General features: G+C 73.9%; 51 protein-coding genes (2 of these 51 running past the window's edge). 28 read left to right on the plus strand and 23 right to left on the minus strand.

What is annotated here, in order from left to right; translation table 11 throughout:
- Both ACQUFX_RS30230 and ACQUFX_RS30235 read left to right on the plus strand, forming a co-directional pair.
- Nucleotides 1–973: the 3' portion of an ABC transporter substrate-binding protein gene (locus ACQUFX_RS30230; RefSeq protein WP_428963544.1), read on the plus strand. It extends 59 nt beyond the left edge of the window; 973 of the gene's 1032 nt are visible here — the last part of the coding sequence; its start codon lies beyond the left edge, outside the window; it ends in the stop codon at nucleotides 971–973.
- Between the two features lie 101 nt (nucleotides 974–1074).
- Nucleotides 1075–1932 carry an ABC transporter permease gene (locus tag ACQUFX_RS30235; protein WP_428963545.1) on the plus strand — a complete coding sequence of 286 codons (858 nt, stop codon included), beginning with the start codon at nucleotides 1075–1077 and terminating at the stop codon, nucleotides 1930–1932.
- A gap of 87 nt (nucleotides 1933–2019) precedes the next feature.
- Here the strand turns inward: ACQUFX_RS30235 and ACQUFX_RS30240 are convergent, their stop codons facing one another.
- The gene (locus ACQUFX_RS30240) at nucleotides 2020–3204 is read right to left on the minus strand and encodes an ABC transporter substrate-binding protein (RefSeq protein WP_428963546.1); all 1185 of its coding nucleotides are present in this window, start codon (nucleotides 3202–3204) and stop codon (nucleotides 2020–2022) included.
- 451 nt (nucleotides 3205–3655) lie between these two features.
- Between ACQUFX_RS30240 and ACQUFX_RS30245 the strand changes: the two genes are divergently transcribed.
- The 4 genes from ACQUFX_RS30245 (at nucleotide 3656) to ACQUFX_RS30260 (ending at nucleotide 8261) form a co-directional block, all read left to right on the plus strand.
- A complete protein-coding gene (locus ACQUFX_RS30245; RefSeq protein WP_428963547.1) occupies nucleotides 3656–6760 on the plus strand; it encodes a sensor histidine kinase in 3105 nt (1034 codons plus the stop codon).
- Nucleotides 6757–7164: a roadblock/LC7 domain-containing protein gene (locus tag ACQUFX_RS30250; RefSeq protein ID WP_067359650.1), complete on the plus strand. Its 408-nt coding sequence runs from the start codon at nucleotides 6757–6759 to the stop codon at nucleotides 7162–7164. The genes ACQUFX_RS30245 and ACQUFX_RS30250 overlap by 4 nt, the downstream gene beginning before the upstream one ends.
- 127 nt (nucleotides 7165–7291) lie before the next feature.
- Nucleotides 7292–7657 carry a DUF742 domain-containing protein gene (locus ACQUFX_RS30255; RefSeq protein WP_067359651.1) on the plus strand — a complete coding sequence of 122 codons (366 nt, stop codon included), beginning with the start codon at nucleotides 7292–7294 and terminating at the stop codon, nucleotides 7655–7657.
- Nucleotides 7638–8261 (plus strand): GTP-binding protein, encoded by a 624-nt coding sequence (locus tag ACQUFX_RS30260; protein WP_067359652.1) that lies wholly within the window; start codon nucleotides 7638–7640, stop codon nucleotides 8259–8261. Before ACQUFX_RS30255 ends, ACQUFX_RS30260 begins: the two co-directional genes overlap by 20 nt.
- A 314-nt stretch (nucleotides 8262–8575) precedes the next feature.
- Here ACQUFX_RS30260 and ACQUFX_RS30265 read toward each other — a convergent pair whose 3' ends face one another.
- The 5 genes from ACQUFX_RS30265 to ACQUFX_RS30285 form a co-directional block, all read right to left on the minus strand.
- Entirely contained in the window at nucleotides 8576–9664 is a 1089-nt protein-coding gene (locus ACQUFX_RS30265; protein WP_428963548.1) for a uroporphyrinogen-III synthase, read from the minus strand.
- Entirely contained in the window at nucleotides 9665–10012 is a 348-nt protein-coding gene (gene nirD / locus ACQUFX_RS30270; protein WP_428963549.1) for a nitrite reductase small subunit NirD, read from the minus strand.
- Nucleotides 10009–12600 (minus strand): nitrite reductase large subunit NirB, encoded by a 2592-nt coding sequence (gene nirB / locus ACQUFX_RS30275; protein WP_428963550.1) that lies wholly within the window; start codon nucleotides 12598–12600, stop codon nucleotides 10009–10011. The genes nirD and nirB overlap by 4 nt, the downstream gene beginning before the upstream one ends.
- Entirely contained in the window at nucleotides 12597–14033 is a 1437-nt protein-coding gene (locus tag ACQUFX_RS30280; protein WP_428963551.1) for an FAD-dependent oxidoreductase, read from the minus strand. The genes nirB and ACQUFX_RS30280 overlap by 4 nt, the downstream gene beginning before the upstream one ends.
- 85 nt (nucleotides 14034–14118) lie before the next feature.
- Entirely contained in the window at nucleotides 14119–16335 is a 2217-nt protein-coding gene (locus ACQUFX_RS30285; protein WP_428963552.1) for a molybdopterin oxidoreductase family protein, read from the minus strand.
- Nucleotides 16336–16479: 144 nt separating this feature from the next.
- Between ACQUFX_RS30285 and ACQUFX_RS30290 the strand changes: the two genes are divergently transcribed.
- The 7 genes from ACQUFX_RS30290 to glmM all read left to right on the plus strand — a co-directional run bounded on the left by ACQUFX_RS30290 (nucleotide 16480) and on the right by glmM (nucleotide 22134).
- The gene (locus ACQUFX_RS30290) at nucleotides 16480–17289 is read left to right on the plus strand and encodes a class I SAM-dependent methyltransferase (RefSeq protein ID WP_428963553.1); all 810 of its coding nucleotides are present in this window, start codon (nucleotides 16480–16482) and stop codon (nucleotides 17287–17289) included.
- 102 nt (nucleotides 17290–17391) lie between these two features.
- The gene (locus tag ACQUFX_RS30295) at nucleotides 17392–17649 is read left to right on the plus strand and encodes a DUF6364 family protein (RefSeq protein WP_067368781.1); all 258 of its coding nucleotides are present in this window, start codon (nucleotides 17392–17394) and stop codon (nucleotides 17647–17649) included.
- Between the two features lie 10 nt (nucleotides 17650–17659).
- The gene (locus ACQUFX_RS30300; RefSeq protein ID WP_428963554.1) at nucleotides 17660–17953 is read left to right on the plus strand and encodes a type II toxin-antitoxin system PemK/MazF family toxin; all 294 of its coding nucleotides are present in this window, start codon (nucleotides 17660–17662) and stop codon (nucleotides 17951–17953) included.
- 151 nt (nucleotides 17954–18104) lie between these two features.
- Nucleotides 18105–19490, plus strand: a complete 1386-nt coding sequence (locus ACQUFX_RS30305; protein WP_428963555.1) for an MFS transporter — start codon at nucleotides 18105–18107, stop codon at nucleotides 19488–19490.
- A gap of 226 nt (nucleotides 19491–19716) precedes the next feature.
- On the plus strand, nucleotides 19717–20160 hold the full coding sequence (rplM, locus tag ACQUFX_RS30310; protein ID WP_018720634.1) for a 50S ribosomal protein L13: 444 nt from the start codon (nucleotides 19717–19719) through the stop codon (nucleotides 20158–20160).
- A 20-nt stretch (nucleotides 20161–20180) separates the two neighbouring features.
- Nucleotides 20181–20645, plus strand: coding sequence for a 30S ribosomal protein S9 (rpsI, locus tag ACQUFX_RS30315; protein WP_428963556.1), 465 nt, complete (start codon nucleotides 20181–20183; stop codon nucleotides 20643–20645).
- A gap of 133 nt (nucleotides 20646–20778) precedes the next feature.
- Nucleotides 20779–22134 (plus strand): phosphoglucosamine mutase, encoded by a 1356-nt coding sequence (gene glmM, locus ACQUFX_RS30320; RefSeq protein ID WP_428963557.1) that lies wholly within the window; start codon nucleotides 20779–20781, stop codon nucleotides 22132–22134.
- Nucleotides 22135–22196: 62 nt separating this feature from the next.
- On the opposite strand, the gene ACQUFX_RS30325 is transcribed toward glmM, so the two are convergent.
- Nucleotides 22197–23390, minus strand: coding sequence for a pyridoxal phosphate-dependent aminotransferase (locus ACQUFX_RS30325; RefSeq protein ID WP_428963558.1), 1194 nt, complete (start codon nucleotides 23388–23390; stop codon nucleotides 22197–22199).
- A 173-nt stretch (nucleotides 23391–23563) separates the two neighbouring features.
- Between ACQUFX_RS30325 and glmS the strand changes: the two genes are divergently transcribed.
- On the plus strand, nucleotides 23564–25477 hold the full coding sequence (glmS, locus tag ACQUFX_RS30330; protein ID WP_428963559.1) for a glutamine--fructose-6-phosphate transaminase (isomerizing): 1914 nt from the start codon (nucleotides 23564–23566) through the stop codon (nucleotides 25475–25477).
- A gap of 58 nt (nucleotides 25478–25535) precedes the next feature.
- Here glmS and ACQUFX_RS30335 read toward each other — a convergent pair whose 3' ends face one another.
- Nucleotides 25536–27125, minus strand: a complete 1590-nt coding sequence (locus tag ACQUFX_RS30335; protein ID WP_428963560.1) for an alpha/beta hydrolase — start codon at nucleotides 27123–27125, stop codon at nucleotides 25536–25538.
- Nucleotides 27122–27418 carry a WXG100 family type VII secretion target gene (locus tag ACQUFX_RS30340; protein ID WP_428963561.1) on the minus strand — a complete coding sequence of 99 codons (297 nt, stop codon included), beginning with the start codon at nucleotides 27416–27418 and terminating at the stop codon, nucleotides 27122–27124. Before ACQUFX_RS30340 ends, ACQUFX_RS30335 begins: the two co-directional genes overlap by 4 nt.
- A 285-nt stretch (nucleotides 27419–27703) precedes the next feature.
- Here ACQUFX_RS30340 and ACQUFX_RS30345 point away from each other — a divergent pair, with 285 nt between their 5' ends.
- The 4 genes from ACQUFX_RS30345 to tsaE all read left to right on the plus strand — a co-directional run bounded on the left by ACQUFX_RS30345 (nucleotide 27704) and on the right by tsaE (nucleotide 32044).
- Entirely contained in the window at nucleotides 27704–29173 is a 1470-nt protein-coding gene (locus tag ACQUFX_RS30345) for an NAD(P)H-hydrate dehydratase (RefSeq protein ID WP_428963562.1), read from the plus strand.
- A 179-nt stretch (nucleotides 29174–29352) separates the two neighbouring features.
- A complete protein-coding gene (alr, locus tag ACQUFX_RS30350; RefSeq protein ID WP_428963563.1) occupies nucleotides 29353–30471 on the plus strand; it encodes an alanine racemase in 1119 nt (372 codons plus the stop codon).
- Entirely contained in the window at nucleotides 30468–31565 is a 1098-nt protein-coding gene (locus ACQUFX_RS30355; RefSeq protein ID WP_428963564.1) for an alpha/beta fold hydrolase, read from the plus strand. Before alr ends, ACQUFX_RS30355 begins: the two co-directional genes overlap by 4 nt.
- Entirely contained in the window at nucleotides 31562–32044 is a 483-nt protein-coding gene (tsaE, locus tag ACQUFX_RS30360; RefSeq protein ID WP_428963565.1) for a tRNA (adenosine(37)-N6)-threonylcarbamoyltransferase complex ATPase subunit type 1 TsaE, read from the plus strand. Before ACQUFX_RS30355 ends, tsaE begins: the two co-directional genes overlap by 4 nt.
- Nucleotides 32045–32079: 35 nt before the next feature.
- On the opposite strand, the gene ACQUFX_RS30365 is transcribed toward tsaE, so the two are convergent.
- Together ACQUFX_RS30365 and ACQUFX_RS30370 are read right to left on the minus strand one after the other, a co-directional pair.
- Nucleotides 32080–33045 (minus strand): DUF6999 family protein, encoded by a 966-nt coding sequence (locus ACQUFX_RS30365; protein ID WP_428963566.1) that lies wholly within the window; start codon nucleotides 33043–33045, stop codon nucleotides 32080–32082.
- On the minus strand, nucleotides 33038–34978 hold the full coding sequence (locus ACQUFX_RS30370; RefSeq protein ID WP_428963567.1) for a 3-oxoacyl-[acyl-carrier-protein] synthase III C-terminal domain-containing protein: 1941 nt from the start codon (nucleotides 34976–34978) through the stop codon (nucleotides 33038–33040). Before ACQUFX_RS30370 ends, ACQUFX_RS30365 begins: the two co-directional genes overlap by 8 nt.
- Nucleotides 34979–35150: 172 nt before the next feature.
- On the opposite strand from ACQUFX_RS30370, the gene ung reads away from it, so the two are divergent.
- A complete protein-coding gene (gene ung / locus ACQUFX_RS30375; RefSeq protein ID WP_428963568.1) occupies nucleotides 35151–35852 on the plus strand; it encodes a uracil-DNA glycosylase in 702 nt (233 codons plus the stop codon).
- A gap of 19 nt (nucleotides 35853–35871) precedes the next feature.
- On the opposite strand, the gene ACQUFX_RS30380 is transcribed toward ung, so the two are convergent.
- The gene (locus ACQUFX_RS30380) at nucleotides 35872–36600 is read right to left on the minus strand and encodes a helix-turn-helix domain-containing protein (protein WP_428963569.1); all 729 of its coding nucleotides are present in this window, start codon (nucleotides 36598–36600) and stop codon (nucleotides 35872–35874) included.
- Nucleotides 36601–36771: 171 nt separating this feature from the next.
- Between ACQUFX_RS30380 and tsaB the strand changes: the two genes are divergently transcribed.
- From tsaB to ACQUFX_RS30400, 4 genes are all read left to right on the plus strand, one after another.
- Nucleotides 36772–37449: a tRNA (adenosine(37)-N6)-threonylcarbamoyltransferase complex dimerization subunit type 1 TsaB gene (tsaB, locus tag ACQUFX_RS30385; RefSeq protein WP_428963570.1), complete on the plus strand. Its 678-nt coding sequence runs from the start codon at nucleotides 36772–36774 to the stop codon at nucleotides 37447–37449.
- Between the two features lie 98 nt (nucleotides 37450–37547).
- A complete protein-coding gene (gene rimI / locus ACQUFX_RS30390) occupies nucleotides 37548–38042 on the plus strand; it encodes a ribosomal protein S18-alanine N-acetyltransferase (protein WP_428963571.1) in 495 nt (164 codons plus the stop codon).
- Nucleotides 38035–39081 (plus strand): tRNA (adenosine(37)-N6)-threonylcarbamoyltransferase complex transferase subunit TsaD, encoded by a 1047-nt coding sequence (gene tsaD / locus ACQUFX_RS30395; protein ID WP_428963572.1) that lies wholly within the window; start codon nucleotides 38035–38037, stop codon nucleotides 39079–39081. The genes rimI and tsaD overlap by 8 nt, the downstream gene beginning before the upstream one ends.
- A gap of 16 nt (nucleotides 39082–39097) precedes the next feature.
- Nucleotides 39098–39352 carry a hypothetical protein gene (locus ACQUFX_RS30400; RefSeq protein WP_067368730.1) on the plus strand — a complete coding sequence of 85 codons (255 nt, stop codon included), beginning with the start codon at nucleotides 39098–39100 and terminating at the stop codon, nucleotides 39350–39352.
- A 26-nt stretch (nucleotides 39353–39378) separates the two neighbouring features.
- On the opposite strand, the gene ACQUFX_RS30405 is transcribed toward ACQUFX_RS30400, so the two are convergent.
- The 7 genes from ACQUFX_RS30405 to ACQUFX_RS30435 form a co-directional block, all read right to left on the minus strand.
- The gene (locus tag ACQUFX_RS30405) at nucleotides 39379–40119 is read right to left on the minus strand and encodes a DUF4142 domain-containing protein (protein ID WP_428963573.1); all 741 of its coding nucleotides are present in this window, start codon (nucleotides 40117–40119) and stop codon (nucleotides 39379–39381) included.
- Nucleotides 40120–40283: 164 nt separating this feature from the next.
- Nucleotides 40284–41465 carry an ROK family transcriptional regulator gene (locus tag ACQUFX_RS30410; RefSeq protein WP_428963574.1) on the minus strand — a complete coding sequence of 394 codons (1182 nt, stop codon included), beginning with the start codon at nucleotides 41463–41465 and terminating at the stop codon, nucleotides 40284–40286.
- 28 nt (nucleotides 41466–41493) lie between these two features.
- Nucleotides 41494–42753 (minus strand): sugar ABC transporter permease, encoded by a 1260-nt coding sequence (locus tag ACQUFX_RS30415; RefSeq protein ID WP_428963575.1) that lies wholly within the window; start codon nucleotides 42751–42753, stop codon nucleotides 41494–41496.
- Nucleotides 42750–43574 carry an ATP-binding cassette domain-containing protein gene (locus ACQUFX_RS30420; protein WP_428963576.1) on the minus strand — a complete coding sequence of 275 codons (825 nt, stop codon included), beginning with the start codon at nucleotides 43572–43574 and terminating at the stop codon, nucleotides 42750–42752. Before ACQUFX_RS30420 ends, ACQUFX_RS30415 begins: the two co-directional genes overlap by 4 nt.
- 108 nt (nucleotides 43575–43682) lie before the next feature.
- Nucleotides 43683–44783, minus strand: coding sequence for a sugar ABC transporter substrate-binding protein (locus tag ACQUFX_RS30425; RefSeq protein ID WP_428963577.1), 1101 nt, complete (start codon nucleotides 44781–44783; stop codon nucleotides 43683–43685).
- Between the two features lie 409 nt (nucleotides 44784–45192).
- Complete coding sequence (gene ybaK / locus ACQUFX_RS30430) at nucleotides 45193–45675, minus strand: Cys-tRNA(Pro) deacylase (protein WP_428963578.1); 483 nt, start codon at nucleotides 45673–45675, stop codon at nucleotides 45193–45195.
- 189 nt (nucleotides 45676–45864) lie between these two features.
- Nucleotides 45865–47112, minus strand: a complete 1248-nt coding sequence (locus ACQUFX_RS30435) for a THUMP-like domain-containing protein (protein ID WP_428963579.1) — start codon at nucleotides 47110–47112, stop codon at nucleotides 45865–45867.
- Between the two features lie 345 nt (nucleotides 47113–47457).
- Here ACQUFX_RS30435 and groES point away from each other — a divergent pair, with 345 nt between their 5' ends.
- Nucleotides 47458–47772 (plus strand): co-chaperone GroES, encoded by a 315-nt coding sequence (gene groES / locus ACQUFX_RS30440; protein WP_083979252.1) that lies wholly within the window; start codon nucleotides 47458–47460, stop codon nucleotides 47770–47772.
- 70 nt (nucleotides 47773–47842) lie between these two features.
- Nucleotides 47843–49489, plus strand: coding sequence for a chaperonin GroEL (gene groL, locus ACQUFX_RS30445; protein ID WP_428963580.1), 1647 nt, complete (start codon nucleotides 47843–47845; stop codon nucleotides 49487–49489).
- A gap of 69 nt (nucleotides 49490–49558) precedes the next feature.
- On the opposite strand, the gene ACQUFX_RS30450 is transcribed toward groL, so the two are convergent.
- On the minus strand, nucleotides 49559–50800 hold the full coding sequence (locus ACQUFX_RS30450; RefSeq protein WP_428963581.1) for a hypothetical protein: 1242 nt from the start codon (nucleotides 50798–50800) through the stop codon (nucleotides 49559–49561).
- A 107-nt stretch (nucleotides 50801–50907) separates the two neighbouring features.
- On the minus strand, nucleotides 50908–51309 hold the full coding sequence (locus ACQUFX_RS30455; protein ID WP_067374194.1) for a WhiB family transcriptional regulator: 402 nt from the start codon (nucleotides 51307–51309) through the stop codon (nucleotides 50908–50910).
- A gap of 253 nt (nucleotides 51310–51562) precedes the next feature.
- Between ACQUFX_RS30455 and ACQUFX_RS30460 the strand changes: the two genes are divergently transcribed.
- Entirely contained in the window at nucleotides 51563–52402 is an 840-nt protein-coding gene (locus ACQUFX_RS30460; RefSeq protein ID WP_428963582.1) for a response regulator transcription factor, read from the plus strand.
- 54 nt (nucleotides 52403–52456) lie between these two features.
- Here the strand turns inward: ACQUFX_RS30460 and ACQUFX_RS30465 are convergent, their stop codons facing one another.
- Complete coding sequence (locus ACQUFX_RS30465; RefSeq protein ID WP_428963583.1) at nucleotides 52457–52876, minus strand: DUF5319 domain-containing protein; 420 nt, start codon at nucleotides 52874–52876, stop codon at nucleotides 52457–52459.
- 196 nt (nucleotides 52877–53072) lie between these two features.
- Between ACQUFX_RS30465 and guaB the strand changes: the two genes are divergently transcribed.
- Both guaB and ACQUFX_RS30475 read left to right on the plus strand, forming a co-directional pair.
- Nucleotides 53073–54635 (plus strand): IMP dehydrogenase, encoded by a 1563-nt coding sequence (guaB, locus tag ACQUFX_RS30470; RefSeq protein ID WP_428963584.1) that lies wholly within the window; start codon nucleotides 53073–53075, stop codon nucleotides 54633–54635.
- Nucleotides 54636–54671: 36 nt separating this feature from the next.
- On the plus strand, nucleotides 54672–55790 hold the full coding sequence (locus ACQUFX_RS30475; protein ID WP_428963585.1) for a GuaB3 family IMP dehydrogenase-related protein: 1119 nt from the start codon (nucleotides 54672–54674) through the stop codon (nucleotides 55788–55790).
- Between the two features lie 73 nt (nucleotides 55791–55863).
- Here the strand turns inward: ACQUFX_RS30475 and ACQUFX_RS30480 are convergent, their stop codons facing one another.
- Nucleotides 55864–56530, minus strand: partial view of a ThuA domain-containing protein gene (locus ACQUFX_RS30480; RefSeq protein ID WP_428963586.1) — the 3' portion only. 2615 nt of this gene lie beyond the right edge of the window; the window shows 667 of its 3282 coding nt (coding positions 2616–3282); its start codon lies off the right edge, out of view — the gene reads right to left on this strand; its stop codon occupies nucleotides 55864–55866.

Genomic DNA, 56530 nt, shown 5'->3' on the forward strand with positions numbered 1-56530 from the left:
GACCGCGTGCAGCAGCGGTTCGGACGACGCCGAGCAGTCAGCAGGAGGTAACGGTGGGTCACTGGAGAAGGTGACCTACCTCACCTCTTTCGGCAACTTCGGTCGTGACGCGTACGCGTGGGTGGCAAAGGACAAGGGCTTCTTCAAGGAGGCCGGCTTCGACGTCGAGATCCAGCCCGGTCTGGGCACCAACGGCGTGATCCAGGCCGTCGTCAGCGGCAAGGCCCACTTCGGACCGATCGACCTCACCGGTGGTCTGCTCCAGGTCGGCAACGGCCAGGCCAAGGACTTCACCGTGATCGCCGCCATCCACCAGCGGACCATGGCCGGCATCGCCACGCTGGAGGGCAACGGCATCGCCACGCCCAAGGACCTGGAGGGCAAGAAGCTCGCCGACGCCCCGGGTTCCGTGGTGCGCAACCTCTTCCCGACGTACGCGCGGATGGCCGGCATCGACGCCAGCAAGGTGCAGTGGGTCAACGGCGACCCGCAGAGCCTGATCGGCACCCTCTCCTCCGGCAGCGTCGACGGCATCGGCCAGTTCGTCGTCGGCCAGCCGACGATCGAGACGGTCTCCAAGAAGAAGGCCGTCATGCTGCCGTACAGCAACGTGATGCAGGACCTCTACGGCAACGCGCTGATCACCTCCAGCAAGCTCGCCAAGGAGAACCCGGAGATGGTCAAGCGGTTCAGCGCCGCGCTGCTCAAGGGTCTGGAGTACGCCCTGGCCCACCCGCAGGAGGCCGGGGACATCCTGAAGAAGAACGTCGAGGCCAGCGTGCCGGCGGCAGCCGCCGCCGAGCTGTCGCTCATGGCCGGGTACGTCCGGTCGAACAACACCGGTACCGCGCTCGGCACCCTGGACAACGGCCGGGTCGCCAAGAGCATCGCGATCCTGCAGGGCGCCGGGGCGCTCGACCAGAACATCACTCCGGACCAGATCATCGACTTCAGCCTGACGCCGAAGGCCTGATCGGACCGTCCGTCACACGGGGGTACGTCCCCGCCGGTGCTCCCGGCGAGGCGTACCCCCCTGTCGTCGGCCGCGACGGCCGGCACGTTGAGGAGGACAAGATGACTGACGTCCGGTTACCGGCGGTGCCGACACCGCCGGTCGGAGCGGACAACCCGGCGGCCGGCGGGCCGACCGGGACCGGCGCGGCGGTCCGCGCCCAGGCCCCGGCGGTGCTGCTGCCCGGGGCCGGCCTGCTGGTCGCCTTCGTGGTCTGGTGGGCGACCGCCCGGCTGGAGCTGGTGCACCCGGCGGCGCTGCCCACCCCCGGCTCGGTGCTGGCCGCGTTCGTCGAGAAGCCCGCGCCGATGCTGGAACACGCCTGGGTCACCACCCTGGAGATCCTGCTCGGCTTCGCCCTCTCGGCGGCGGCCGGCATCCTGATCGGGCTCTCGCTGGCCGCCTCCCGCACCGTGGAGCGGATGTTCACCCCGCTGCTGGTCGCGATCAACGCGGTACCGAAGATCACCCTCGGGCCGCTGCTGGTGGTGGCGCTCGGCTGGGGTCAGACGCCGATCCTCACGATGGTGTTCCTGCTCTGCTTCTTCCCGATCGTGCTCTCCACCGCCACCGGGCTCACCACCACCCCCGCCGACCTGGCCGAGCTGGCCCGCTCCTGGAACGCCTCCTGGTGGCAGGCGTTCCGCAAGGTCCGGTTCCCGGCCGCGCTGCCGCAGATCTTCGTCGGGCTGAAGGTCGCCATGCCCCTGGCCGCGATCGGCGCGGTGATCGGGGAGTTCCAGGCCGGTGAGGGTGGCCTGGGCTACGTCATCCAGCAGTACGCGGGCATCGGCGACACCGCCACGTCCTGGGCGGCCATCATCCTGGTCGCGCTGGTGAGCATCCTGCTCTACTCGGCGTTGGTGCTCGCGGAGCGGATCGCGCTGCCCTGGGTGCGGGAGACCACCTCGAACCGCTGACCACCACGGACCGTCGACGGGTCGGTCCGCCGACCGGAAGCTGGCCGGCCTCCCCTCGGGAGGCCGGCCAGCCGGGTCGGTCGGGCGTCAGCCGGCCAGCCGCCACCGACCGCCCCGGGCGACCAGGGTGGTGAGCGCCTGGGGCATCAGCCCGGAGTGGTTGTCCGGCGTCATCCGGATCGGGCCGGAGAGCCCGTCCATCTGCGAGGTCTCCAGCACGTCCCGGATGCCGTCGCGGGCCGCCTGCCGGCCCGCCCCGTCGCCGCGCCGCAGCTCGGCGTCCGCGATGAGCTGCACGGCGTCCGCCGCGAACGAGGAGAGGCCGTGGTACCCGCCGAAGCGTGCGGTGTAGTCCTGGAACCACTGCCGCCGGGCCGCCTTGGCCGGCGTCGTGGCGATCACGTCGTCGATCGCCATGGTCTGGGTGAACACCAGGGTCGCCTGGCTGCTGGCCCGCGCCGACGTGCCGAGGAAGAGGTCACCGCCGGCCACCGCGTCGAAGTAGAGGTTGCCCTCGAAGCCGGCCTGCGCGGCGCTGTTCGAGACGAGGGCCGCCTGCTCCGGCGAGGTCCACACGATCAGCGCCTCCGGGTCGCGGCCGACCAGTTGCTGGACCGGCTGGGCGAGGTCGGTGACGGTGCTGCGGACGGCGGTGCTGCGGACCAGCGTGACGTTGGCCTTGACGAACTCGCTGCGCAGCGCGGCGAGCCCCTCCCGGCCGTAGTCGTCGTCGCTGTACAGCACCGCGACCCGGCGGACGCCCGCGCGGCCCAGCTCGTTGACGAGCACGCCGGCGCTGTCCGCCGCGGTCGGAGCGAGCTGGAACACGTACCGGCGCTCGGCCACCGGGTTGCTGATGTCGCCGGCCGGGGCGAGGGCGATGGTGGGTACCCGCCGCTCGTTGATGGTCCGGACCGCGCCGACCGCGCACTCGTTGCAGCCACCCATGATGATGGCGCTGACCGCGTCGTCGTTGCCGAAGTCACCGACGTTGCGCAGCGACTCGGCGGCGTCCGAGCGGTTGTCCTTCACCCGCAGCTCGACCTGCCGGGCGCCCAGCGCGCCGGAGGCGTTGAGCTGCTCGACCTTCAGTTCGAGTGCGCGTTGGTACGCCTTGCCGACCGGCGCGGCGGCACCGGAGAGTTCCAGGTCCGCGGCGATGACGATCGGACTCGTGTCCTGCTCCTCCGCGCCGAACTGGCAGCCGGTGAGCGTGGTGGCCACCAGGGCCGATGCGAGCGCCGCGATGGTCGCGGAGCGGATGGGGGTCAACTCAGTCCTCCAGGATGCGGCCCGGGGTTGGTGCCCGGTCACCGCCGGTTCTGCCGTCCTCATTGCAGGATCGGCAATCGTGTGCCGTACGGTGTGCGCGAAGCCTGCAAAACCTTGCCAATGCCGGGCCCTGCGGTCAAGCGCGGGATGCCGGTAGGCGTTTCGGGACGACCGTCCCACATGTTGGGGACACCGGGTGTTCACAAACGCTCACTTTGCAGATTCATCCGACCACTCTGGATTACGTGCCCTGGTCAGGGGCGGTAGAGAATTGGCGGTATCAGGTGATCGGTGCGTGTGTCGGGCCGGGCCCGACCGTTCTCTTTCGCACGGCGGCTTCCCAAAACGGATCTTCTCTGATGAAATCGCGGCCGTGCCGCGCGCTGCGCTGTCCGTTGCACGAGGCGCGGGTCGGCGGGTCAGGCGTGGAAGAAACGACGGAGGCGATGTCGTGAGCACCGGACCTACGACCCTGCCCGAGAGCGGCGAGACCAGGAAGCGCGGCCTTCGTGGACGACTGCCCCGGCTGCGGGACGCCCGGATCCGGTCCAAGCTGGCGCTGATCCTGGTCGTCCCGGTGGCGGCGGTGATCGCGCTGGCCACGATCCGGCTGATCTCGACCGGTGAGGGCGCCGTCGAGGCCACCCGGATCCGGGCCCTCACCGCGCTCTCCCTCGACGTCTCGGCGCTCACCCAGGACCTGCACCGGGAGCGGATGACGGCGGCGGCGTACCTGGCCGCGCCGGGCCGCTCGGCCGACGACTACAACCTGCGGGTACGGCGTACCGACGAGCGGATCGCCGACTACCGCGAGGAGCGGGGCCGCCTCGGTGACGTGCCGAACGCCGTCCGTACCCGGCTCGACGTCATCGACACCCACCTGGAGACGCTGAACAACACCCGGCAGGAGGTGCTGGACCGGCGTCAGATGCCGGTCGCGGCGGCGGCCCTGCGGTACGGCGTCATCCTCAACGACCTCGTCTCCTACGGCGACGTGCTGGCCCAGCTCCCCGGTGAGGAGCGCCTGGCGGAGAGCCGGCGCGCGGTCGCCGCGTTCAGCCGCGCGAAGGGCGCCGTCGCCGAGGAGGAGGCGGTCGCCTACACCGCGCTCGTCGGCGGACGGCTCGACGAGGAGCAGTTCTCCTCCTTCGTCGCCACGCTGACCAGCCAGCAGGAGGCCCTGCTCGCCTTCTCCCTCGCCGCCGACCCGGCCCAGCGCGCGTTGGTGGAGAACTCGGTCTCCGGTGACGCGGTGGGTCTGGCCGACCGGGTGTCCTCCGACATCACCCGTTCGGTCGGTCAGCGCAGCCCGCTGGTGAGCGCCGCGGACGCGGCCAACTCGATCGGCGCGGTCAACGACCTGATGCGGTGGGCCGAGGTGCGGCTCCAGGAGAGCCTGCTCGCCGACGTGGAGGCGGCCCGGTCGGCCGTCATCCGGCAGGCCATCGTCGAGTCGGTGCTGGTCCTGCTCACCCTCATCATCGCCATCACCCTGGCCGTGGTGCTGGCCCGGTCGCTCAACCAGTCGCTGCGCCGGCTGCGGGAGGGCGCCCTGTCGGTGGCCAACCACGACCTGCCGGAGGCGGTGGCCCGGCTCCAGAACATCAACAACGTCGGCGACGGCGGTGTGGACGAGATCGTCCGGCAGGTACGGGACCCGATCAAGCTCAACAACCGCGACGAGGTGGGGCAGGTCGCCCTGGCCTTCAACGTGGTCCACCAGGAGGCGGTCCGGGTCGCCGCCGAGCAGGCCGCGCTGCGGACCAGCGTCTCGGCGATGTTCCTCAACCTGGCCCGGCGCAGTCAGACGCTGGTCGACCGGATGATCGGCGAACTGGACGCGATCGAGCGCAGCGAGGAGGACCCGAAGCGGCTCGCCCGCCTCTTCGAGCTGGACCACCTGGCCACCCGAATGCGCCGTAACGACGAGAACCTGCTGGTCCTGGCCGGTGCGGACTCGGCGGTGCCCCGTCGCGACGACGCCCTGCTGGTCGACGTGCTGCGGGCCGCGCAGTCCGAGGTGGAGCAGTACAACCGGATCGAGTTCGGCACCGTCGACACCGACGTCTCCGTCGCCGCGCACGCCGTCAACGACGTGGTGCGGCTGGTCGCGGAGCTGCTGGACAACGCCACCCGGTTCTCCGCGCCGAACACCACCGTGGTGGCCGACGGCCGCCGGATCCGCGACTACGTGCTGATCCAGATCGAGGACCGGGGACTCGGCCTCACCGACGAGCAGCTCGACTCGCTCAACCGGCGGCTGGCCGCCCCGTCGACCGTGGACGTCGCGGCGTTCCGGCTGATGGGCCTGGCCGTGGTGAGCCGGCTCGCCTCCCGGTACGCCATCCGGGTGGAGCTGCGCCGCAACGTGGAGGGCGGCACGGTGGCCCAGGTGACGCTGCCGGCCGCGACCGTGGTCCTGCCGACCCAGCGGGGCCGGGAGCAGATCGAGAGCCGGCCGCGTCAGCCGGTGGCCGAGCCGAGCCCGCTCACCCCGGCCGGTCTCGGCGACCCGCTCGCCGGTGGCGGCCGGACGGCCACCCTCACCGAGCAGTGGCGGACCAGCACCACCACCACGCCCAGCTCTCCCGCCTGGTCGAGCCCGGTGGAGGCCCGCAACACCGCGCCGACGGTCCGGGCCGGCGGGGGTTCGCTGACCCCGACCAGCGCGCCGGAACCGACGCCGGTGGCCCCGGCCGAGCCGGCACCCACCTCCGGCCTGTCGGTGGGCTCGCCCACCGTCGCCTACCCCACCGTCGACCCGCTGCCCCGGCGGGCGCCGATCGACGAGCCGACCCGGCCGTCGACCCCGGCGCTGCCGCTGGGGCCGACCGCCGGCCTGCCGGCGGCCCCGGCTCCGGCCACCCCGCCGGCCCCGGCCGCACCCCCGGCCCCGACGTCGACCGCGGTGCCCTCCGCGCCCGTGATGGGGCGTCGGGACCAGCCCGCCGAGGCACCGATATTCCGGGAGATGGAAGCGGTCTGGTTCCGGTCGCACGGCAACGACGAGACGGCCATCTTCACCCGGCCCCGCTTCGACCAGGAGCCGGGCGCCGGGACCCAGCAGCCGGCGGCCACCGCCTCGCCGGCCCGGCCGCCGCTGCCCACCCGGACCCCGGGCGCGGCTGCCACGCCACCGCCGGTGCAGGCACCACCCCCGTCGTACCCGCCGACCCCGGCCGCCCCGGCCACCCCGGCCGTACCGGTGTCACCCGCCCCGGCCGCCAGCGCCGTCCCGGCCCCGCCGACCCCGCCCCCCGCGGCCCCGGCGGTCGAGCCGGAGGCGTGGCGGACCGCAGCCGACGACGGCTGGAACCGGGCCAGCCGGGCCGCCGAGCCGGCCGCCTCCGGGACCACCCGGTCCGGGCTGCCGAAGCGGGTACCGCAGGCCCAGCTCGTCCCCGGTGGGATCGAGCCCAAGGGCGGCCGGGACCGGAGCCGGCGGACGCCGGACGAGGTACGCGGCCTGCTCTCCGCGTACCATCGCGGCGTCCAGCGTGGACGCACGGCCGGGGCCGATCAGAACAGCACCTCGACCAAGGAGACGAGTCGATGAACAGGCCAGCGGCTATGCAGGACATGAGTTGGCTGCTCACCAACTTCGCCGACAGCGTGGCGGGCATCGCGCACGTGGTGGCGGTGTCCGCGGACGGGCTGCTGCTCGCCTCCTCGCGGGACCTGCCGGCGGACCGGGCGGACCAGCTCGCGGCGATCACCTCCGGCGTGGTCAGCCTCACCGAGGGCGCCGCCCGGATGTTCAGCGCGGGCGGCGTGCTCCAGACCGTGATCGAGATGGACAGCGGATACCTGTTCCTCATGTCGATCAGCGACGGCTCCTCGATGGCGGTGCTCGCCGCCCGTAGCTGCGACGTGGGCCAGGTCGGGTACGAGATGGCGCTGCTGGTCGAGCGGGTCGGCGCGGCACTGGTGCCGCTTCCCCGTGACGCAGTGCGGTCGTGACACGGCGGCCGGGCGTGGGGGCCCGGACGACGCCGTCGCCGGTCGGCCCGGCGCCGTCGCCGTCGGCCCGGCCGGGGCACAGGTGAACCGGTACCGGTCGGTGCCGGACGAGAGGAGGTGATCGCGGATGGACCAACGTCGCTCGGACCCGCGGGGTGCGCTGGTGCGCCCGTACGCGGTCACCCGCGGACGCACCGAGCCTCGCCAGGACATCGCTCTGGAGGCGGTGCTGACGGCCAGTCCGACCGCGGTCGCCGAATCGCGGTTCGCCGGGCACGACAAGCACCGGATCGCCTCGGTCTGTGAGGGGCGGGCGCAGTCGCTGGCGGAGATCGCCGCGTACACCCGGATGCCACTGGGCGTGGCCCGGGTGCTGGTCGCCGACATGGTGGCCGAGGGTCTGCTGACGCTACACACTGCCGCTCCCGCCGACGGGTACGAGGAGCGAATGGAAATCCTTGGAAGGGTGCTAAGTGGACTTCGCAGGCTATGACCCCGCCGGGGCCCGCCAGAACCGGGGAATCGTCTCGGCGAAGATCGTGGTCGCGGGTGGCTTCGGCGTGGGCAAGACGACCCTGGTCGGCGCGATCTCGGAGATCACTCCGCTGACCACCGAGGCGGTGATGACCGCCGCCGGCGTCGGCATCGACGATCCGTCCAAGGTGCCCGGCAAGGAGACCACCACGGTCGCCATGGACTTCGGCCGGATCACCATGGCCCAGGACCTGATCCTGTACCTGTTCGGTACGCCGGGTCAGACCCGCTTCTGGTTCATGTGGGACGAGATCATCCGGGGGGCGGTGGGTGCCGCCGTCCTGGTGGACACCCGGCGCATCACGGACGCCTTCGCCCCGCTGGACTACTTCGAGAACCGCCGGCTGCCGTACGTCGTGGCGCTCAACCACTTCGACGGCGCGTCGCAGTACGAGCTCGACGAGGTCCGCGAGGCGCTGGCCATCTCGCCCCAGGTACCCCTGGTCTGGACCGACGCCCGGCAGCGGGAGTCGGTCAAGCAGGTACTGGTGACCGTCGTCGAGCACGCCATGATGCGGCTGGAGGCCGAGCACGGCCGAGGCTTCCCCACCCCGGTCGGCTGACCGACCCGTACCCCACCGCCCCTGCCGTCCCACCCCGACGGCAGGGGCGCCCCACTTCCCCCTCCCTCCCACCCCCGCCCTCCCCACCCACCCCGCTGCCCCGCCCCCCACCCACCCCGCCGCCCCCGCCCCCGCCCCGCCGCCCCGGTGATCATGGAGTTGGCGGCATCGGTGGAGATCGAGACTGCCGTCAAGTCCATGATCAACCGGGGGCAGGGGGCAGGGGGCAGGGGGCAGGGGGCAGGGGGCAGGGGGCAGGGGGCAGGGGGCAGGGGGCAGGGGGCAGGGGGCAGGGGGCGGGGGCAGGGTGGGGGTTAGTCGGTTCGGAGGCGGTAGCCGCGTTTTACCACGGTCTGGATCACGTGGGGGGCTTTCAGGCCGGCGCGGAGGCGGGCCACGGCCATCTCGACCGCGTGCTCGTCGGCGCCCCGGGGCAGGGTGCGCAGCAGGGCGGTCCGGGACATCACCCGGCCGGGGGAGCGGGCCAGCTCGCGCAGCACCGCCATCGGCGCCGGGGCGAGTGGGCGCAGCTCCCCGTCCACCACGGCGGCGTGGCCGCGCAGGGTGATCAGGTGGCCGGCCGCCTTCAGGCTGACCGTCCGGCGGGGCAGCTCGTCGACGATGGTGCGGACCAGCGCGCCGAGCCGGGCCCGGGCCGGCGCGGAGACCGGCACCCCCCGCCGGCGCAGCGGCTCGGCGGTCACCGGCCCGACACAACTGGCCAGGACGTCCTCGCGCAGCGCCGACAGCAGGGTGTCGGTGCGGTCCCCGGCCGCCCGCAGCAGCGACTCCGCCGCCGCCGCCGAGGTGAAGGTGACCGCGTCCACCAGCCGGCCGGCGACCAGGTCGATGAGCCGGTGCAGGGGCGCCGGGTCGGTCGGTGGGGCCCAGCGGTACACCGGGACCTCGATCACCGTCGCCCCGGCCGCCTCCAGCGCCAGGGTGCACTCCGGCTGCCGCTCACCGTGTAGCTGCATGGCGATGACCTGCCCGGCGACTCCCCGCTGCCGCAGGTGGTCGACCACCTCGTCGCAGCTCTCCGAGGCCGGTGACCACTGGTCGTACAGCCCGGCGGCGCGGATCGCCCCGCGCGCCTTCGGGCCCCGGGCCACCACGTACGAGCGGGTCAGCACGGAGCGCAGCGGCTCGGCCAGCCCCCACCCCTCGGCCGCCTCCAGCCAGCCGCGCATCCCGATGCCGGTGTTCGCCATCAGGATGTCCGGCGGCCGGTCCAGGCAGGCCCGGGTCGCCTCGCGCAGCTCGGTGTCGTCCGCCAGCGGGACGATCCGCAGCGCCGGGGCGAGGACCACCCGGGCTCCGCGCCGCTCCAGCAGCGCGGCGAGTTCGTCGCGCCGGCGGTCGGCGGTCACCCCGATGGTGAAGCCGGCCAGTTCGTCGCGCATTCATTCCTCCTGTCGCAGCCGCACCTCGACCAGTCCGTCCCGGCAGCGCACCTCGTGCCGGGACACGGAGACCCCCGGCAGGTCGAGACAGTCCCCGGTACGCAGGTCGTACACCTGCTTGTGCAGGGGTGAGGCCACGGTCGGCACACCGTTGCGGCTGCCGACGATGCCCCGGCTCAGCACGTACGCGCCGCTGACCGGGTCCTGGTTGTCGAGCGCGAAGAGGCCGTCGGCGGTCCGGAAGAGCGCCACCTGTACGCCGTCGACCAGCGCCGCGACGCCCCGGTCGGACTCCAGCCGGTCCAGTGGGCAGACCGCCGTCCAGTCCAGGACGAATGCCGTGGTCATCGCCGTACCTCCGGCATGCCGAGGGTGACGGGCTGCCGGCGGCCACCGACGGTGGCCGGCTCGCCCGCGCCTGCGGTGCCGGTGTCGGGGCCGGGGCCGGGGCCGGCCGTGGTCGGGGGTGGCCCGCCGCGTACCGGGACCGGCTGGCCCCGGACCACCTCGAAGCTGATCGAGGGGTCGGGGACGTCCGGGGCGTTGACGAAGGAGGTGAAGCGGCGCAGCCGCTCCGGGTCGTCGAGGGTGTCGCGCCACTCGTCGGAGTAGGACCCGACGTGCCGGGCCATCGCCGCCTCCAACTCGGCGCAGAGCCCCAGCGAGTCGTCCACGAGCACCGCCCGCAGGTGGTCCAGGCCGCCGTCCATGGCCTCGATCCACGCCGCGGTGCGCTGCAACCGGTCCGCGGTGCGGATGTAGTACATCAGGAACCGGTCGATCAGCCGGACCAGGTCGTCGGTGCCCAGGTCGGTGGCGAACAGGTCGGCGTGCCGGGGCCGGAAGCCGCCGTTGCCGCCGACGTAGAGGTTCCAGCCGGTCTCGGTGGCGATGACCCCGAAGTCCTTGCTGCGGGCCTCGGCGCACTCCCGGGCGCAGCCGGAGACCGCCGACTTCAGCTTGTGCGGGGCGCGCAGCCCCCGGTACCGCAGCTCCAGCGCCACGGCCAGGCCGACCGAGTCCTGCACCCCGTACCGGCACCAGGTGTCGCCGACGCAGGACTTCACCGTGCGCAGCGACTTGCCGTACGCGTGCCCGGACTCGAATCCGGCGTCGACCAGCCGCCGCCAGATCAGCGGGAGCTGCTCCACCCGGGCCCCGAACAGGTCGATCCGCTGCCCACCGGTGATCTTGGTGTAGAGGTTGAAGTCCCGGGCCACCTCGCCGATGACGATCAGCTTCTCCGGGGAGACCTCCCCGCCCGGGATCCGGGGCACCACCGAGTACGTGCCGTCGCGTTGCAGGTTCGCCAGGAAGTGGTCGTTGGTGTCCTGCAACGACGCCTGCTCGCCGTCGAGGACGTACCCGCTGCCGAGTGAGGCGAGGATCGAGGCGACCACGGGCTTGCAGATGTCGCAGCCGCGCCCCCGCCCGTGCTCCGCGATGAGCTGGGAGAAGGTCCGCACCCCGCGGACCCGGACGATGTCGAACAGCTCCTGCCGGCTGGTGTCGAAGTGCTCGCACAGCGCGGTGGACTGGCGCACCCCGGCCGCGTCGAGCAACTGCTTGAGCATCGGCACGCAGGACCCGCAGCTCGTCCCGGCCCGGGTGCAGGCCTTCAACGCCGGCACGTCGGCGCAGCCGCCGGCGATCGCCGCGTCGACGTCGTCCTTGGTCACCGCGTTGCAGGAGCAGACCTGCGCGGTGCCGGGCAGCGCCGCCGCGCCCGCGCCGCCGCCCGCGTCGGCCGGGGCGAGCAGCGCCAGCGGCGGACCGGGCAGCGGCCCGCCGACGCTGGCCCGCAGCGTCGGGTAGGCCGTCGCGTCCCCGACCAGCACCCCGCCGAGCAGGGTTTGCGCGTCGTCGGAGAGGACCAGCTTCGCGTACGTGCGGGTGGCCGGGTCGGTGAAGGTGACGTCCAGGCAGCCCTCGGTGGTGCCGTGCGCGTCACCGAAGGACGCCACGTCCACGCCGAGCAGCTTCAGCTTGGTCGCGGTGTCCGCGCCGGGGAAGGTGGCCGCCCCGCCGAGCAGCCGGTCGGCGACCACCTCGGCCATCGCGTACCCGGGGGCGACCAGGCCGTGGCAGACCCCGTCCACCGCCGCGCACTCGCCGACCGCCCAGATCCGCTCGTCCGCCGTCCGGCACCCGGCGTCGACCAGCACCCCGCCGCGTGGGCCGAGGTCGAGCCCGGCGGCGCGGGCCAGCTCGTCGCGGGGGCGGATGCCGGCGGCGACCACCACCACGTCCGCCTCGACCGCGGTACCGTCGCCGAGTTCCAGCGCGGTGACCGTGCCGTCCGGGCCGGGCCGCAGCGCCGTGGTCGCCACCCCCAGGTGGGTGGTCACCCCCAGCTCCTCGACGTACCGGCGCAGCATCGCGCCCCCGGCGGTGTCCACCTGCACCGGCATCAGCCGGGGGGCGAACTCCACCACGTGGGTGGCCAGCCCCAGCAGGCGCAGCGCGTTCGCCGCCTCCAGGCCGAGCAGCCCGCCACCGACCACCGCCCCGGTGTGCCGGCCGGCGGCGTGCGCCCGGATCGCGGCCAGGTCGTCCAGGGTGCGGTAGACGAAGACCCCCGGCAGGTCGGTGCCGGGCACCGGCGGCACGAACGGGTACGAGCCGGTGGCCAGCACCAGCGCGTCGTACGGGTACTCGCCGTGGGCCGTGGTGACCACCCGCCGGTCCCGGTCGAGCCCGGTGACCGCCTCGCCGAGGCGCAACTCCACCCCGTCGTCCGGGGTGTGCAGGTTCAGCTCCTCGGCGCTCACCCCGTCGAAGTACGCCGACAGCCGCACCCGGTCGTACGCCGGCCGCCCCTCCTCGCCGAGCACCGTGACCTGCCACCGCTGTGCGGTGTCCCGGGCCCGCAGCGCCTCGACGAAGCGCTGCCCGACCATGCCGTTACCGACGACGACCAGCCGTCCGCCGTTCATCGCGTCACCTCCACCGAATCCGATCCGGAGAGCCAGTCGACGATCCCGGTCACCGCGTCCCGGCAGCTTCCGCAGCCGGTACCGGCCCGGGTCGCGGCGACCACCGCGTCCACCGACCTGGCCCCGTCCCGCCAGCAGCGCACCAGCGCGCCCTTGCTGACGTTGTTGCACTGGCACACGGTCGCCGCGTCCGGCATCAGCGCCGGCGTCTCGGCGGTCGTGGGGGCGGCGCCGCCGAGCGCCCGGCCGAGCAGCAGCGCCCGCCGGTCGGCCGGGACCGGGCCGCCCCGGTCGAAGAGTTGGATCACCGTGCCGACGGACGGGTTGTCGCCGACCAGGATCGCGGCGGTCAGCCGTTCCCCGGCGATCCGCAGCCGGGCGTACGTGCCCCGGGCCGGGTCGGCGAAGGTCAGCTCCTCGCCCTCGCCGTCCGTCGGGTCGCCCATCGCGGCCAGGTCGATACCGGCCGCCTTGAGCCGGGTCACCGGCGGCCGGGGCCGGTACCGGGCCGTCGGGTCCGCGCCGGTCAGCACCTGCGCCAGCACCCGGGCCTGGGCCCAGGCCGGCGCGACCAGCCCGCTGACCCCGTCGCTGTGCTGCGCGCAGTCGCCGATCGCCCAGATCCGCTCGTCACTGGTCCGCAGCCGGTCGTCCACCAGCACGCCCCGGTCCACCCGCAGCCCCGCCTCGGCGGCCAGCGCGGTGTCCGGGCGTACCCCGCAGGCGAGCACCAGCAGGTCGGCGGTGAGCGACCGGCCGTCGGCCAGGTCCAGGCGGATTCCGTCGCCGTCGGCCGTCACGGCGGTGGCCGCGACCGCGAGGTGGGCGGTCACGCCGAGCCCGGCCAGGGTTCCGGCGAGCACCGCGCCGGCCGCCGGGTCGAGTTGCCGCTCCATCAGGTACCCGCGCGGGTGCACCACGGCCACGTCGAGGCCCCGGCTGGCCAGCCCCCGGGCCGCCTCCAGCCCCAGCAGCCCGCCACCGAGCACCAGGGCCCGGCGGGCGTGGGCCGCCACGGCGAGGATCCGCCGGCAGTCGTCCAGGGTCCGGAACGGCACCACCCGCTCCGGCAGCGCGGCCGGATCCAGGCCGGGCAGCGGCGGTACCCAGGCCCGGCTGCCGGTGGCGAGCACCAGGTGGTCGTACCCGATCTCCTCGCCGTCGGCCGTGCGGACCGTGCGGGCCGCCCGGTCGATGCCGGTCACCGCGACGCCGGTCCGCACGTCGACACCGTGCCCGGCGGCCTCGGTCAACTCCACGTCCGGCTCGTCGATCTTGCCGGCGAGCAGCGTGGACAGCATGATCCGGTTGTACGCCCGGTGCGGCTCCGCGCCGAGCACGGTGACCTTCCGGTCGCCCGGGTGCCCGAGCAGGTCGGCGGCGAGTCGCGCGCCGGCCATGCCGTGCCCGACGATCACGATCCGTTCGCTCACGACCGTCTCCCGTCGAACCTCGTCCGTAGTCCGCCCCGGCGTGCGGGTCCGGGCCGCCCGTCGGTCGTCGCGCCGTCCGTGCCGGTCATGCCCGCTCCACCCGGACCGCGCAGATCTTGAACTCGGGCATCCGGGAGACCGGGTCCAGCGCGTCGTTGGTGACCGAGTTCGCCCGGCCGGCGCCGGCCCAGTGGAACGGGGCGAAGACGGTGTCCGGCCGGATCGTCGGGGTCAACCGGGCCGGGGCGCGCATCTCGCCCCGCCGGGAGACGACCCGCAGGTCGTCGCCGTCGGCGACGCCGAGCCGGGCCGCCAGGTCGGGGTGCAGCTCCACGAAGGGCTCCGGCGCTGTGCGGCGCAGCGCGGCGACCCGCCGGGTCTGCGTCCCGGACTGGTACTGGGCGAGGACCCGCCCGGTGGTCAGGTGCAGCGGGTACTCGGCGCAGACCTCCTCGGCGGCGGGCCGGTGTTCGACCGGGTGGAACCGGGCCCGTCCGTCGGGGGTGGCGAAGCGCTCCGCGAAGAGCCGGGGGGTGTCCGGGCCGTCCTCGTCCGGGCAGGGCCAGAAGACGCCGTCGGCGGCGTCGATCCGCTCCCAGGTCACCCCGGCGTAGTCGGCCGGCCCGCCGGCCGAGGCCCGCCGCAACTCCGCGAAGACCATCCGGGGATCCGTCGGGTCCGCCTGCGCGGCTGCCGTCTGCTCGGCCGCCACCGGTGCCGCCTGCTCGGCCGCCGCCCCGGGCCCGGGTGTTAGGAGGGGGCCCTTCCTATACCGGAAGCGATAAGAAGGGGCCCTTCCTTCCAGGCGGGCGGCGAGGTCGGCGAGGATCTCCAGGTCGGTGCGGACGCCGGGCGGGGGTTCCCGCAGGGCGCGGCGACGCAGCACCCGACCCTCCAGGTTGGTCATGGTGCCGTCCTCCTCGGCCCACTGGGCGGTGGGTAGCACCACGTCGGCCAGGGCGGCCGTCTCGGAGAGCAGGAAGTCGGCGACGACCAGCAGGTCCAGCGAGCGCAGCCGGTCGGTGACCCGGGCCGCGCGGGGTGCCGACACCACCGGGTTCGAGCCGAAGAGCAGCATCGCCTTCGGGCCGTCCGCGGTGCCGAGGGAGTCCAGCAGTTCGTACGCGCTCACCCCGGGGCCGGGCAGCGTCTCGGCGGGTACGCCCCAGACCCGGGCCACGTGCTCCCGGGCCGCCGGGTCGTCGATCTTGCGGTACCCGGGCAGCTGGTCGGCCTTCTGCCCGTGCTCCCGGCCACCCTGGCCGTTGCCCTGCCCGGTCAGGCAGCCGTACCCGGAGCCGGGGCGGCCGGGCAGGCCCAGGGCGAGCGCGAGGTTGACGAAGGCGGTGACCGTGTCCACGCCCTTGGCGTGCTGCTCGGCGCCCCGGGCGGTGAGGATGATCGCCCGTTCGGCGGTGCCCAGCGCGCGGGCGGTCGCCACCAGGTCCACGACCGGTACGCCGGCCAGCGCCTCCGCCCGCGCCGGCCACCACCCGGCCACGCTGCGGCGGACCGCCTCGAAGCCGGTGGTCCGGTCGGCCACGTACGCCCGGTCCACCCAGCCCTCGGTGAGGGCGACGTGCAGCAGCGCGTTGGCGACCGCGAGGTCGGTGCCGGGCAGCGGTTGCAGGTGCAGGTCGGCCTGGCGGGCGGTGGCGGTGAGCCGGGGGTCGACCACGATCAGCCGTCCGCCCCGCTCCCGCTGCTCGGTCAGGTACCGCATCAGCGGCGGCATGGTCTCCGCCGGGTTCGCCCCGACCAGCAGCAGGGTGTCCGCGTGACCGAGGTCGGCGAGCGGGAAGGGCAGCCCCCGGTCGACGCCGAAGGCGCGCAGCCCGGCCGCCGCCGCCGAGGACATGCAGAACCGTCCGTTGTAGTCGATGTTGCGGGTACGGAGTGTGACGCGGGCGAACTTGCCGAGCGCGTACGCCTTCTCGTTGGTCAGGCCGCCGCCGCCGAAGACGGCGACCGCGTCGCGGCCCTGCCGGGCCCACAGCTCGCGGATGCCGGTGGCGACCCGGTCCAGGGCGGCGTCCCAGCTCGCGGGGCGCAGCTCGCCGCTGGCCGGGTCGCGCAGCAGGGGAGTGGTGAGTCGTTCGGTGTGGTCGAGCAGGTCGGCGGAGGTCCAGCCCTTCTGGCAGAGCCCGCCGCGGTTGGTCGGGAACTGTCGGGGCTGGACGGTGACCCGGCCGGCCTCCTCGCGCAGCGTCATCCCGCACTGGAGAGCGCAGTACGGGCAGTGCGTGGCCGCCTCGCGGGGCTGCCGCCCTGCTCGGGTGGCTGCTCGTGCACCGTCTGTCATGTGGCAGAGCGTGCCGCCGGGCGGTTTCCGGTCCGGGTCCCTTCTGTTTCGAACCTGTCAAGAGCGGCTCACACCGACTCCGGGAAGAGCGACAACCCGCTGGTCTACAATATGAGATAGTTGTCTCATAATTCGGGAGACGGGATGGGTGTGGCAGAGGCGTTCGACGCCGTGGCGACCGGTTACGATCAGGCACGCCGACGGCTGGTGCCGTGCTTCGACGACTTCTACCGGACCGCCGTTCAGGTGGCCGAGCCGCCGCTGGCGGAGGCGCTCGCCGCCGGCCGGGTCCCCCGGGTGCTCGATCTCGGCGCGGGCACCGGGCTGCTCTCCCGGCTGGTCGCCGCGACCGTTCCCGACGTCCGGTTGACCCTGCTGGACGCCGCCCCCGCCATGCTCGCCGTGGCCGGCGAGCACCTGGCCGCCGCCGGGGTGCCGCACCGCCGCGTGGTGGCCGACCTGAACGACCCGCTGCCCGCGCCGGAGCCCGACCGGCCCGGCGGCGACCAGGCGGCCGACGGTTCCGGCGGCGGCGACCCCGCGCCGCCGGCCGGCGGGTCCGGTGGCGACGCCGCGCCGCCGGCCGGCGGTCCTGGCGGGTACGACGCGGTGGTCAGTGCCCTGGCGATCCACCACCTCGACGACGCCGGCAAGCGTGAGCTGTACCGGCGGGTCCGGGGCGTGCTGCGCCCCGGCGGTGTCTTCGTCAACGCCGAACAGGTCGCCGGTCCGACCCCCGCCCTGGACCGCCGCTACCACGAGGTGTGGCTGCGCCAGATCACCGCGCTCGGCTCGGACGCCGCCGAGATCGCCGCCGCCGAGGAGCGGATGGCGTACGACCGGCCGGCGCCGGTGGGCGACCAGTGCCGCTGGCTCGCCGAGGCCGGCTTCGTCGACGTCGACTGCCACTTCAAGGCGTGGCGCTTCGCCGTCTTCGGCGGCGTCGCGGGCTGACCCGACGGCGTCGCGGGCTGACCCGGGCGTCGCGGGCTGACCGGCGGCGTCCGGCGGTCGTTCGGGATGACCGGTGGTCGTACCGGCGGTACGCTGACCGGCATGACTGCCAAGGTGACGCTCTCCTTCTCCGACGAGACGATCGAGCAGGCCCGGCGGTTCGCCAAGCGGGAAGGGCTGTCGCTGTCCGCCTGGATGGACCTGGCAGCCCGGGAGAAGGCCCTGCGGGAGGTCTTCCACGCGCACGCCGCCGCCGTCGGCCGCGCCGGGCTGGACCTGGAGTCCGCCGCGCTGGCCGACGCGGACGAGGTGGGCATGGTCGACGACGTGCTCTTCGGCGGGCGTGGCCGCGCCGCGTAGGGGAGCCGGCGTGCTGCGCAGGGGCGAGGTCTGGCGGATCGAGGGCGCCCGGGAACGGCTCGGGCTGGTGGTCAGCTCCGACGTCTACAACTCCACCGACGTGCCCATCGTCATCGTGGTCGAGGTGGTCCAGGAGTCCCTGCTGCGGGACTCCCCGCTGGCGGTCCGGATGGGCGACCACGTGGTGATGCCGGACCGGATCTCGTCGCCGATGAAGAAGTGGTTCACCGAGTGCGTCGACGTGGCCGACGACGACACCATGCGGCAGATCGGCCGGGCCCTGCGCATCCTCCAGCAGCTCTGACCCCCGTCGATGGGCCGCCGCCCGGCGGGTCTCACCATCGCCGGGTTGCGGCCGTGCGTTCTCCGTAGCCGTCCCGACCTCCGGCGGGCACCCGGCGGTAATTCCGCGTTCCTAGCGTCCCTCCTGGTCACACCGACGAGGAGGAGCCGCCGTGAGCACGCTCGCCCCCACCCCGACAGCGCCCACCGAGCAGCGTCCACCCGGTGGGCGCCGGCACCGCATCGACGACTGGCGTCCGGAGGACCCCGACTTCTGGCGGACGACCGGCGCCCGGGTCGCCCGGCGCAACCTCTGGGTGTCGATCTTCGCCGAACACGTCGGGTTCTCCGTGTGGAGCCTCTGGTCGGTGACGGTGCTCTTCCTCGGCCCCGAGTACGGCATCGACCCGGCGGGGAAGTTCCTGCTCACCGCCGTACCGGCGGCGCTGGGCGCGGTGCTGCGGCTGCCGTACACCCTGGCGGTGGCCCGGTTCGGCGGGCGGACCTGGACGATCGTCAGCGCCCTGCTCCTGCTGGTGCCGGCGGTGCCGATGGCGGTGCTGCTGGAGCCCGGCGTCTCGTACGGCACGCTGATGGTGCTGGCCTGCCTGACCGGGGTCGGCGGAGGCAACTTCGCCTCGTCGATGGCGAACATCAACCTGTTCTTCCCGGACCGGCTCAAGGGCCGGGCGCTCGGGCTCAACGCCGGGGGCGGCAACATCGGCGTGCCGGCGGTGCAGCTGGTCGGGCTGGCGGTGCTCGCCACCGTCGGGACCGCGTACCCCCGGTTGGTGCCGGCGGTCTACCTCCCGCTGATCGTGCTCGCCGCGCTGGCCTCGGCCCGCTGGCTGGACAACATCCCGGCGGCCCGCAACGAGCCCGGCGCGCTGCGCGAGGCGGCCCGGGACCGGCACACCTGGGTGATGTCGCTGCTCTACATCGGCACCTTCGGCTCGTTCATCGGCTTCGGCTTCGCCTTCGGCCAGGTCCTCCAGCTCCAGTTCGCCGACCGCTTCCCCACCCCCGTCGACGCGGCCTGGCTGACCTTCCTCGGCCCGCTGATCGGCTCGCTGATCCGGCCGCTCGGTGGCCAGCTCGCCGACCGGCTCGGCGGGGCCCGGGTCACCTTCTGGAACTTCGTCGCGATGGCGGCCGGGGCGGGGCTGGTCCTCTACGCCGCCCGGGACCGGTCGTTCCCGCTGTACCTGGTGGGCTTCCTGGCCCTCTTCGTCTTCTCCGGCGTCGGCAACGGCTCGACGTACAAGATGATCCCGGCGATCTTCCGGGCCCGCGCGGCGGCCTCGGTGGCGCAGGGGCGGCGCGATCCGGAGTCCGCCGAGCGGTGGACCCGGCGGATGACCGGGTCGTTGATCGGCATCGCGGGTGCGGTCGGGGCGTTCGGCGGGGTGCTGGTCAACGTCGCCTTCCGGCAGTCCTTCCTCAGCTCGGGCACCGCCGACGCCGCGTACCTCGCCTTCATCGGCTGGTACGCGCTCTGCTTCGTGGTCACCTGGGTGGTGTACCTGCGGCCGGGGCGGCACCGGCTGCCCGGGGTGTGAGTTTGCTCTCGATCCGGTGCCCGGGCGCGCGGGGGTGGACCCGTTTTGACCTGCCGACCGGGCGCCGGGTATCGTTGCCTGCTGTTGTACGACATCCAGTGGCGTGCCCTTCCAGGTACGCTTGGTCGTTCGTGCGCGCTGGTCCGACCTGGAGTCCCTGGTCAACTCGGAATCCCTGGTCACCTCGGCGCGCGTCCCCAGACCGACGACGAGACAAGGTAGACCTGTGCGTACGTACAGCCCGAAGCCGGGTGAGATCGAGCGTCAGTGGCACGTCATCGACGCCTCTGATGTCGTGCTGGGCCGCCTGGCCACCCACGCCGCCACGCTGCTGCGCGGTAAGCACAAGCCGACTTTCGCGCCGCACGTCGACACGGGCGACTTCGTCGTCATCGTGAACGCGGGCAAGGTCGCGCTGACCGGCAACAAGCGGCAGCAGAAGATCGCCTACCGCCACTCCGGTTACCCGGGTGGTCTGAAGCAGGTCGGCTACGACGAGTTGCTGACCAAGCGTCCCGAGCGGGCCATCGAGCTGGCCGTGAAGGGGATGCTCCCGCACAACAAGCTCGGCCGGAAGCTCATCAAGAAGCTGAAGGTCTACGCCGGTGCCGAGCACCCGCACGGCGCGCAGCAGCCGGTGCCGTTCGAGATCAAGCAGATCGCGCAGTGAGCGCGGGCGAAGGAAACAGCATGACCGACATCACCGAGACCGAGGTGGCCCCCGAGGTTGCCGAGGCGCCGGCGCCCGTCGCCCGTGCGCCGCGTGGGGAGCGGCCGATCCAGACCGTGGGTCGGCGCAAGGAGGCCATCGTCCGGGTCCGGATCATCCCCGGCACCGGCAAGATCACCTGCAACGGCCGTGACCTCGAGGCCTACTTCCCGAGCAAGGTGCACCAGCAGCTCATCAAGGACCCGCTGGTGACCGCCGAGAAGCCCGAGGCGTTCGACGTCATCGCCAACCTGCGTGGCGGCGGCACCACCGGCCAGGCCGGCGCGCTCCGGCTCGCCATCGCCCGCGCGCTGATCGTCAACGAGCCCGACGACCGCCCCGCGCTGAAGAAGGCCGGCTTCCTGACCCGGGACGCCCGGGTCAAGGAGAGCAAGAAGTACGGTCTCAAGAAGGCCCGCAAGGCTCCTCAGTACTCGAAGCGCTGATCACCAGCAGCGCGTTGTACTTCTGACGAACGGCCGGTTCGCCCCCCCTCGATCAGGGAGGTGGACCGGCCGTTCTGTCGTTTTCTTCCATTGGTTTGTCCTCCCATTGGCAGTTTCATCGAAAGTAGGCGGTATGGGCCGGTTGTTCGGTACGGACGGCGTACGCGGACGTGCGAACGTGGATCTCACGCCCGAGCTGGCGCTCGCGGTGGCGGTGGCCGCCGCGCACACCCTCGCCGAGACGGACCGGAACCGTCCCCCGCTGGCCGTGGTCGGTCGGGACACCCGGGCCAGCGGCGAGATGCTGGAGGCCGCCGTGGTGGCCGGGCTGACCAGCGCGGGCGCCAACGTCGTCCGGGTCGGTGTGCTGCCCACCCCGGCGGTGGCGTTCCTCACCGCCGAGGCCAAGGCCGACCTGGGCGTGATGCTCTCCGCCTCGCACAACCCGATGCCCGACAACGGCATCAAGCTCTTCGCCGCCGGTGGGCACAAGCTGCCCGACGAGATCGAGGCGCGGATCGAGGCGGCCGTCGAGGCGAACACCACCACCGCCTGGGACCGGCCGGTCGGGGCCGGCGTCGGCCGGGTGCACGACCTGCTCGACGGAGCGGACCACTACGTGCAGCACCTCACCGGCACCGTCCCGCACCGCCTCGACGGGATCACGGTGGTGGTCGACTGCGCCAACGGCGCCGCCTCCGAGGTGGCCCCGGTGGCGTACCGGGAGGCCGGCGCCGAGGTCCACGCCATCTACGCCGAGCCGGACGGCCTCAACATCAACGACGACTGCGGCTCGAACCACCTCGACCAGCTCCGCGAGGCGGTGGTCCGGCTCGGTGCCGACCTGGGCATCGCGCACGACGGCGACGCCGACCGGTGCGTCGCGGTCACCGCCGCCGGGGACGAGGTCGACGGCGACCAGGTGATGGCGATCCTCGCCCTGGCCATGCGGGAGGCCGGCACGCTCACCGAGGACACCCTGGTCGCGACCGTGATGAGCAACCTCGGCCTGCGGCTGGCGATGTCCGCGCAGGGCATCCGGCTGGTCGAGACCAAGGTCGGCGACCGGTACGTGCTGGAGGAGTTGCGGGCCGCCGGGCTGGCCCTCGGCGGCGAGCAGAGCGGGCACATCGTCATGCCGGCGCACGCCACCACCGGCGACGGGGTGCTGACCGGCCTGCACCTGATGGCCCGGATGGCGCAGACCGGCAAGTCCCTGGCCGAACTGGCCTCGGTGGTGACCAAGCTGCCGCAGGTGCTGATCAACGTGCCGGTCGGCGACCGGACCGTCGGCGCCGCCGCGCCGGCCGTGCGGGCCGAGGTCGAGCGCGCCGAGGCCGAACTGGGCGACACCGGGCGGGTGCTGCTGCGCCCCTCCGGCACCGAGCCGCTGGTCCGGGTGATGGTGGAGGCGGGCACCGAGGCGACCGCGCGGGAGGTCGCCGAGCGCATCGCCGACCGGGTCCGCGCCGCCAGCCCGGCCGGCTGACCGGCCCGTCCCGCCGGGCGTGATCCGCCCGGCGGTCGGGGCCGGCCGCCGGGCGGGTGGGGTCAGCGGGGGTGGGGTAGCCCGCGCAGCCGGGTGACCGCCTCGGCGAGCACCTCGGGCCGCTTGCAGAAGGCGAACCGGACCAGCCGCCGGCCCGCCTCGACGTCGTCGTAGAAGACCTGGGTGGGTACGGCGACCACGCCGCACCGCTCCGGCAGGGCCAGGCAGAACTCCACCCCGTCCCGGCCGCCGAGCCCGGTGACGTCGGCGGTGACGAAGTACGTCCCCTCCGGGGCGAGCACCTCGAACCCGGCGTCGAGCAGGCCGGCGGTCAACTGGTCGCGCTGCCGCTGGAGCCCGTCCCGGAAGCCGGTGTAGTAGTCGTCCGGCAGGGCCAGCGCCGCCGCCACCGCCGGTTGCAGCGGTGCCGCGTTGACGAAGGTCAGGAACTGCTTGACCCGCAGCAGCGCGGAGACCAGCGACGCCGGCCCGCTGGCCCAGCCGACCTTCCAGCCGGTGCAGGAGAAGGTCTTGCCGGCGGAGGAGATCCGTAGCGTCCGCTCCCGCATCCCGGGCAGGGTGGCCAGCGGCACGTGCGGCGCGTCGGCGTCGGTGAAGACGAGGTGCTCGTACACCTCGTCGGTGACCGCGTACGCGCCGTGCTCCTGGCACAGCTCGGCGATCATGGTCAGCTCGGCGGGGGTGAAGACCTTGCCGGTCGGGTTGTGCGGGGAGTTCAGCAGGACGAGGCGGGTCCGGGGGCCGAACGCGGCGCGCAGCGCGGCCGGGTCGAAGGCGTACCGGCCGCTGTCGGCGGGGCGCAGGGTGACCGGCCGGCGGACCGCTCGGGCGAGCGCGATCGAGGCGGCGTACGAGTCGTAGTACGGCTCGAAGCAGACCACCTCGTCGCCCGGCTCGCAGAGCGCCAGGATCGCGGCGGCGATCGCCTCGGTGGCGCCGGCGGTCACCACGACCTCGCCGTCCGGGTCGTACTCCAGGCCCCAGAACCGGCGCTGGTGGGCGGCGACCGCCGCGCGCAGCGCCGGGATCCCCGGCCCGGGTGGGTACTGGTTCTGGCCGGTGCGCAGCGCCTCGGCGGCGGCGGCGAGCATCTCGGGCGGGCCGTCGGTGTCCGGGAAGCCCTGGCCGAGGTTGACCGCCCCGGTCCGGACGGCGAGAGCGGACATCTCGGCGAAGATGGTCGTCCCGAACGGCCGCATCCGGGCCACCAGGGGGTCGTTCGCGGTCGTCGTCACGTCCGTCAGCGTACGGGCCGGGTCCGGGCGCGTACACCGTCGCGGACCGGTGCCGGACCGGCTCGGAGGTTTGTCCGCACGGCGGCCGGCGTGACCAGATCGCTCAAGTTCACTGATCGTTTACCCGGGTTCCGCGCACGCCTGGTGAGCGAAACTCCGCTAGGCTGCGAGACATGTGTGGAATCGTGGGGTACGCCGGCACACGGCCGGCGCTGGGCATCGTGCTCGACGGACTGCGGCGGCTGGAGTACCGCGGCTACGACTCGGCCGGCGTCGCCATCGTCTGCGACGACGAACTGCTGACCGAGAAGAAGGCCGGCAAGCTCGCCAACCTGGAGAAGGTCCTCGGCGAGCGGACCGGCGGCGACCCCACGGGCTGCCCCGACGGCGCGGTCGGCATCGGCGACGGCACCACCGGCATCGGGCACACCCGTTGGGCCACCCACGGCGGCCCCACCGACCGCAACGCCCACCCGCACCTGGCCCCCGACGGCCGGGTCGCCGTGATCCACAACGGCATCATCGAGAACTTCGCCAAGCTCCGCGGCGAGCTGGAGGCCGACGGCGTCCAGTTCAGCAGCGACACCGACACCGAGTGCGCCGCCCACCTGCTCTCCGCCGCCCTGGCCGACCTGCGCGCGGCCGGCGAGCCGGAGGGGCCGGCGCTGCTCGCCGCCGCGATGCGCGCGGTCTGCCAGCGGCTGGAGGGGGCCTTCACCCTGCTCGCCGTGGACGCCGCCATCCCCGGCGCGGTGGTCGGCGCCCGGCGCAACTCGCCGCTGGTCGTCGGCCGGGGCGACGGGGAGAACTACCTGGCCAGCGACGTGGCCGCGTTCATCGAGCACACCCGGGACGCGGTGGAGCTGGGCCAGGACCAGATCGTGCTGATCACCGGCGAAACGATCGAGATCACCGACTTCGCCGGCCGGCCCGCCACCGGCAAGGACTTCCACATCGACTGGGACGCCTCCGCCGCCGAGAAGGGCGGCTACGACTGGTTCATGCTCAAGGAGATCGAGGAGCAGCCGCAGGCGATCGCGGACACCCTGCTCGGCCGGCTCACCGACAGCGGCGAGATCATGCTGGACGAGGTCCGCCTCAGCGACCAGGACCTGCGCGACGTGGACAAGATCTTCATCGTCGCCTGCGGCACCGCGTACCACTCCGGGCTGGTCGCCAAGTACGCCATCGAGCACTGGACCCGGATCCCCTGCGAGGTGGAGCTGGCCAGCGAGTTCCGCTACCGCGACCCGGTGCTCGACCGGTCCACGCTGATCGTGGTGATCAGCCAGTCCGGGGAGACCATGGACACCCTGATGGCGCTGCGGCACGCCAAGGAGCAGAAGGCCCGCGTCCTGGCGATCTGCAACACCAACGGCTCGACCATCCCGCGCGAGTCGGACGCCGTGCTCTACACCCACGGCGGGCCGGAGATCGCGGTCGCCTCCACCAAGGCGTTCCTCACCCAGCTCGTCGCCTGCTACCTGATCGGCCTGCACCTGGCCCAGGTGCGCGGGATCAAGTTCGCCGACGAGGTGGCCGCCGTGGTGGAGCAGCTCCACCAGATGCCCGGCAAGCTGCGCGACCTGCTGGCCCGGATCGAGCCGGTCCGCGAGCTGGCCCGGGAGATCAGGTCCGAGCCGACGGTGCTCTTCATCGGCCGGCACGTCGGGTACCCGGTGGCGCTGGAGGGCGCGCTCAAGCTCAAGGAACTGGCGTACATGCACGCCGAGGGGTTCGCCGCCGGTGAGCTCAAGCACGGCCCGATCGCCCTGATCGACCAGGGCACCCCGGTGATCTGCATCGTCCCGTCGCCGGTGGGCCGGGGAATGCTGCACGACAAGGTCGTCTCCAACATCCAGGAGGTACGCGCCCGGGGCGCCCGGACCATCGTCATCGCCGAGGAGGGCGACGAGGCGGTGCGGCGCTACGCCGACGACCTGATCTACGTCCCGCGTACCCCGACGCTGCTCGCCCCGCTGATGACCACCGTGCCGTTGCAGGTGCTCGCCGCCGAGATCGCCGCGGCCCGGGGGCACGACGTGGACCAGCCGCGCAACCTGGCCAAGTCGGTCACCGTCGAGTAGCCCTTCCCGGCCCCGCCCGGTCGCCTGCCCCGCCCGCGCAGGTGCCGGGCGGGGCCGGTCACGTCCGGCCCAGCACGATCCGGGCCATCCCGTCCAGCGCCGGGTTGCCGTCGTCCCAGTAGCCGGTGTGACCGGACCGGTCACTGGGGAAGATGCGCCCGCCGAAGCCGGGGTGGCTCGGGTCGTGGCCGAACCACAGCCCGCCGTCCGGGCGGTCCACCAGGCCGGCCACCGGGCCGAACGGCGGCACCTCCAGCGCCGCCTGCCGGAGCAGGTCCGCTGGCGGGCGGGCCAGCCGGATCGCGTCGTCCGGCGCGGTGCTCGACCAGACCTGTCCCGCCGGCACCCGCAGGTCGGCGGCCCGCTCCACGCCGACCCCGGGGGAGCCGACGAAGACCACGGCGTCGGCGGCGAGCCCGTGGTCGCGGGCGGCCACGCCCACCACCACCGACCCGTAGCTGTGCCCGAGCACGGTCTGCCGGGCCGGTGGCCCGTCGTGCGTGGCCCGCAGCCCCTCCTGGAAGGCGTGCAGGGCCGGGCCGGCGGCGGTGGCCTGCCCCGACCGGAACGCCTCGTGCAGGAAGTCGGGCGCGTCGTAGTCGATCCAGAGCACGGCGGCGGTCTCCGCGCCCGGGGCGAGGTCGGCGCAGCGGGCCCGGACGCGGTCCGCCCGGCCCAGCTCACCGGTGGCGTCGGCGAGCCCCGAGGTCATCCCCGGCACGTAGGTGAGGACGTGGTCGGCCCGGTCCGGGTTGCCCAACGCGACGATCGCCCGCCCCTCCCCGCCGGTGCGCAGGCCCAGCAGGTACGCCCGGGGTGTCTCCCGGCTCGCCAGCCGGTCGCCGAGCGCGCCCAGCCCGGCCAGCGCCCTCTCGACCCGGCGCAGCCCGGCCAGCTCGGCCGGCCCGCGCGGGAAGCGGGTCAGCAGCCGCCCCCGCTCGGCCCACAACTCGGCCCGCCGCACCCCGAGCAGCAAGCGGTTGGCCTGGTCCCGGGCGGCGGCCGGCACGCCGTCGCGGCACCCCACCGTCGCCGGCTCGTGCCGCACCAGCCAGCGCCGCTGCGCCGGGGTGAGCCCGGCCCACCAGGCCCGGACCACGGCCGGCGGCGCGTCGGCCGGCGGCCGCCAGGGCGGTGGGACACCGACCCAGCCGGACCCGGCGGCGGCGGTCAGCTCGGCCAGCCGTGCCGTCGCCTCCCGGTCCGCCGCCCCGGCCAGGTCGAGCGCGGCGTGGATGCCGGTGGAGACCTGCACCACGGCGGGACCGGCGCGGTGTGCCGGCCGGGGCACGGCGGGATCCGCCGTCACCCGGCCGTGCCGGTCGACCAGCACGCCGGCACCGGTGGCGGACTCGACGGCGGCGACCAGCCGGGCCCTGGCCGCGCGCAGCCGCCCGGCGAACTCGGCGAGCACCTGGTCGGCCTCGATCAGGGCGGGGGAGAGCGCGGCCAGGTCGCCGCGCAGCCCGGTCAGCCGGGCACCGGCCGATCCGGCGGCCCCACCGGACCAACCGGCGCGCAGCCGGCCCGCCCCGGCGTCCAGGTCGCCGACCCAGCGGTCGACCCGGCCGGTGAGCCCGGCCCAGGCCGAGCCGGCCGCCCGCCACCGCTCCGGGTCGACCCGCCAGAGCCGGGCGTACCCGGTCACGGCGAGAGCCGGGCCAGCCGCCCGGCCGCCCGTTCGTCCACCGTCTCGTACCCGTCGGCGGCCGTGCCGAGCGCGTCGGCGGTCTCCGCCACCCGCCCGCCGAGCCGGCCACACCACCGGTGCACCGCCGTCTCCAGGTCGGCCAGCGCCGCCCCGGCCGACCACTGCGGTGCCGTCACCACCAGACCCGGGACCCCGTGGAGCCCGGCCGTCAACCGGTGCGCCTGGTCGGTGAACCGCCCCGCCACCTCGCGCAGCACCCCCGGATCCACCTCGAACGGCTCCTGCCCCATCGCCCCTCCCCTGTCCGGCCGCAGCCCACTGTCGGCCGACGGAACCGCCCGTTGCCTCCGCCCCGGCGGTCACGACCGACCCGACCCGGCAGACGCTAGGCGCCCGTCGGCCACCCCGGTACGCCCTGTGGACGACGGCCGCCAGCCGTACCCCCGGGTTGTCCACAGGTGTTGTGCACGGTCGCGCCGCTGGGTAATCTGCGGGCCTTTCGCGCCGGTAGGGTGAATTCGTGATCGTCGCGGTCGGCAGTGACGCCGGGCCGGATCCGGACGGGACGGGGTGCCATGAGAGCGGTGTGGCGGGTCGCGGACGTACGGGCGGCGGAGGCGGGGCTGATGGCCACGCTCCCGCCGGGAACGCTGATGGGGCGGGCCGCCGCCGGGCTGGCCCGGCGCTGCGCGCTGCTGCTCGCCGACCGGGGCGGGGTGTACGGCGCCCGGGTGCTGCTGCTGGTCGGCTCCGGGGACAACGGCGGGGACGCGCTCTTCGCCGGCGCGCACCTGGCCCGGCGCGGGGCGGCGGTCTGCGCGCTGCTGCTCGCCCCCGACCGGGCCCACGCCGAGGGGCTGGCCGCGCTGCGCGCCGCCGGTGGGCGGGTGGTGGAGCGGCCCCCGGCAACGGTCGACCTGGTGCTGGACGGCATCGTCGGCATCGGTGGCACCGGCGGGCTGCGGGAGACCGCCGAGCAGGTGGCCGCCAGCCTGCTGCGCCACCGGGGCCGGGACGGCCACCGGGCCACCGTGGTCGCGGTGGACGTGCCCAGCGGGGTCGCGGTGGACACCGGGGACGTCCCGGTGACCGCCGCCGGCCGGCCCACCGCGGTCCGCGCCGACGTCACGGTGGCGTTCGGGGCGTGGAAACCGGCGCTGGTGGTCGGCCCGGCCGCGACCCTCGCCGGTGAGGTGGAGCTGGTCGACATCGGGCTCGGCCCGTGGCTGCGGGGCACCCCGGCGCTGCACGTCGTCGAGCGCTCGGACGTGGTCGACTGGTGGCCCGCGCTGGGCCCGGCCTCGGAGAAGTACACCCGGGGCGTGGTCGGCGTGGCGACCGGCTCGCGGACGTACCCGGGCGCGGCGGTGCTCTCCGTCGGTGGCGCGCTGGCCGGGCCGACCGGCCTGGTCCGGTACGCCGGGAGCGCGCGGGACGAGGTGGTGCACCAGCACCCGTCGGTGATCGCCACCGGCCGGGTCGCCGACGCCGGGCGGGTGCAGGCCTGGGTCTGCGGCTCGGGGCTGGGCACCGGCGAGGAGGCCGTCGGTGAACTGCGCGCCGTGCTCGCCGCACCGGTGCCCGTGGTGCTCGACGCGGACGCGCTCACCCTGCTGGTGGACGGGTCGATGGCGGACCGGCTGCGCACCCGCGACGCGCCGATCGTGGTCACCCCGCACGACCGGGAGTACGCCCGGCTCTGCGGCGAGGAGCCGGGGGCCGACCGGGTCGCCGCGACGCTGCGGCTGGCCGCCTGGATGAACGCGGTGGTCCTGCTCAAGGGGGACCGCACGGTGGTCGGCACGCCGGACGGCCGGGCGTACGTGAACCCGACCGGCACCCCGGCGCTGGCCACCGGGGGTACCGGCGACGTGCTGGCCGGCCTGCTCGGCTCGCTGCTCGCCGCCGGGGTGCGGGCGGACCGGGCCGCGGCGACGGCCGCGTACCTGCACGGGTTGGCCGGTCGGGAGGCGGCCCGGGGCGGCCCGGTGACCGCCCCCGACGTGGTGACCGCGCTCCGCCCCGTCATCGCCCGACTGACCTGACCGACCCCCGCTGCCCCGTCTCCGCTGCCCCGTCCCCGCTCGGTCCTGCTCGCTGCGGTGCCGCCGGGCGGTTTGCAGGGGGCCCTTCCTCTACCGAAGACGATAAGAAGGGGCCCCTCCTCACCGGTCGGCTGCGCGGGGACGGGCCAGGGAGATCACCCTGGAAGTAGGCTGGGTGCATGTGGCAGGCCGAGGTACGCGTCGACCTTGACGCGATCCGTGACAACGTGGCCCGACTCCGCGCGGGCACCAGCGCCGAGCTGATGGCCGTGGTGAAGGCCGACGGGTACGGCCACGGCATGGTCCCGGCCGCCCGCGCGGCGCTGGACGCCGGGGCGGACTGGCTCGGGGTCTGCACCCTCGACGAGGCGTTGACCCTGCGCCGGGCCGGGATCACCGTGCCGGTGCTGGCCTGGCTGCTCGCCCCCGGCCTGCCGCTGCACGAGGGGGTGGCCGCCGGGGTGGACCTGGGCGTGGCCAGCCTCCCGCAGCTCGACGAGATGGTCGAGGCGAGCCGCCGGGCGGAGCGTCCGGCCCGGCTGCACCTCAAGATCGACACCGGGCTCTCCCGGGGCGGGGCGACCGTCGCCGACTGGCCGGCGCTGCTGGACGCCGCCGCGAAGGCCCAGGCCGACGGGCTGGTCGAGGTGGTCGGCGTGTGGAGCCACTTCGTCTACGCCGACCTGCCCGGTCACCCGACCACCGACCGGCAGCTCGCCGTCTTCCACGAGGGCCTGGACCTGGTCGAGCGGGCCGGACTGCGCCCCCGGTACCGGCACCTGGCCAACTCGGCGGCCACGCTGACCCGCCCGGACACCCACTTCGACCTGGTCCGTCCCGGGATCGCCGTGTACGGGCTCTCCCCGGTGGCCGGCGAACGGTACGGCCTGCGCCCGGCGATGACCGCCCGCGCCCGGGTGATGCTCACCAAGCGGGTCCCGGCCGGCACCGGGATCTCGTACGGCCACACGTACCACGCCGAGCGGGACGCGAACCTGGCGGTGGTGCCCCTCGGGTACGCCGACGGGGTGCCCCGGCACGCCTCCAACTCCGGCCCGGTGCAGCTCGGCGGGGTACGCCGGACGATCGCCGGCCGGGTCTGCATGGACCAGTTCGTGCTCGACTGCGGTGACGACCCGGTGGCCGCCGGGGACGTGGTGACCCTCTTCGGCAGCGGCGTCGACGGCGGTCCCACCGCCGACGACTGGGCCGAGGCGGTCGGCACCATCAACTACGAGATCGTCACCCGCTTCGGCGGCACCCGGGTCCCCCGCGTCTACGACGGGGAGAAGTCATGAGTGGTGCCGCCCGGTTCCGGCTGCCCCGGCCGCGCAGCGCGGCGGGGAAGGTCGCCGGCCTGGTCGGGGCGGCGGTCGGGGTGGCCGCCGCCGGGCTGGCCGCCGGGGTCGCCACCGAACGTGCCCTGGTCCGCCGGTTCAAGACCGCCTTCGCCGACCGGTACGCCGACGAGCCGTTCGGCGAGCAGCGGTTCGACGAGGCGTTCCGGCTGGAGATGCCGGACGGTACCGACATCCACGTCGAGGTGGTGGAGCCGACCCGCCCGGTGGTGGGGAACCCGACCGTGGTGCTGGTGCACGGCTTCTGCCTGGACATGGGGACGTTCCACTTCCAGCGCAAGGTGCTCGCCGAGCGGGGCGAGCACCGGATCGTCGCGTACGACCAGCCGGGGCACGGCCGGTCGGGGCGGCTGGAGAGCGGCGAGTACGACCTCACCGCGCTCGGTCACACCCTGCGGCGGGTGATCGACCGGACCAGCCCGGAGGGGCCGCTGGTGCTGGTCGGGCACTCGATGGGCGGCATGACCATCATGGCCCTCGCCGAGTTGTACCCGGAGTTCTTCGCCGACCGGGTGGCCGGCACCGTGCTGATCGCCACCACCGGCGGGCTGCTCGCCGAGACGAAGCTCGTCGCGCCGGCCCTGCTGGGCCGGATCGGCTCCCCGATGCTGTACATGGTCAGCAACGCCACCCGGTACGGCGGCACCGTGATCGACAAGGCCCGTCGTTCCACCTCCAACGTGGCCTGGCTGCTCACCCGCCGGTACGGCTTCGGCACGCCGAACCCCAGCCCGGCCCTGGTGTCGTACGTGGAGACGATGAACTCGCGTACCTCGGCCGACACGGTCACCCGGTACCTGCGGACCATCGCCACCCACTCGCGCTTCCCGGCGCTGGCCGCGCTGGCCGGGGCTCCGGTGCTGGTGGTGGTGGGTGACAAGGACATGTTCACCCCGGTGGTGCACTCCGAGGAGATCGTGCGTCGGCTGCCGCACGCCGAGTATGTCAAGATCCCCGACAGTGGGCACGTGGTGATGCTGGAGCACGCGGACGAGGTCAACGCCGCGCTGGAACGGTTCCTGGAGGACTTGTGAGTGACGCCGTGCGGCTGCCGACCCCGGCCGACACGTACGACTTCGGGCGCCGGCTGGCGCGGGTGCTGCGCGCGGGCGACCTGGTCCTGCTCACCGGCCCGCTCGGGGCCGGCAAGACCGCGCTGACCCAGGGCATCGGCGCCGGGCTGGGGGTACGCGGCGACATCACCTCGCCGACCTTCGTGATCGCCCGGGTGCACCGGCCCGACCCGGCGCGGGGCGGCCGGGTGGCGTTGGTGCACGCCGACGCGTACCGGCTGGGCGACGCGGCGGACCCGCGCGCCGAGATCGACGACCTCGACCTGGACGCCTCGGTCGACGACTCGGTCACCGTGGTCGAGTGGGGCGAGGGGCTGGCCGAGCACCTGACCGACGCCCACCTGCGGATCCGTATCGACCGCCACGACGACGACACCCGCGAGGTCGAGCTGGACCCGGTCGGCGGCGACTGGGCGGACCGCCTCACTACCCTGCCCTGACGACCGCCCCCAGTCGACCGCCCGGCGCGGGCTGGTCAACTCCGGGGACGGGTGACCCCGGTGGTGGCGTGCCGGGTGCCGGTCTCGGTGGGGCGACGACGGGGTCGGGGTACGGTGCCGGTCGCACCGTCGGCGGCGCCCGCCGCGGTCCGGATCAGCCGGGCGAAGGCGTACTCGCAGATCACCGCGTGCTCGTAGACCGACCGGGGGACGTCCACGGTCGAGTCGACCCGCAGCACCGAGCCCTCCGGCCGCCAGGACAGGAACGTCGAGTCGCCGGTGAGCTGGGTGAGCAGGGCCAGCAGGGAGATGTCCAGGCGCATCGAGTGCACCGCCCGGCGGTACTCCTCGCTGGTGAGGCAGAGCGCGAACGGGACGTTCATCAGGTACAGCGCGGTCTGGATGTCCAGGTTCAGCAGTCGGCGGCGGCCCGGTTCGGTGTCCAGCGGCGGGACGGTCAGCATCGAGGTGTCGAGCGGGCCGGTGGGCCGGGCCAGGTTGCGCAGCCGGGCCCCCGGCGGCGTCGCCGCGCTGCCCAGGGCGATCATCACGTCGTAGACGTTGAGGTCGTGCTCGATCACCGCGCGGTCGCCCAGCTCCCGCAGGGTCGTCGGCAGCAGGTCGACCTCGCGCAGACCGGGTACGCCGGCGTTGCGGACCACGAAGTTGAGGAGCTGGGTCTCCACCACGAAGTGCCGGATCAGCAGTTCCCCGGCCTCCGGGGCGACGCACCGGCGGAGGAACCAGACGCAGAGGCTGTCCATCGTGCCGTGCGCGCGTACCTGCCAGGGCAGCAGGCGCTTGACCACGCTGATCAGCGTCACCGCCAGCCGGGACAACAGCCGTACCCAGGGCAGCAGCCAGGTCCGCGACCAGCGCTGCTGGTCCCGCACCACCAGTTCCAGGGTGCGCCGGCCGATCGGCACGGTGGGATCGGCCATGATCGCCTCCCACACCGACGGTTCCGTCCGACGGGTGCGGCTCCGGGTGCGCTCAGCCATCGATCTCCTCCAGTTGCAGGGCGTAGAGCCGGGCCACCACCCGGGCCGTCCGGACGATCCGCTCGGCGCGGGGCCGGTCGATCAGCCCGGACCGCAGGACGTCCCGCAGGGCCGCGAAGTGGTCGTCGTCGTTGTCGCCGTGGTAGAGCAGGAACCGCACCTGGTCCTCGGCGAGCCCGAGCTGGTCGCGGAGCAGCCCGGCCCAGCGGGTCGCCTTGGCCGTGCCGAGGCCCTCGATGACGAACATGGCGCCCAGCAGATCCACCGGCTCCGGCTGGCTGGCCTGGTGGAACATGTACGCCGAGAGCGCCTCGGAGCCGGGGTTCTTCGTCGCGGCCCGGATCTCGGCCGGGTCCCCGCCGATCGCCGCGAAGTCCGCGTCCAGCAGCCGGTAGTCGCGGTGCTCCTCCAGGCCGTGGTGCAGCGCGGCGCTGCGCAGCTCGAACAGCTCCTCGGAGAAGCTCGACGCGGCGCGGGCGATCCACCGGCCCCCCTCGACGACCTGGGGGCGGAGCGTGAGCAGCAGCCGGCGGTAGTCGGCCAGCGTGGCGGCACCGGCTTCGAGCCGGCGCAGCACCGGCACCCGCCGCAGCCGGGACTCCAGGTCGGCCCAGACCCCGGCCAGCTCCAGCACGGTCCACCGGACCACGTCGTCGTCGCCCGGCTCCGGCACCCCGAGCGGCGACCCGGCCGCGTCGGCCTCTTCCGTCCCGCCGGCCTGGTCGGCCCCGCCGTCGCGGGCGGCGCCGTTGTCGCGGGCGGTGCCGGTCACGGTTTCCGGCCCGGTCGGGCCGACGCAGGTCAGGTGGGCGAAGGCGAACGAGAACCGGCCGGACTCGGGCACCACCAGCAGGATCCGGTCCCCGGGGGCGAACCGGCCGGACCGCCACGCCTCGGCCAGCATCACGAAGATGCTCGCCGCCCCGGTGTTGCCCCGGGTGTGCAGGTTGGTGTACCAGCGCTCCTCGTCGATCATCAGGTCGGCCTCGTGCAGCAACCGGAAGATGTCCGCCCGGAAGTGCTCGGAGCTGTAGTGGCAGAGCACGTGGTCGATGTCGCGCGGGTCGAAGCGGCCGGCGCGGACCAGCCGGACGTACTCGGCGACCCCCGCGACGAAGAGGTCCGGCAGCGCCCGTACGTCCTGTCGCAGCCGCAGCATGCCGGCCCGCTCGGCCTCGGCGGCGGTGTCCCGGTCCAGCCAGGTGTCCCCGGCGCCCGGCCCCTCCCCGCCCGGCCCGGTGGGGTCGGTCAGCCCGGCGCGCATGCAGGTGGCGTGCTCGTGGGCGTGCGAGACCAGGTGGGTCCAGTCGACCCGCAGGCTCGACCGGTCCGGCCGGGGCCCCGGTTCGAGGACCACCGCTCCGGCGCCGTCGGAGAGCGTCCAGCGCAGGAACTCGGCGTCGAACCCGGCCCGCTCCGACGCGGTGGTGTCGGCGTACCGGCTGTGCTTGAGGCCCCGACTGACCAGCTCGGAGCCGACGACGGCGGCGAGGTCGTGCTCGCCGAGGCGGACGCCGGCCACCGCCGCGCGGAAGGCGGCCATGCTGGCGGCGCAGACCCCGGCGGCGGAGAGCGTCTCCATCGGGCCGCCGCCGAGGCGGCCGTGGACCATCGAGGCGAAGCCCGGTACCAGCACGTCCCCCTGGGTGGTGCCGGTGGCGAGCAGGCCGAGCTGCCCCACGTCCCGGCCGCTCTCCTTGAGGGCCCGCAGCACCGCCTCGGCCGCCAGCTCCTCGTTGAGCATCGTGGTCCGCCCCGCCGGGTCGAGGGCGTAGTGCCGGCTCCGGATGCCGTTGGCCGCGAGCACCCGGCGCCGGACCGCCGCGGCGGCCCGGCTGCCGTCGTCGCCGAGGAACCGGACCAGATCGTCGTTGCCGATCGGCTCGCCGGGAAGGAAGGAAGCACAGCCGGTGATGTGGACCGCTCGCGTCATGGCGTCCATTCCGCCAGGTCGGAGGGGTTTCGCACATCCGCCGATGGGCCCAACGACGTGGGTACGGGTACTCAGGGCGGTGGGCCCGTGGGTGGGAAGTGTCGGACCGGGCTGGTAGGAATCGGACCGGGCTGGTAGGAATCAGCCGTTCCGTTCGCGTGAAAGGTGGCTCATGCCCGACGACGTCGCGCCCCTCGACCTGCCGGCGCACCTCCCGCCCGCCTGGCGGTCAGTCCTCACCCCGCACCTCGACCCGGCGGCCACCGCCGAGCTGGGCCGGTTCGTCGCGGACGAGTACGCCACCCAGACGGTCTTCCCGCCGCTGGAGGACCTCTTCTCGGCGTACCAGCTCTGCGCTCCGCAGGACTGTCGGGTGCTCATCCTCGGGCAGGACCCGTACCACAAGGCCGGGCAGGCGCACGGGCTCAGCTTCAGCGTCCGCGAGGGGGTGTCGGTGCCGCCGTCGCTGCGGAACGTCTTCAAGGAGCTGACCGAGGACCTCGGCGTGCCGAAGCCGCGCGGCGGCACCCTGACCGGCTGGGCCGGCCAGGGCGTGCTGCTGCTCAACTCGGTGCTCACGGTCCGCCAGGCCACCCCCGGCTCGCACGCCAACAAGGGCTGGGAGGCGTTCACCGACGCGACCATCCGCGCTCTCGACGCGCTGGAGCACCGGGTGGTCTTCCTGCTCTGGGGCGGGTACGCCCGCAAGAAGGCGGCCCTGGTCGCCAACCCGCAGCACGTGGTGCTGGAGGCCGGTCACCCGAGCCCGATGAACCCGCGCGGTTTCCTGGGCAGCCGTCCGTTCAGCGCGGCCAACAAGGCGCTCGCCGACGTGGGCCTGCCCACCATCGACTGGGAGCGCACGGCGAGCTGAGCCCACCCGGCGGGCGGAGCTACCCGTCGGCCCGTGCTCCGCTGTCGGCCTGCTCCCCGCCGCCGGCCCGGCTCCGGTAGCGGCGGAGCAGTTCGGCGGCGCGGGGGTCGACCACCTCCACCTGCACCAGCGGCACCACCGGGTAGCCGCGCCCGCCGTGCCGTACCTCGATCGGCTCCGGCAACTCCTCGCACATCGTCGCCCGGACCTCGCCGTACCGGGTCTGCCAGTGGTGGTCGCCGGGCTCCTCGGGGGCGAGCGGCACGCCGCCGAACTGCTTCCACCGGGCGTCCCAGCGCTGCCCGTACGCCTGTTCCAGCCAGGCGGTGAACCGTGCCGAGTCGCGCCACCGGATGGCGAGATCCAGGCTGTCGACCGGGATCGGGGCGCCCTGGAGCAGGGCGGCGGTCCCCCCGGCGAGCACGTACGGCAGGTCCCCGAGCCGGTCCAGGACCCGGTCGACGCCGAGGCCCGCCACCCGGTCGGCCAGCGGGCGGGCGGCCAACTCGTCGAGGACCGCGTCGAGGTGTGCGTCGAGTGGCTCGACGCTGACCGTCAACTGCACGCCCAGCGCGGTGAAGAGCCGGTCGAGCAGGTCCAGGCTCGGCACCCGGTCGCCCCGCTCGACCCGGGCGACCGTGGCCTGGGTGGTGCCGGCGCGCTCGGCGAGCGCCCGCTGGGTCAGGGCCCGTGTCTCCCGCTCGTGGCGCAGCAGGCCGCCCAACTGGCCGAGGCGGACCGAATCCATGGCGACACCATCTCTCTCGCGCCGACGTACCCGACAGGTGTGAAAATACCCCACGGGTATGTCGCTCGGCCGCGGCCTCTGCGCCGGGCCGACACTTGGTTGGGAGGCACCCCGCCGGGACACCGTGGGGCGTCACCGGGGGTGACCACCGGGCCGGCTAGGGTTGCAGCCGTGCTCGTACTGGTGGTGGATTCCTCGACCCCTGCGGTGACCGCGGCGCTGGTGGAGGTCTCGGCGGACGGCGTCGCGTCCCGGGCGCTGCGCTGCACGGTCGACGCGCGGGCCCACGGCGAACTGCTCGCCCCGCAGGTCGACGCCGTGCTGGCCGACGCCGAGGCCCGTCCCGGCGACCTCGGCGCGATCGTCGCCGGCCTCGGCCCGGGGCCGTTCACCGGCCTGCGGGTCGGTCTGGTCACCGCCGCGACCATGGGGCAGGTGCTCGGCATCCCCACGTACGGCGTCTGTTCGCTCGACGGCGTCGGCCACCCGGTGGCGGCCGGGGAGCCGGTGCTGGCGGCCAGCGACGCCCGTCGGCGGGAGGTCTACTGGGCGGTGTACGACGGCGCCGGGCAGCGGATCGCCGGGCCGGACGTGGACACCCCGGCGGTCGCCGCCGTCCGCGCCCGCGACCTCGCGGTGACCGTCGCCGTCGGCGACGGCGCCCACCGGTACGCCGACGTGCTCGACCTGCCGCTGCGGGCCGAGCCCCGGTACCCGGACGCCGTCGCGCTGGCCGCGCTGGCCGCCGAGCGGATCCGGGCCTGCGCCCCCGCGGAGCGGCTCACCCCCCTCTACCTGCGCCGCCCCGACGCGGTCGCGGCGACCGGCCGCAAGCCGGTCCTGCCGTGACCGGATCCCGGCCGGGCGACGGCGTCGAGCCGACCGCTTCCGCCCGGCCGGCGGAGCCGAGCCGGCATGTCGAGCCCGGCTCTGCCGTGGATGGCCCGGTGCGCCTGGAACGGTTCCGCTGGTGGCACGTCGACGAGGTGCTGCCGATCGAGGCGGACCTGTTCGGCGCGGAGCAGTGGTCGGCGGGGATGTTCTGGAACGAACTCGCCAACGGGCACTTCTACCTGGTCGCCACCGGCCCGGACGGCGGGCTGCTCGGGTACGCCGGGCTCACCGTGACGCCGCCCGACGAGGCCTGGGTGCAGAACATCGCGGTCCGCCGCTCGGCGCAGCGCCGGGGCGTGGGCCGGCTCCTGCTGGAGGGGCTGCTCGCCGAGGCTGCCCGGCGCGGCGCGCGCAGCACGCTGCTGGAGGTCGCCGCCGACAACGCGCCGGCCCAGCGGCTCTACGCGGAGTACGGCTTCGAGCCGATCGGCGTACGCCGGGGCTACTACCAACCGAGCAACACCGACGCGCTGGTGATGCGGCGCGTCGTGACGTCGGACCCGGACGGGACGACGCCGACCGGGGAAGGGACCGACGGGCATGGCTGACGAACCGCTGATCCTCGGCATCGAGACCTCCTGCGACGAGACCGGGGTCGGCATCGTGCGCGGGCACACCCTGCTGGCCGACGCGCTCGCCTCCAGCGTCGAGGAACACGCCCGGTTCGGCGGGGTGGTGCCCGAGGTGGCCAGCCGTGCCCACCTGGAGGCGATCGTGCCCACCATGGACCGGGCGCTCGCCGAGGCCGGGGTGACCATCGCCGACATCGACGCCATCGCGGTCACCTCCGGGCCCGGCCTGGCCGGCGCGCTGCTCGTCGGGGTCGCCGCCGCCAAGGGGTACGCGGTGGCCGCCGAGAAGCCGGTGTACGGGGTGAACCACCTCGCCGCGCACGTCGCGGTGGACACCCTGGAGCACGGGCCGCTGCCGGAGCCGGCGATCGCCCTGCTGGTCTCCGGCGGGCACTCGTCCCTGCTGCTCGTCGACGACCTGGCCCGGGGGGTCACCCCGCTCGGCGCGACCATCGACGACGCCGCCGGGGAGGCGTTCGACAAGGTGGCCCGCCTGCTCGGCCTGCCGTTCCCGGGTGGGCCGCCGATCGACCGGGAGGCGCGCAACGGCGACCCGGGCTCGATCCACTTCCCGCGCGGGCTGACCGCGCCGAAGGACCTCGCCGCGCACCGGTACGACTTCTCCTTCTCCGGGCTGAAGACGGCGGTGGCCCGCTGGGTCGAGGCCCGGCAGCGGGCCGGCGAGCCGGTGCCGGTGGCCGACGTGGCCGCCGCGTTCCAGGAGGCGGTCTGCGACGTGCTGACCGCCAAGGCGCTCGACGCGTGCCGGGCCAACGGCATCGAGACCCTGGTCATCGGCGGGGGAGTGGCGGCCAACTCGCGGCTGCGGGCGATGGCCGAGCAGCGGGCCGCGAAGCACGGCATCCGGGTCCGGGTGCCCCGGCCGAAGCTCTGCACCGACAACGGCGCGATGGTCGCCGCGCTCGGTTCGCACCTGGTCGCCGCCGGGGTCGCGCCGAGCCGGCTGGACCTGCCGGCCGACTCGGCCATGCCGCTGACCGTGGTGAGCGTATGAGGGCGGGGGAGTCGACATGATCGTCCGGATGTGGGAGGCGCGGGCCGAGCCGTACGGTGTCGCCGACCTGATCACCTGGGTCTGCGACACCGCGCTGCCCGAGTTCGAGCACGACCCGCTGCACGTGGCCAGCGAGGTCTTCTCCTCCACCGACCACCGGGTGGTGGTGATCTCGAAGTGGCGCAGCAGCCCGCGTGCCCTGCCGGAGCCGCCGGTACGGCTGCTGGCCCGCCCGCCGCACTCCTGGGACTTCACCCAGGTCGACCGCTGACCCGCCGGCACCGGCCTGGCGGGACGTCAGTTGCGCCGCAGCACCTTGTACGTGGCCAGCCCGCCGGTGGCGAGGGCGGCGAGGAAGACCAGCCAGACCACGGTGGTGCTGACCCCGATGCCCGAGCCGGAGTTCGCCGAGGCCCGCGCCAGCAGCGAGTCGTTGCCCGAGGCGGGCAGGACGGCCGGCGGGAGCTGCTCCCAGCGGACCAGGCCGGTGCTCTCCAGCATCTCCATGTGGTGCAGCACGTACTTGTTGGCGTCGTCGGCGAGCTTGCGCACGGTGGCGTTGCGGGTGCTGGCGCGGACCGCGCCGACCACCGGGAAGATCTTGCCGTGCGCCTCCCGCAGCCGGGTGACGAAGATCTGGTCGAACCGGGCACCGCTGGTGTTCTGCATCTCCAGCAGCCAGCCCTTCTGCTCCTCGGTGGGGTCCGAGGGGATGGTGGCGCCCAGCTTGTTGGCCGCCGCCACGGTCAGCCGGTCCAACTCCTCGTGCTCGGTGGCGATGCCGGCGCCGATCTCGCGTACCCGGGCGGACTGACCCTTCTCGGCGGCCATCTGCCCGGCGGGCATCTCCCACAGCCCGGCGAGCCGGACACCCACCAGCAGCGCCTGGTCGGCGGCGTTGAGGGACTGCGGGGGCGCCGGTACGGCGACGGCCGCCCCGGGCAGCACACCGATCCCCGCGATGATCGCGATGAGCAGCACCGCCACCCGGTGGGTCCGGTGCCCTGGCCGACGGTGTGCGGAGTTCAGCGGTGCCATGTCTGCGGTGCCTCCTCGGTCCGGCCGAAACGCGGGGGGTGGCCGGGCGCCTCCGTACCCCGGCCGCCCGGCCGCCCAGTGGTACGCACTGACGGGCCGATCAGTTCAGTCGGGCGGGCGGAACGGCGGCCGCCGCGGGGAGCAGGCGTCGCCGGTGGGTCGGGTCAGGCCGCGTCGAGCGGGTCGGCGAGGAGCCGTTCGAAGGCGAGTTCGGCGGCGCCGAGCAGCGCGCCGTCGTCACCGAGGGCCGGGGTGCGCAGCCGGACGTGTTCCCGGCAGGCGGCCAGGGCGTTGGAGTTCAACCGGCTGCGGACCTGGGCGGCGGCGGCCAGGTAGAGGTCGCGCATGGTGCCGCCGAAGACGACCAGCTCCGGGTTGAAGATGTTCACCAGGTTGGCGACGCCGAAGCCGAGCCAGTCGCCGACCTGCCGTACCGCCGCCTGGGCGCTGGCGTCGCCGCGCGCCGCCGGGTCCACCACGGCGAGCACCGCGGCCTGGCCGGAGAGCCCGGCACGGCCGGCGGCGCGCAGCAACGCCAGCTCGCCGACCTCGGTCTCCCAGCAGCCCCGCGACCCGCAACTGCACGGCCGGCCGCCCGGGTTGACCACCATGTGGCCGACCTCGCCGCCGTGGCCGCCGTGGCCGGTGATCCGCCGGCCCCCGGCGATGATGCCGGCGCCGATCCCGGCGTCGCCGTACAGGTAGATGACGTTGTCGCAGCCGGCAGCGACGCCCCGGACGTGCTCGGCGAGGGCGGACAGGTCGGCGACGCTCCCGGTCACCACCGGGCTGCCGGCGCCCAGCTCGGCGCCGAGCCGCTCGGCCAGCGACTCGTCCGACCAGCCGGTGTGCGGGCTGAGCCGGACCAGGCCGTCGTCGCGGCGGGCCATCCCGCACACCGCCGCCCCGGCGCCGACGCAGATCGACCCCGCCGGGACCGCCTGCTGCATCCCCTTGACCGCCGCCGCCAGCAGCGGGACCACCTCGTCGACCAGCAGGCCGGGCGGCCGGTCCAGGTCACGGCGGTCGAGCAGCGCGCCACCGAGCCCGATCCGCGCGGCCCGCAGCCGGTCCACCTCGATCGAGTACGCGTACGCGTACACCCGCGCCGACTCGGGCCGGACGACCAGCGACGGTCGTCCGGCCCGGCCGGTCTCCTTCGGCGTCCCCTCGCTGACCAGCCCGGCGTTGGCCAGGTCGGCGGTGAGCGCGCCGATGGTGCTGCGGTTCAGCCCCAGCCGGCTGGTCAGCTCGGCGCGGGTGGTCGCCCCGTGCACGTGTACGTAGCGCAGCAGGGCACCGAGGTTCTGCCGGCGGATCTCGTCCTGGCTCGGTCCTGCGCGCATGTCGTCGGTACTTTCCTGTGCAGCGTGGTCAACGGTTGCCGGTGGCGGCGGCCCGTCGACGCGACAGCGCGTCGACGCTCGCGGCGAGCAGCAGCACCACGCCCGTCACCACGTACTTCGTCCCTGAGCTGTATTCCATCAGGCCCATGCCGTTGTCGATGACGGCGACCACCGCGCCACCGAGCACCGCGTCGAGCACCCGGCCCTTGCCGCCGAAGAGGCTGGTGCCGCCGATCACCGCCGCGCCGACGGCGTAGAGCAGCACGTTGCTCCCACCGGTGTTCGGGTCGACCGAGTTGCCCCTGCTCGCGGCCACGATGCCGCCGACCGCCGCCATCGCGGAGCAGATCATGAAGACCGAGATGCGGATCCGGTCGACGTTGATGCCGGCCCGGCGGGCGGCCTCCTTGTTGCCGCCGACCGCGTAGACGTGCCGCCCGTAGCTGGTCCGCTGGAGGACGAAGGTCCAGAGGATCAGCAGCACCGCGATGATCGGCACCACGATCGGTACGCCCTTGAGCGAGGTGACCAGGACGTTGCGACTGCGCTCCAGGTTGAGGATGTAGACGGCGACGCCGAGGATCAGCGCCAGCGCGCCGATCCGGGCGAGCACCACCGCCATCGGGTCGGCGACCAGTCCCCGGGCGGACCGGGTCCGGTACCGGTTGAGCTGCACGGCCGCGTAGCCGGCGACGGTGACGCCGGCCAGCGCCCAGCCGAGGGCCGGGGGCAGGTTGCGGTTGGCGATGGCGAGCAGGACGCTGTCCCGGATCGCGATGTTGCTGCCCTGGTCGATGAGGACCAGGACGACACCCTGGAAGGCCAGGAATCCGGCCAGGGTGACCACGAAGGACGGAATGCCGATCTTGGCGACCAGGAACCCGAGGACGGTGCCGATCAGCACGCCGGTGGCGAGGGCGGCGAGCATCGCCACGTACCAGGGGTAGCCGAGCACGGTGGCGACGTTGGCCAGGATCGCCGCGCAGACCCCGCTGGCGAAGCCGGCGGAGAGGTCGATCTCGCCGAGCAGCAGGACGAAGACGAGCCCCATCGCGATCAGGGTGACCGCCGCGCCCTGGGTGAACAGGTTGGCGAAGTTGCCGGCGGTGAGGAACGACGGCCGCATGATCGAGAAGACCGTGCAGAGCACCACCAGGCCGAGGACGGCGGGCAGGGCCCCGATGTCGCCGCCGCGGACCCGGCTCCAGTAGCTGCGGACATGACTGCCCACGGTCGGCGCGGGCGTGACCGCCGCCGGGCCTTCTTTCGTGACGACGGTGGTGCTCATCGGTCGGCTCCTGGGTTCTGCGGTTCGGCGGGCTGGGCGCCGGTGCCGTCGGCCGGGGCCGGGTCGGGGGTCAGCCCGAGGTTGCCGGAGCGGCCGGCGGTGATCAGCTCGACCACCTGCGCGTGGGTGATGTCGGTGGTCTTCACCTGGGCGACCATCTGGCCGAGGTAGAGCGCGGCGATCCGGTCGGAGACGGCGAAGACGTCGTTCATGTTGTGCGAGATGAGCACGACGGCGAGGCCGTTGTCGGCCAGCCGGCGGACGAGCTCCAGCACCTGGGCGGTCTGCGCCACACCCAGCGCGGCGGTCGGCTCGTCCAGGATCACCAGCCGGCTGTTCCAGAGCACCGCCTTGGCGATCGCCACGGTCTGCCGCTGGCCGCCGGAGAGGCTGGAGACGTGCTGGCGCAGCGACTTGACGGTCCGCACGCTGAGCCCGGCGAGGGTGTCGGCGGCCATCTGCTCCATGGTCGGCTCGTCGAGGACGAGGCCGCTGCGCTTCTCCCGGCCGAGGAACATGTTCTGGACGATGTCCAGGTTGTCGCAGAGCGCGAGATCCTGGTACACGACCTCGATGCCGAGCCCGGCGGCGTCCCGGGGGCTGTTGATGGTCACCGGTCGGCCCTCGAACAGGAACTCGCCGGCGTCGGTGCCGTAGATGCCGCTGATGCACTTGACCAGCGTCGACTTGCCGGCGCCGTTGTCGCCGACCAGTGCGGTCACCTCCCCGGCGTGGGCGGAGAGGGCGACGTCACGCAGGACCTGGACGGGACCGAAGCTCTTGTCGATCCCGCGCAGCTCCAGCAAGGGGGTCGCGGACACGGGGGTCTCCTTCGTCACGGAGGGGAGGTCTGTTCAGCCGTGCGCCGGGGCGCCGCCCGGCACGCCGGTGGCCGTGCCGGGCGGCGCCCCGCCGGGTTGGGGTACGGGTCAGTTGACGCCCGCGTCCGCGCAGAGCTGGGCGAAGCTGCCCTCGCAGAGCTTGGCCTTGTCGACGTAGCCGTCGGCGACCACGTCCTTGACGTTCTCCTTGTAGATCAGCTTCGGCTGGAGCAGGCGGGCGGGCACGTCCCGGCCGCTCTCCGGGTCCTTGACGGTCTGCCCGGTGTCCTTCCGCTCGCCCTTGGCGATCGCGATGGCCAGCTCGGCGGCGGCGTCGGCCTCCTGCTTGACCGCCTTGTAGACGGTCATGCACTGGTCACCGGCGAGGATGTTCTGCAGGCCCTGGAGGTCGGCGTCCTGCCCGGTCACCGGCACCCTGCCGTTGATCTTGTTCTTCTTCAGCACCGAGATGGCCGCGTTGCCGAGGCCGTCGTTGGCGGCGAGCACCCCGTCGATCTTGCCGTTGGTCTGGGTGAGCATCTGCTCGAAGATCGTGGCGGCCTGCGCCGGGTCCCAGTCCGGCACGGACTGCTCCGGGCCCTTGGCGTACTCGCCCGCGTCGAACTTCGGCTTGAGCACCGAGTCGTACCCGTTCTTGAACAGGGTGGCGTTGTTGTCGGTCGGCGAACCGTTGAGGTACGCGATCGTCGGCTTCTGCACGCCCTGGTCGGTCAGGCACTTGCTCAGGCCCTCGCCCTGGAGCTTGCCGACGGCCTCGTTGTCGAAGCTGACGTAGTACTGCGCGGAGCCGCCCAGGGTGAGCCGGTCGTAGTCGATGGTGGCGACGCCCTGGGACTTCGCCTTGTCGAGCACGGCCTTGCCGGTGCCGGAGTCCAGGTTCACGATCATCAGGACGGTCGCCCCGTTGGTGATCATCTGGTCGGCGATGGTCTGGAAGGCGTTCTTGTCGTTCTGCGCGTTCTGGATGTCGTACTCGACGCCTGCGGCCTTGAACGCCTCCTCCAGGAACCGGCGGTCGGCGGTCTCCCAGCGGGCGGAGGACTTGCTGTCGGGCAGGATCACGCCGATCTTCGGGGTCTGCCCGTTGTCGCCGCCGGCCCCGTTGCTGCCGGAGTCGTCACCGCAGGCGGTCAGGCTGCCGGTGGCCAGCAGGCCCACGGCGGCGAAGGTGAGGAAGCCCTTGCGCATCTGCTCGGGTCCTTTCGGGGGTGGGGGAGTTGCGGTCGGTGGTTTGTTGTGTCCGGCAACGTATTCCCGGTCACACTCCGCGCGCAAGACCATCGCGACCATAAATTTGTTGGCGGCGGTAACAATCCCGCAACGCCCCCGACACCCCGACGCCAAGCACCCCCGGAACACCTGCACATGCCCCCGGTGCCTCATCCCTACCCCGCAGCCCCACCCTCCACACCCACCCCGCCGCGCCCGGCCGCGCCGCCCCTCGCGCCCGCCGCCCCTCGCGCCCGCCCCGCCTCGTCGCGGTGATCACGGGTCGGGGGGCGTCCGTCGGCGTGTCGCACCACCCATCCCTTGATCGACACGACCCGGTCTCCGGGGCGGGGTGGAGTGGGGTGGACGGGAAGGCGCGGGCTCGGGGTCAGTGAGCGGTGGTGATGGGGGCGGGGGTGGCGGCGGTGAGGGTGACCAGGTCCTGAGGGGCCAGTTCGACCTGGAGGCCACGCCGGCCGGCGGAGACGTAGACGGTCTCGTGCGCCAGGGCCGAGGAGTCGACCACGGTGGGCAGCCGCCGACGCTGACCGAGCGGGCTGATCCCGCCCCGAACGTACCCGGTGGCCCGCTCGGCGGCGGCCCGGTCGGCCAGCGCGGCCCGCTTGCCACCCACCGCCGCCGCGAGCGCCTTCAGGTCCAGGTCGCCGCCGACCGGCACGACCGCCACCACGAGCGCGCCGTCGACCTCCGCCACCAGCGTCTTGAACAGCCGCCCCGGGGGTACGCCGAGCGCGGCGGCGACCAGTGCGCCGTAGTTCGGCAGGTCCGGCGACACCTCGTACGGGTGGGTGCGGTGGGTCACCTTCCGCGTGACCAGCAGCGCGATCGCCGGAGTACCCCGTCCCGCCATGCCCGCCACGCTATACCCGCCCCACCCGGCCGCCCCGCCTCCCCTGGCTGCGGTCACGCGCGTCGATCATGGAGTGTGCGGGGACTTTGATCTCCGTCTCCACCGCCAACTCCATGATCACCGCGACGGGGGAGGGTCGGGTGGGGGAGGGGCGGGTGGGGGAGGGAGGGGTGGGGGTGGGGTGAAGGGTTAGGTGGGGTGGCAGAGGAGGGCGGTGGGGGTGTTGGCGACCCGGGTGAGGACCAGGCTGGCCGGCTGGTCGCCAGCGAGGCGCAGGTCGCGGCGGAGCTTCTCCGGTTCCAGCGCCGACCCGCGCTTGAGGATCTCCACCCGGCCGACCCGACGCTCCCGCAGCAGCGCACGCAGCCGCTTCAGCGAGAACGGCAGGACGTCGGTGATCTCCAGGCAGCGCGCGTACGGGGTGGCGACCGCGCGGTCGGCGTAGAGGTACGCGATGGCCGGGTCGGCGAGGGTGGCGTCCAGGTCGGCGGCGAGTTCGGCGACCAGGTGGGCCCGGACCACCGCCGGGTCGGGGTCGTACAGGAAGCGACGGACCGGCCCGACCGGCGCCTCCACCGTCCCGTCGCCGGTCACCTGGTGTACCGCCGTGCCGGCCACCGGGGTGTGAGAAGGGTTCCCTTCTCTACCGTATGCGTTAACAGGGGGCCCTTCCTTACACCTCAGGAGGGTGGCGCGGCGGGGGGAGTGGGCGAGCGGACCGCACCAGAGGGCTGCCTCGACCAGGTCGCCGTCCACGCTGACCCACTCGGCCTCGGCGCCGGGCGGGATCAGCGCGTGGTCGATGCCCGGGGCGACCTTGACCACGGTCCGGGGTACCCGTTCGGCCAGCCCGGTGACGAAGTCCCAGGGTGGGGAGTAGGCGTTCGGGTCGAAGATCCGTCGACCGGTGCCGGCGCGGCGGCGGGCCGGGTCGCAGAAGACCGCGTCGACCCGGGTCACGTCGAACGCGGTGGCGTCCCCGCACTTCACGGTGAACAGGTCGGCCAGCCCGGCGGCCTCGGCGTTGGCGGCGGCCATCGTGGCGGTGACCGGGTCGGCCTCCACGCCGTACACCCGGATGCCGGCGCGGGCGGCGGCGAGCGCGTCGGCCCCGAGGCCGCAGCCGAGGTCGGCGAGGGTCGCCACCCCGGCGGCGTGTAGCCGCTGCGCCCGGCGGTCCGCGACGACCGCCCGGGTGGCCTGCTCCAGGCCGGGCCGGGTGAGGAACATCCCGGTGGCGGCGGGGCCGAACTTGCCGACGGCCCGGCGGCGCAGCTCCGCCTGGGTCAGCGCGGCGGCGGCCAGCCCGGCCGGGATCCCGGCGGCGCGCAGCGAGGCCGCCGCGCCCAGCGGGTCGCCGCCGGCCACCGCGTCCGCCGCCGCGAGCGCGGCCGACCCCTCGGGTGTACGCAACGCGGCGAGCTGTTCCAGGTCCACCCGGCCATTGTCCCGAGCCGGCCCGGGGCCCTGCTCCGGTGGGCCACCCTCGGGCAGGTGCCGTGGTCAGCGGGGTCGTGACGGGCGGCGGAGCGGAGCGCGTGAGGTGGGCGATCGGGGGACACGGGGGTGCTGCGTTGGCACTCTCCTTGACGGAGTGCTAGCCGAGGCATAACCTGCGATTAGCACTCTCACCCTGAGGGTGCCAGCTCCCGGCCTGCTGGCGTGGGTGCTGAACGCCAGGCGGACCGGCACCCGCGACGACGGTCCCGCCCGGTGGCATGTGGCAGATTGACGCTGGTCGGCTGAGCCGTCCGGCTACGAAACCCAATACCCCAGGAGGGTATGCCCGTGACTACCGCGACCAAGGTTGCGATCAAGCCGCTCGAGGACCGGATCGTGGTCCAGGCGAACGAGGCTGAGACCACCACGGCGTCGGGCATCGTGATCCCCGACACCGCCAAGGAGAAGCCGCAGGAGGGCACCGTCCTCGCTGTCGGCCCGGGCCGTATCGACGACAAGGGCAACCGGATCCCGGTTGACGTGCAGGTCGGCGACGTCGTCCTGTACTCGAAGTACGGCGGCACCGAGGTCAAGTACGCCGGCGAGGAGTACCTGGTCCTCTCCGCCCGCGACGTCCTCGCGGTCATCGAGAAGTAAGCAACCGATCAGTGTCGCTGCCCCGGTCCGGCTCGCCGGGCCGGGGCAGCGACGCTTCGAAGGGACATTCATGGCGAAGATCCTGAGCTTCTCGGACGACGCCCGGCACCTGCTGGAGCACGGTGTCAACGCCCTCGCGGACGCGGTCAAGGTCACTCTCGGCCCGCGCGGGCGCAACGTCGTCCTGGACAAGAAATTCGGTGCGCCCACGATCACCAACGATGGTGTGACCATCGCCAAGGAGATCGAGCTCACCAACCCGTACGAGAACCTCGGCGCGCAGTTGGTCAAGGAGGTGGCGACCAAGACCAACGACGTCGCCGGCGACGGGACCACCACCGCGACCGTGCTGGCGCAGGCGCTGATCCGGGAGGGTCTGCGCAACGTCACCGCCGGGTCGAACCCGATCGCGCTGAAGCGGGGCATCGACGCGGCGGCGCAGAAGGTCTCCGAGGCCCTGCTGGACCGGGCCGTCGAGGTCACCGGCAAGGAGTCGATCGCGCACGTCGCCACGATCTCCGCGCAGGACGCCACCATCGGCGAGCTGATCGCCGAGGCGATGGAGCGGGTCGGCCGCGACGGTGTGATCACCGTCGAGGAGGGCTCGGCCCTGCACACCGAGCTGGACGTGACCGAGGGTCTCCAGTTCGACAAGGGCTTCATCTCGCCCAACTTCGTCACCGACGCGGAGTCCCAGGAAGCCGTCCTGGAGGACGCGTACGTCCTGATCACCACGCAGAAGATCTCCGCGATCGAGGAGCTGCTGCCGCTGCTGGAGAAGGTCCTCTCCGACAGCAAGCCGCTGCTGATCATCGCCGAGGACGTCGAGGGTCAGGCGCTCTCCACGCTGGTGGTCAACGCCATCCGCAAGACCCTCAAGGTCTGCGCGGTGAAGGCCCCGGGCTTCGGCGACCGCCGCAAGGCGATGCTCCAGGACCTGGCGATCGCCACCGGTGCCGAGCTGATCGCCCCGGAACTGGGCTACAAGCTCGACCAGGTCGGCCTGGAGGTGCTCGGCGCCGCCCGGCGCGTCGTGGTCGACAAGGAGACCACCACCATCGTCGACGGTGGCGGGCAGGCCAGCGAGGTCGCCGACCGGGTCGCGCAGATCCGCAAGGAGATCGAGGCCACGGACTCCGACTGGGACCGGGAGAAGCTCTCCGAGCGGCTGGCCAAGCTCTCCGGCGGCGTCGCCGTCATCAAGGTGGGCGCGGCGACCGAGGTCGAGATGAAGGAGCGCAAGCACCGCATCGAGGACGCCATCGCCGCGACCAAGGCCGCGGTCGAGGAGGGTACGGTCCCCGGCGGCGGTGCCGCCCTGGCCCAGATCCTCCCGGTGCTCGACGACGACCTGGGCCTCACCGGCGACGAGAAGGTCGGCGTCTCGATCGTGCGCAAGTCGCTGGTCGAGCCGCTGCGCTGGATCGCCCAGAACGCGGGCCAGGACGGGTACGTCGTGGTGCAGAAGGTCGTCGGCCAGGAGTGGGGCAACGGCCTCGACGCCGCCACCGGCTCCTGGGTCGACCTGGCCAAGTCCGGCATCATCGACCCGGTGAAGGTGACCCGCAACGCGGTCACCAACGCCGCCTCGATCGCCGGGCTGCTGCTGACCACCGAGAGCCTGGTCGTGGAGAAGCCGGTGAAGGCCGAGCCGGCCGCCGCCGGGGGCCACGGCCACTCGCACGGTCACGGCCACCAGCACGGCCCGGGCTTCTGACCGAGCCCGGCTGTTAGGAAGGGCCCCTTCCTATACCGGAAGCGTTAACAAGGGGCCCTTCCTTACACCTCACCGGGGTGCATCGTCGATGGCGGTGCGCCCCGGTGTCTCGTACGCGACCCCGGGGTCGAGCAGCGCCGACCAGGCGGGCCGGAAGGCCGGCGCCCGGCGGGCCGTCTCCGGCGCCAGCTCGCTGCGCCAGGGCCCGCCGTGGTCGTCGGCCGGCAGCCAGGAGGGCCACGAGTCGTAGCACCGCTGCACGGTGGACCCCTCGGCGGTCGTCTCGACCCGCAGGAAGAGCCACTGCCCGTGCGCGGGGTCCGCCTCGACCCGGCGGAGCCGGCGGACCAGCTCGCCGGCCTCCCGGAAGGGCTGCCACTGGTCCTCCCCGTCGCGACGGGCCGGGGGTGCCGTCCCCGGGTGCTGGCGGAGCGCGGTGTCGGTCACCTGGACGAGCAGCGCGCAGCGGCCGTCTCCGGCGGGGGCGCGGCCCCGCACCCAGGCGACGAGGGCGGCCAGTTCCGGGGAGTCGCCGGGCGTGGGCCGGGGCAGCTCGGTGGCCTGCCGCATGGCCGCCCAGACGAGCTGGTCGTGCTGGTCCTCGCTGAGCGTGCGGACCCGCCGGGGCGGCGCCCCACCGGCCGGCGGCAGCACCGGGCGGACCGCCCCCGGGGTGAGTCCGGCCCGGCCGGCCGCCGTCAGGCCGGCGGCCGGGTCGACGGGGCGGGACCGCAGCCGCCCGAGCAGCCCCGCCACCACCGCCGCGTCGACCGTTGCGGCGCTCGCGGCGGCGAGCAGGCGGTCGGCGGCCCGGTCCACCTCGGCCCGCTCCGTTGGTTCGTCGGCTGGCTCGTGCCCGCCCCACTGGAAGACGACCTCGCCCAGTTCCAGCCGGGCCCGGTCCGCGTCGAGCACGGCTCCGGCGGTGGCCCGCAGGCCGTCGTCGTGCAGCGAGTCCGGGTACGGCACCCGGCTCCAGGCGCCGGCCTCGTACCAGTAGACGTAGCCGAGCTGGTCGTCCTCGGCGTGCCGGGTCAGCTCGGGCCAGGGCAGCCAGGCGGGTGCCCCGGCGAGCAGGTCGACCGGTGGGCTCGCGCAGACCGTGTCGCTGTACTCGTGGTCGTACCCGAAGAGCACCGCCCGGTCGCCCTCGACGAGGACCAGTCGGGCCCAGTTGCCGCCGTGGTCGTCGTGGTGGGCGCCGTCCGCGTCGCACCAGTAGACGTCGTCGTGGCCGAGGGCGGCGAGGGCGGTGGCGAGCGCACCCCAGCGTGTCCAGAGCGTGTCGGGTGCCCCGATGTCGGTCCGCATCCGCCGGATCCTGGCAGAACCCGCCGGTGCGGAAAAGACCCGGGTGGGTGGTCACACGCCGACGCGCCCCGGCTCGCCGGGGCGCGTCGGTGCAGAATTCGGTGTCGTCAGGCGACGTTGCGCTGGGTGGGCACGGCCTGGCCACTGGCCACCGTGGACTTGTGGGCGGCGCCCAGCCGGGCCTCCAGGCGGGGCACGTCGACCCGGGACTGCCGCCGGTCGGCGGTGTCCTCCCAGCCCACCGCGAGCAGCCGCAGCCGCTCGGCCTCGCTGAAGCCACCCCAGACGCCGTACGGCTCGCGGACGGAGAGCGCGTGCGCGGCGCACTCGGCGCGGACCGGGCAGGCCCGGCAGACCGCCTTGGCACCGGATTCCCGGCGGAGCCGGGAGGAGCCGCGTTCACCGTCGGGGTGGAAGAACTGGGCGCTGTCACGTCCCCGGCAGGAGCCGAGCCGCTGCCAGTCCCAGAGGTCGACGATGGGTCCGGGCAGTCTGCGTACGTTCGACATCAGCACCCCTCCTCCCGCGCGGCACCGCGCGATCCTTCACTGCCGGGCCCCGGGTGGCGGGCCGCGCAGGCGCACCGTCCCCGGCTTGACACCACCGGTACCCGGCTGTCCCACGGTTCACACCCCTGTGATCGAAAAGCTGGTGCTTATTTGTTCCAAATGCCCGATAAGTTCGAAAAGTTCGGAGGATTGCCCGGAACCCCCTCCCGACCTGACCCCGCCGTGGTCTGCTCGTGGGCGGAGAGGAGACACAGTGCGTACCGTCCTCGTGTGCGTGCGGACACCGCTCGCCGCCCAGCACCTGACCGCCGCCGCAGCTCGACTCGGCCTGTCCTCCGTCGTCCGGACCGCCGTCTCCGATCCCGAGGCGATGCTGCGGCTCGCCGAACGGCCGGTCGACGTGGTGTTGGCGGACACGGCGCTGACCCGGCCGGACAGCGCCGGCTTCGTCCGCCGGGTGCTCGCCCGGGCCCCCCAGGCCGCCGTGCTGCTGCTCGGCGCCGAGGAGAACGAGGCGGCGGCGGCCAGCATCAGCGCCGGTGCCCGGGGTCTGATCCAGGGCACCGACCACGACCTGACCAGCGCGGTGGCCAAGGCCCTGCTGCTGCTCTCCGCGCCCGGTCGGGCCGCCCGCAACCGGGTCGGCGACCCGGCCCGCGACGCGGCGGCCGTCGGCGGCCCCACCCGTGGCGCTCCCGGCGGCCGGACCCCCGGGACCACCGGCCCGACCTCCGGGAACACCGGCCCGGCCTGGCCGGCGGGCCCCGGCGAGCCGGTGGCCGGACCACCGAGCGTGGTACCCGTCCAGCGCGGCGACGACGAGGCCGAGGCGGCCGAGGAGCCGGGCGGAACGGAGGCCGAGCGGCCGACCCGGCCGCGCCCCGCCGGCCGCAACGCGGTCGGGCTCACCGAGCGTGAGTTGCAGGTGCTGCTCGGCATGGCCGAGGGGAAGAGCAACGCCGAGATCGGGCGGGAGCTGTTCGTCTCGGAGGACACCGTGAAGACCCACGCCCGCCGGCTGTTCCGCAAGCTCGGCGCCCGGGACCGCGCGCACGCGGTGGCCGCCGGCTTCCGCGCCGGCCTGGTCGCCTGACGAGCCGACCCGGCCGGAAAGTCCACCCGCCGGCTGATCCGACGGATCGCCGGATCAGCCGGCGGCGGGTCCGTCGGTCGGCTCCTCGTCGGTGCCCTCGGTCAGGGTGTCGTGCACCCCGTCGGCGTAGCCCCGGGCGTAGTCCCAGGTGACGTAGTGGTCCGGGTCGGGGTCGTAGGCCGGCTCGTGCACCCGGGGGCGACCGGAGTTGAGCAGGTGCCGAAGGTTGCCCCGGAGCAGGTCCCAGTCGAAGTAGTGCGGCTCGCGGCAGTCCTCGCACTCGATCACCAGCCCGCGCACCCCGATCGGCGACAGCAGGGCCTGGTAGATCTCCAGGTCGGCCAGATCCTCCAGGACGTCCTGCCGTTCGACCTCGGTCAGCGGGTCGAGCGGGGCGTCGTCGCCCGGATCGTGCAGGCCGGCTGCCGGATCGGCCGGGTCGCCGTTGAACGGGTCGATGGGCTCGTCGTGCACCCCCTCACCGTAGACCCAACGCCGACCCGACGCCCGCCCCCCGCCCGGTCGGGCTCCGGCTCCGTGCGGACACCCGCCGCCGACGGAGGGCGCGCAGCTCACTGGGTACGATGAAGCCACGCGCTGTCGTGGTGGCCCGGTCCGCCGCCCGCGCGTTCCTCACTGAAGCCCGTTCGACCAGCTCAGGAGAGCAATCGTGGAGAATTCGCCCAGCACCGATATTCCGGCCGGCGCCGACCACGGCGAGCTGGGCGGCCACCTTCCGGAGCTGCCCGCCGGCTCGGCGCGGGTGGTGCCGCTCGGCCTGACCTTCGACGACGTGCTGTTGCAGCCGGGCGAGTCGGACGTGGTGCCCAGCCGGGTCGCCACGGTCACCCGGCTCACCCGTAACGTCCAGCTCACCGTGCCGCTGCTCTCCAGCGCGATGGACACGGTCACCGAGGCGCGGATGGCGATCGCGATGGCCCGGATGGGCGGCATCGGCGTGCTGCACCGCAACCTCTCCGCCGAGGACCAGGCGCTCCAGGTGGACCTGGTCAAGCGCTCCGAGTCGGGCATGATCACCAACCCCGTGACGGCCAGCCCGGACGACACCCTCTCCGAGGTCGACCAGCTCTGCGGGCGGTACCGGATCTCCGGTGTGCCGGTGGTCGACCGCGACGGCCAGCTCGTCGGCATCGTCACCAACCGGGACATGCGCTTCGTCTCCGACCCGGCCACCCCGGTACGGCAGATCATGACGCACGCCCCGCTGGTCACCGCCCCGGTCGGGGTGAGCAAGGACGACGCGCTCGACCTGCTCCGCCAGCACAAGGTGGAGAAGCTGCCGATCGTGGACGACGCCGGCAAGCTGCGCGGCCTGATCACCGTCAAGGACTTCACCAAGAGCGAGCAGTACCCCACCGCCACCAAGGACGACGCCGGCCGGCTGCGGGTGGCCGCCGCGATCGGGGTGGGCGAGGACGCGTACAAGCGGGCCCGGCTCCTGGTCGACGCGGGCGTCGACGTGCTGATCGTGGACACCGCGCACGGCCACCAGCGGGCCGTGATCGACATGGTCCGCCAGCTCAAGAAGGACGTCGCGATCGACATCGTCGGCGGCAACGTGGCCACCTACGCCGGGGCGAAGGCCCTGGTCGACGCGGGTGCCGACGGGGTCAAGGTCGGGGTGGGCCCGGGTGCCATCTGCACCACCCGGATCGTCGCCGGGGTCGGCGTGCCGCAGATCACCGCGATCATGGAGGCGGCCCGCGCCGCCCGGCCGGCCGGCGTGCCGGTCATCGGCGACGGCGGCATCCAGTACTCCGGCGACATCGCCAAGGCCCTGGTGGCCGGGGCCGACACGGTGATGCTCGGCAGCCTGCTGGCCGGCTGCGAGGAGAGCCCCGGCGAGTTGATCTTCGTCAACGGCAAGCAGTTCAAGGCGTACCGGGGGATGGGCTCGCTCGGCGCGATGCAGTCCCGCGGGCAGGCCAAGTCGTACTCCAAGGACCGCTACTTCCAGCAGGACGTGACCAGCGACGAGAAGCTGGTCCCGGAGGGCGTGGAGGGTCAGGTGCCCTACCGGGGCCCGCTGTCCCGGGTCGCCCACCAGCTCGTCGGGGGGCTGCGGCTGGCCATGGGGTACGCCGGTGCGGAGAGCATCGCCGAGCTGCACCAGCGGGGCCAGCTCATCCGGATCACCGCGGCCGGGCTCAAGGAGAGCCACCCGCACGACATCCAGATGACCGTCGAGGCGCCCAACTACCACACCCGCTGACCCGCCACCCCCACCCCCACTACACCTGGAGTCCCCATGCGTGACGTGGTCGAGATCGGGCTGGGTAAGACCGCGCAGCGCGGTTACCACCTGGACGACATCGCCATCGTGCCGAGCCGGCGCACCCGGGACGTCGACGACGTCTCCACCGCCTGGCAGCTCGACGCCTACCCCTTCGGCATCCCCTGTGTCGGGCACCCCTCGGACGCCACGATGAGCCCGGCCTCGGCCGTCCGGCTCGGCGAACTCGGCGGCCTCGGCGTGCTCAACGTCGAGGGGCTCTGGACCCGGTACGAGAACCCGACCAAGGTGCTGGAGGAGCTGGCCGCCCTCGGCGAGGACGCCCGCGCCACCAAGCGCCTCCAGGAGGTGTACGCCGAGCCGATCCGCCCCGACCTGATCGCCGAGCGGGTCCGCGAGCTGCGCGCCGGTGGCGGCACGGTGGCGGTGCGGGTCTCCCCGCAGCACACCCTGGCGCTGGCCCCGGTGATCCTGGACGCCGGGGTGGACATCCTGGTCATCCAGGGCACGATCGTCTCCGCCGAGCACGTCTCCACCACCGACGAGCCGCTGAACCTCAAGGAGTTCATCGCCGACCTGGACCTGCCGGTCATCGTCGGCGGCTGCACCGACTACAAGACCGCGCTGCACCTGATGCGGACCGGCGCGGCCGGGGTGATCGTCGGCATCGGTGGGGACGAGTGGTCCACCACCGAGTCGGTGCTCGGCATCCGGGTGCCGATGGCCACCGCCATCGCCGACGCGGCGGCGGCCCGCCGGGACTACCTGGACGAGACCGGGGGCCGGTACGTGCACCTGATCGCCGACGGGGACATCCGGACCTCCGGGGACCTCGCCAAGGCGCTGGGCTGCGGCGCGGACGCGGTGATGCTCGGCGAGCCGCTGTCGCTGTGCGAGGAGGCCCCGGCCGGTGGGGCCTGGTGGCACTCGGCGGCCAGCCACCCGTCGCTGCCCCGGGGCGCGTTCGAGGTGGCCGGCGAGCCGCTCGGCTCGATGGAGCAGGTGCTCTTCGGCCCGGCCGACGAGCCCGACGGCCAGCTCAACCTCTTCGGCGCGCTGCGCCGGGCGATGGCCAAGTGCGGGTACCGGGATCTCAAGGAGTTCCAGCGGGTGGGCCTGGTCCTGGACCGCTGACCCGGCGCTCCCCACGACGAAAGGAACCGGCCCCCGCCGTGCGGCGGGGGCCGGTTCCCGTCGTACCTCGGGGTCAGTTGGTGTTGAAGTTGACCCAGTTGAAGTTGAACAGGGCGCTGGTCGGCCCGCCCTCGACGCCCCGGAAGACGAAGTAGAGCTTGTGCGAGCCGGCCGGCTGGTTCACCGCGACGTCCGTGCTGGCGAACGCGTTGTTACCGGTGGTGGCGTTCAGGGTCGCCGTGCCCACCAGGGGACCGTCGGGCGCGTCCAGTCGAAGCTCGACCTGGGCCCGGGGCTGACCGGCCGTGGCGGCCGAACCACCGGAGTGCCGCAGGGTGACCGAGGTGACCCCACCCAGGTTGATCGGGTCCATCGCGATGTGGTCGCCCGGGTCGATGCCGTTGACGTGCTGGCCGCCACCGGTGTCGGCGGTGTTGGCCACGCCCACGCCCTGCTTGATCTGGGCGAACTCGGCCTGCTGACGGAAGAGCTGGATGATCGTCTGGCCGGTGCCGCTCAGGGGGCCCTGGCCGCCGCCACCGAGGTCGGTGTAGGAGGCGCTGAGCCCGCCGTAGAGGTAGCTACCGGCGTGGTCGGCCCCGTCGGCCGGGGTCGGGATGGTGCCGGTGCAGCCGGTCACCGAGCCGTCCGGGTGGCCGTGGTCGTCGTGGCCGAGGACGAAGGTGACGGTGACCCGCGAGCAGTCGATCGTCCCGTCCTCGGGGTCGGTCACGGTGACC

The organism is Micromonospora fluostatini, assembly GCF_050410825.1.
GTDB lineage: Bacteria > Actinomycetota > Actinomycetes > Mycobacteriales > Micromonosporaceae > Micromonospora > Micromonospora rosaria.

Coding starts and splice junctions, on each gene's coding strand:
- ACQUFX_RS30235 (WP_428963545.1), top strand. CDS start 1,075: ATGACTGACGTCCGGTTACCGGCGGTGCCGACACCGCCGGTCGGAGCG.
- ACQUFX_RS30250 (WP_067359650.1), top strand. CDS start 6,757: ATGAACAGGCCAGCGGCTATGCAGGACATGAGTTGGCTGCTCACCAAC.
- ACQUFX_RS30255 (WP_067359651.1), top strand. CDS start 7,292: ATGGACCAACGTCGCTCGGACCCGCGGGGTGCGCTGGTGCGCCCGTAC.
- ACQUFX_RS30265 (WP_428963548.1), bottom strand. CDS start 9,664: ATGCGCGACGAACTGGCCGGCTTCACCATCGGGGTGACCGCCGACCGC.
- nirD (WP_428963549.1), bottom strand. CDS start 10,012: ATGACCACGGCATTCGTCCTGGACTGGACGGCGGTCTGCCCACTGGAC.
- nirB (WP_428963550.1), bottom strand. CDS start 12,600: ATGAACGGCGGACGGCTGGTCGTCGTCGGTAACGGCATGGTCGGGCAG.
- ACQUFX_RS30285 (WP_428963552.1), bottom strand. CDS start 16,335: ATGACAGACGGTGCACGAGCAGCCACCCGAGCAGGGCGGCAGCCCCGC.
- ACQUFX_RS30290 (WP_428963553.1), top strand. CDS start 16,480: ATGGGTGTGGCAGAGGCGTTCGACGCCGTGGCGACCGGTTACGATCAG.
- ACQUFX_RS30295 (WP_067368781.1), top strand. CDS start 17,392: ATGACTGCCAAGGTGACGCTCTCCTTCTCCGACGAGACGATCGAGCAG.
- rpsI (WP_428963556.1), top strand. CDS start 20,181: ATGACCGACATCACCGAGACCGAGGTGGCCCCCGAGGTTGCCGAGGCG.
- glmM (WP_428963557.1), top strand. CDS start 20,779: ATGGGCCGGTTGTTCGGTACGGACGGCGTACGCGGACGTGCGAACGTG.
- glmS (WP_428963559.1), top strand. CDS start 23,564: ATGTGTGGAATCGTGGGGTACGCCGGCACACGGCCGGCGCTGGGCATC.
- ACQUFX_RS30340 (WP_428963561.1), bottom strand. CDS start 27,418: ATGGGGCAGGAGCCGTTCGAGGTGGATCCGGGGGTGCTGCGCGAGGTG.
- ACQUFX_RS30345 (WP_428963562.1), top strand. CDS start 27,704: ATGAGAGCGGTGTGGCGGGTCGCGGACGTACGGGCGGCGGAGGCGGGG.
- alr (WP_428963563.1), top strand. CDS start 29,353: ATGTGGCAGGCCGAGGTACGCGTCGACCTTGACGCGATCCGTGACAAC.
- ACQUFX_RS30355 (WP_428963564.1), top strand. CDS start 30,468: ATGAGTGGTGCCGCCCGGTTCCGGCTGCCCCGGCCGCGCAGCGCGGCG.
- ACQUFX_RS30365 (WP_428963566.1), bottom strand. CDS start 33,045: ATGGCTGAGCGCACCCGGAGCCGCACCCGTCGGACGGAACCGTCGGTG.
- ACQUFX_RS30370 (WP_428963567.1), bottom strand. CDS start 34,978: ATGACGCGAGCGGTCCACATCACCGGCTGTGCTTCCTTCCTTCCCGGC.
- ung (WP_428963568.1), top strand. CDS start 35,151: ATGCCCGACGACGTCGCGCCCCTCGACCTGCCGGCGCACCTCCCGCCC.
- ACQUFX_RS30380 (WP_428963569.1), bottom strand. CDS start 36,600: ATGGATTCGGTCCGCCTCGGCCAGTTGGGCGGCCTGCTGCGCCACGAG.
- tsaD (WP_428963572.1), top strand. CDS start 38,035: ATGGCTGACGAACCGCTGATCCTCGGCATCGAGACCTCCTGCGACGAG.
- ACQUFX_RS30400 (WP_067368730.1), top strand. CDS start 39,098: ATGATCGTCCGGATGTGGGAGGCGCGGGCCGAGCCGTACGGTGTCGCC.
- ACQUFX_RS30405 (WP_428963573.1), bottom strand. CDS start 40,119: ATGGCACCGCTGAACTCCGCACACCGTCGGCCAGGGCACCGGACCCAC.
- ACQUFX_RS30410 (WP_428963574.1), bottom strand. CDS start 41,465: ATGCGCGCAGGACCGAGCCAGGACGAGATCCGCCGGCAGAACCTCGGT.
- ACQUFX_RS30415 (WP_428963575.1), bottom strand. CDS start 42,753: ATGAGCACCACCGTCGTCACGAAAGAAGGCCCGGCGGCGGTCACGCCC.
- ACQUFX_RS30425 (WP_428963577.1), bottom strand. CDS start 44,783: ATGCGCAAGGGCTTCCTCACCTTCGCCGCCGTGGGCCTGCTGGCCACC.
- ybaK (WP_428963578.1), bottom strand. CDS start 45,675: ATGGCGGGACGGGGTACTCCGGCGATCGCGCTGCTGGTCACGCGGAAG.
- groES (WP_083979252.1), top strand. CDS start 47,458: ATGCCCGTGACTACCGCGACCAAGGTTGCGATCAAGCCGCTCGAGGAC.
- groL (WP_428963580.1), top strand. CDS start 47,843: ATGGCGAAGATCCTGAGCTTCTCGGACGACGCCCGGCACCTGCTGGAG.
- ACQUFX_RS30450 (WP_428963581.1), bottom strand. CDS start 50,800: ATGCGGACCGACATCGGGGCACCCGACACGCTCTGGACACGCTGGGGT.
- ACQUFX_RS30455 (WP_067374194.1), bottom strand. CDS start 51,309: ATGTCGAACGTACGCAGACTGCCCGGACCCATCGTCGACCTCTGGGAC.
- ACQUFX_RS30475 (WP_428963585.1), top strand. CDS start 54,672: ATGCGTGACGTGGTCGAGATCGGGCTGGGTAAGACCGCGCAGCGCGGT.